Origin of the sequence: Acinetobacter sp. (genome assembly GCF_045628685.1) — a bacterium.
Taxonomy (GTDB): domain Bacteria; phylum Pseudomonadota; class Gammaproteobacteria; order Pseudomonadales; family Moraxellaceae; genus Acinetobacter.
The window spans coordinates 57,672-108,380 of the sequence record NZ_JAZQPV010000054.1 but is presented as its reverse complement, the minus strand read 5'-3'; the positions used below and the strand labels follow the sequence as shown (position 1 = coordinate 108,380).

57 protein-coding genes, 4 tRNA genes and 3 pseudogenes (1 of these 64 cut by a window edge) are annotated in these 50,709 nt (G+C 42.3%); 18 read left to right on the top strand and 46 right to left on the bottom strand.

Annotated elements, in window-relative coordinates; all coding sequences use genetic code 11:
* Positions 1-171 precede the first annotated feature (171 nt).
* On the bottom strand, positions 172-1,377 hold the full coding sequence (locus ACKI4H_RS07670) for a CsgG/HfaB family protein (protein WP_407304861.1): 1,206 nt from the start codon (positions 1,375-1,377) through the stop codon (positions 172-174).
* A complete protein-coding gene (locus ACKI4H_RS07665) occupies positions 1,371-1,748 on the bottom strand; it encodes a hypothetical protein (protein ID WP_407304859.1) in 378 nt (125 codons plus the stop codon). The genes ACKI4H_RS07670 and ACKI4H_RS07665 overlap by 7 nt, the downstream gene beginning before the upstream one ends.
* A gap of 1,045 nt (positions 1,749-2,793) precedes the next feature.
* On the opposite strand from ACKI4H_RS07665, the pseudogene ACKI4H_RS07660 reads away from it, so the two are divergent.
* Together ACKI4H_RS07660 and ACKI4H_RS07655 are read left to right on the top strand one after the other, a co-directional pair.
* Positions 2,794-3,181 (top strand): annotated as a pseudogene (locus ACKI4H_RS07660) (KGG domain-containing protein); the annotation flags it as partial.
* 501 nt (positions 3,182-3,682) lie between these two features.
* Positions 3,683-4,042, top strand: coding sequence for a hypothetical protein (locus tag ACKI4H_RS07655; RefSeq protein ID WP_407304858.1), 360 nt, complete (start codon positions 3,683-3,685; stop codon positions 4,040-4,042).
* A gap of 140 nt (positions 4,043-4,182) precedes the next feature.
* Here ACKI4H_RS07655 and wrbA read toward each other — a convergent pair whose 3' ends face one another.
* Positions 4,183-4,782 (bottom strand): NAD(P)H:quinone oxidoreductase, encoded by a 600-nt coding sequence (gene wrbA / locus ACKI4H_RS07650; RefSeq protein WP_407304857.1) that lies wholly within the window; start codon positions 4,780-4,782, stop codon positions 4,183-4,185.
* 114 nt (positions 4,783-4,896) lie between these two features.
* On the opposite strand from wrbA, the gene ACKI4H_RS07645 reads away from it, so the two are divergent.
* Positions 4,897-6,144: a YhjD/YihY/BrkB family envelope integrity protein gene (locus tag ACKI4H_RS07645; RefSeq protein WP_407304856.1), complete on the top strand. Its 1,248-nt coding sequence runs from the start codon at positions 4,897-4,899 to the stop codon at positions 6,142-6,144.
* Positions 6,145-6,339: 195 nt separating this feature from the next.
* On the opposite strand, the gene ACKI4H_RS07640 is transcribed toward ACKI4H_RS07645, so the two are convergent.
* Both ACKI4H_RS07640 and ACKI4H_RS07635 read right to left on the bottom strand, forming a co-directional pair.
* A complete protein-coding gene (locus tag ACKI4H_RS07640; protein WP_407304855.1) occupies positions 6,340-6,981 on the bottom strand; it encodes a fumarylacetoacetate hydrolase family protein in 642 nt (213 codons plus the stop codon).
* Positions 6,982-7,020: 39 nt separating this feature from the next.
* Entirely contained in the window at positions 7,021-7,518 is a 498-nt protein-coding gene (locus tag ACKI4H_RS07635; protein ID WP_407304854.1) for a hypothetical protein, read from the bottom strand.
* Positions 7,519-7,683: 165 nt separating this feature from the next.
* On the opposite strand from ACKI4H_RS07635, the gene ACKI4H_RS07630 reads away from it, so the two are divergent.
* Positions 7,684-8,988: an SRPBCC family protein gene (locus tag ACKI4H_RS07630; protein WP_407304853.1), complete on the top strand. Its 1,305-nt coding sequence runs from the start codon at positions 7,684-7,686 to the stop codon at positions 8,986-8,988.
* Between the two features lie 105 nt (positions 8,989-9,093).
* Here the strand turns inward: ACKI4H_RS07630 and ACKI4H_RS07625 are convergent.
* The 4 genes from ACKI4H_RS07625 to ACKI4H_RS07610 form a co-directional block, all read right to left on the bottom strand.
* Positions 9,094-9,170: transfer RNA gene (locus tag ACKI4H_RS07625), tRNA-Arg, on the bottom strand.
* A gap of 605 nt (positions 9,171-9,775) precedes the next feature.
* A tRNA-Arg gene (locus tag ACKI4H_RS07620) sits at positions 9,776-9,852 on the bottom strand.
* A gap of 57 nt (positions 9,853-9,909) precedes the next feature.
* Positions 9,910-9,986: transfer RNA gene (locus ACKI4H_RS07615), tRNA-Arg, on the bottom strand.
* Positions 9,987-10,001: 15 nt separating this feature from the next.
* A tRNA-Ser gene (locus tag ACKI4H_RS07610) sits at positions 10,002-10,093 on the bottom strand.
* A 267-nt stretch (positions 10,094-10,360) separates the two neighbouring features.
* On the opposite strand from ACKI4H_RS07610, the gene rnr reads away from it, so the two are divergent.
* From rnr to ACKI4H_RS07585, 5 genes are all read left to right on the top strand, one after another.
* Positions 10,361-12,787: a ribonuclease R gene (gene rnr, locus ACKI4H_RS07605; protein WP_407304852.1), complete on the top strand. Its 2,427-nt coding sequence runs from the start codon at positions 10,361-10,363 to the stop codon at positions 12,785-12,787.
* Positions 12,788-12,924: 137 nt separating this feature from the next.
* Positions 12,925-14,979, top strand: a complete 2,055-nt coding sequence (locus ACKI4H_RS07600) for a M3 family metallopeptidase (RefSeq protein ID WP_407304868.1) — start codon at positions 12,925-12,927, stop codon at positions 14,977-14,979.
* Positions 14,980-15,020: 41 nt separating this feature from the next.
* Positions 15,021-15,230: a YheV family putative zinc ribbon protein gene (locus ACKI4H_RS07595; protein WP_407304867.1), complete on the top strand. Its 210-nt coding sequence runs from the start codon at positions 15,021-15,023 to the stop codon at positions 15,228-15,230.
* A gap of 16 nt (positions 15,231-15,246) precedes the next feature.
* Positions 15,247-15,678: a hypothetical protein gene (locus ACKI4H_RS07590; protein WP_407304851.1), complete on the top strand. Its 432-nt coding sequence runs from the start codon at positions 15,247-15,249 to the stop codon at positions 15,676-15,678.
* 56 nt (positions 15,679-15,734) lie between these two features.
* Positions 15,735-16,610 carry a DMT family transporter gene (locus ACKI4H_RS07585; protein ID WP_407304849.1) on the top strand — a complete coding sequence of 292 codons (876 nt, stop codon included), beginning with the start codon at positions 15,735-15,737 and terminating at the stop codon, positions 16,608-16,610.
* A gap of 60 nt (positions 16,611-16,670) precedes the next feature.
* Here ACKI4H_RS07585 and ACKI4H_RS07580 read toward each other — a convergent pair whose 3' ends face one another.
* The 5 genes from ACKI4H_RS07580 to ACKI4H_RS07560 all read right to left on the bottom strand — a co-directional run bounded on the left by ACKI4H_RS07580 (position 16,671) and on the right by ACKI4H_RS07560 (position 22,004).
* On the bottom strand, positions 16,671-18,953 hold the full coding sequence (locus ACKI4H_RS07580) for a TRAP transporter large permease subunit (protein WP_407304847.1): 2,283 nt from the start codon (positions 18,951-18,953) through the stop codon (positions 16,671-16,673).
* A gap of 180 nt (positions 18,954-19,133) precedes the next feature.
* The gene (gene rrtA / locus ACKI4H_RS07575; RefSeq protein WP_407304846.1) at positions 19,134-19,709 is read right to left on the bottom strand and encodes a rhombosortase; all 576 of its coding nucleotides are present in this window, start codon (positions 19,707-19,709) and stop codon (positions 19,134-19,136) included.
* An 88-nt stretch (positions 19,710-19,797) separates the two neighbouring features.
* Positions 19,798-20,850, bottom strand: coding sequence for a hypothetical protein (locus ACKI4H_RS07570; RefSeq protein WP_407304845.1), 1,053 nt, complete (start codon positions 20,848-20,850; stop codon positions 19,798-19,800).
* 517 nt (positions 20,851-21,367) lie between these two features.
* Complete coding sequence (locus ACKI4H_RS07565; RefSeq protein ID WP_407304844.1) at positions 21,368-21,754, bottom strand: hypothetical protein; 387 nt, start codon at positions 21,752-21,754, stop codon at positions 21,368-21,370.
* The gene (locus ACKI4H_RS07560; RefSeq protein WP_407304842.1) at positions 21,747-22,004 is read right to left on the bottom strand and encodes a succinate dehydrogenase assembly factor 2; all 258 of its coding nucleotides are present in this window, start codon (positions 22,002-22,004) and stop codon (positions 21,747-21,749) included. Before ACKI4H_RS07560 ends, ACKI4H_RS07565 begins: the two co-directional genes overlap by 8 nt.
* Positions 22,005-22,189: 185 nt before the next feature.
* Between ACKI4H_RS07560 and ACKI4H_RS07555 the strand changes: the two genes are divergently transcribed.
* Positions 22,190-23,362: an acyl-CoA dehydrogenase family protein gene (locus ACKI4H_RS07555; protein ID WP_407304841.1), complete on the top strand. Its 1,173-nt coding sequence runs from the start codon at positions 22,190-22,192 to the stop codon at positions 23,360-23,362.
* Between the two features lie 59 nt (positions 23,363-23,421).
* Here ACKI4H_RS07555 and ACKI4H_RS07550 read toward each other — a convergent pair whose 3' ends face one another.
* From ACKI4H_RS07550 to ACKI4H_RS07405, 30 genes and pseudogenes are all read right to left on the bottom strand, one after another.
* A complete protein-coding gene (locus ACKI4H_RS07550; RefSeq protein ID WP_407304840.1) occupies positions 23,422-24,912 on the bottom strand; it encodes a flavin-containing monooxygenase in 1,491 nt (496 codons plus the stop codon).
* 202 nt (positions 24,913-25,114) lie between these two features.
* Positions 25,115-25,480 carry a 50S ribosomal protein L17 gene (gene rplQ / locus ACKI4H_RS07545; protein ID WP_067726622.1) on the bottom strand — a complete coding sequence of 122 codons (366 nt, stop codon included), beginning with the start codon at positions 25,478-25,480 and terminating at the stop codon, positions 25,115-25,117.
* An 18-nt stretch (positions 25,481-25,498) separates the two neighbouring features.
* Complete coding sequence (locus tag ACKI4H_RS07540) at positions 25,499-26,506, bottom strand: DNA-directed RNA polymerase subunit alpha (RefSeq protein ID WP_004650465.1); 1,008 nt, start codon at positions 26,504-26,506, stop codon at positions 25,499-25,501.
* Positions 26,507-26,524: 18 nt separating this feature from the next.
* On the bottom strand, positions 26,525-27,148 hold the full coding sequence (gene rpsD, locus ACKI4H_RS07535; RefSeq protein WP_067726624.1) for a 30S ribosomal protein S4: 624 nt from the start codon (positions 27,146-27,148) through the stop codon (positions 26,525-26,527).
* Positions 27,149-27,160: 12 nt separating this feature from the next.
* Positions 27,161-27,547: a 30S ribosomal protein S11 gene (gene rpsK, locus ACKI4H_RS07530; RefSeq protein ID WP_001040166.1), complete on the bottom strand. Its 387-nt coding sequence runs from the start codon at positions 27,545-27,547 to the stop codon at positions 27,161-27,163.
* Between the two features lie 19 nt (positions 27,548-27,566).
* A complete protein-coding gene (rpsM, locus tag ACKI4H_RS07525) occupies positions 27,567-27,923 on the bottom strand; it encodes a 30S ribosomal protein S13 (RefSeq protein WP_053579520.1) in 357 nt (118 codons plus the stop codon).
* A 106-nt stretch (positions 27,924-28,029) separates the two neighbouring features.
* Positions 28,030-28,146, bottom strand: coding sequence for a 50S ribosomal protein L36 (rpmJ, locus tag ACKI4H_RS07520; protein ID WP_000867907.1), 117 nt, complete (start codon positions 28,144-28,146; stop codon positions 28,030-28,032).
* Positions 28,147-28,165: 19 nt separating this feature from the next.
* Positions 28,166-29,485 carry a preprotein translocase subunit SecY gene (gene secY, locus ACKI4H_RS07515; RefSeq protein WP_171542884.1) on the bottom strand — a complete coding sequence of 440 codons (1,320 nt, stop codon included), beginning with the start codon at positions 29,483-29,485 and terminating at the stop codon, positions 28,166-28,168.
* Between the two features lie 45 nt (positions 29,486-29,530).
* The gene (gene rplO / locus ACKI4H_RS07510; protein ID WP_067726631.1) at positions 29,531-29,971 is read right to left on the bottom strand and encodes a 50S ribosomal protein L15; all 441 of its coding nucleotides are present in this window, start codon (positions 29,969-29,971) and stop codon (positions 29,531-29,533) included.
* A gap of 3 nt (positions 29,972-29,974) precedes the next feature.
* A complete protein-coding gene (gene rpmD, locus ACKI4H_RS07505) occupies positions 29,975-30,151 on the bottom strand; it encodes a 50S ribosomal protein L30 (protein ID WP_067726633.1) in 177 nt (58 codons plus the stop codon).
* Between the two features lie 6 nt (positions 30,152-30,157).
* The gene (gene rpsE / locus ACKI4H_RS07500) at positions 30,158-30,655 is read right to left on the bottom strand and encodes a 30S ribosomal protein S5 (protein ID WP_067726635.1); all 498 of its coding nucleotides are present in this window, start codon (positions 30,653-30,655) and stop codon (positions 30,158-30,160) included.
* 2 nt (positions 30,656-30,657) lie between these two features.
* Positions 30,658-31,008 (bottom strand): 50S ribosomal protein L18, encoded by a 351-nt coding sequence (gene rplR / locus ACKI4H_RS07495; RefSeq protein ID WP_004281497.1) that lies wholly within the window; start codon positions 31,006-31,008, stop codon positions 30,658-30,660.
* Between the two features lie 14 nt (positions 31,009-31,022).
* Entirely contained in the window at positions 31,023-31,556 is a 534-nt protein-coding gene (gene rplF / locus ACKI4H_RS07490; protein WP_067868556.1) for a 50S ribosomal protein L6, read from the bottom strand.
* Positions 31,557-31,569: 13 nt separating this feature from the next.
* The gene (gene rpsH, locus ACKI4H_RS07485) at positions 31,570-31,965 is read right to left on the bottom strand and encodes a 30S ribosomal protein S8 (RefSeq protein ID WP_407304838.1); all 396 of its coding nucleotides are present in this window, start codon (positions 31,963-31,965) and stop codon (positions 31,570-31,572) included.
* A gap of 12 nt (positions 31,966-31,977) precedes the next feature.
* Entirely contained in the window at positions 31,978-32,283 is a 306-nt protein-coding gene (gene rpsN, locus ACKI4H_RS07480; RefSeq protein WP_407304837.1) for a 30S ribosomal protein S14, read from the bottom strand.
* Between the two features lie 9 nt (positions 32,284-32,292).
* Complete coding sequence (gene rplE / locus ACKI4H_RS07475) at positions 32,293-32,829, bottom strand: 50S ribosomal protein L5 (protein ID WP_067726643.1); 537 nt, start codon at positions 32,827-32,829, stop codon at positions 32,293-32,295.
* Between the two features lie 16 nt (positions 32,830-32,845).
* Positions 32,846-33,166 (bottom strand): 50S ribosomal protein L24, encoded by a 321-nt coding sequence (rplX, locus tag ACKI4H_RS07470; protein WP_131383307.1) that lies wholly within the window; start codon positions 33,164-33,166, stop codon positions 32,846-32,848.
* Between the two features lie 9 nt (positions 33,167-33,175).
* Positions 33,176-33,544, bottom strand: coding sequence for a 50S ribosomal protein L14 (gene rplN, locus ACKI4H_RS07465; protein ID WP_004650480.1), 369 nt, complete (start codon positions 33,542-33,544; stop codon positions 33,176-33,178).
* Positions 33,545-33,636: 92 nt separating this feature from the next.
* The gene (gene rpsQ / locus ACKI4H_RS07460; protein ID WP_131269173.1) at positions 33,637-33,894 is read right to left on the bottom strand and encodes a 30S ribosomal protein S17; all 258 of its coding nucleotides are present in this window, start codon (positions 33,892-33,894) and stop codon (positions 33,637-33,639) included.
* Positions 33,891-34,088, bottom strand: a complete 198-nt coding sequence (rpmC, locus tag ACKI4H_RS07455) for a 50S ribosomal protein L29 (RefSeq protein ID WP_005012982.1) — start codon at positions 34,086-34,088, stop codon at positions 33,891-33,893. The genes rpsQ and rpmC overlap by 4 nt, the downstream gene beginning before the upstream one ends.
* The gene (gene rplP / locus ACKI4H_RS07450) at positions 34,088-34,501 is read right to left on the bottom strand and encodes a 50S ribosomal protein L16 (RefSeq protein WP_067726649.1); all 414 of its coding nucleotides are present in this window, start codon (positions 34,499-34,501) and stop codon (positions 34,088-34,090) included. Before rplP ends, rpmC begins: the two co-directional genes overlap by 1 nt.
* Positions 34,441-35,257, bottom strand: a pseudogene (gene rpsC, locus ACKI4H_RS07445) (30S ribosomal protein S3). The gene rplP and the pseudogene rpsC overlap by 61 nt, the downstream one beginning before the upstream one ends.
* A 1-nt stretch (position 35,258) precedes the next feature.
* Positions 35,259-35,588, bottom strand: coding sequence for a 50S ribosomal protein L22 (gene rplV / locus ACKI4H_RS07440; RefSeq protein ID WP_131383309.1), 330 nt, complete (start codon positions 35,586-35,588; stop codon positions 35,259-35,261).
* 9 nt (positions 35,589-35,597) lie between these two features.
* Positions 35,598-35,873 (bottom strand): 30S ribosomal protein S19, encoded by a 276-nt coding sequence (rpsS, locus tag ACKI4H_RS07435; protein WP_004281508.1) that lies wholly within the window; start codon positions 35,871-35,873, stop codon positions 35,598-35,600.
* 19 nt (positions 35,874-35,892) lie between these two features.
* Complete coding sequence (rplB, locus tag ACKI4H_RS07430; protein WP_131291429.1) at positions 35,893-36,717, bottom strand: 50S ribosomal protein L2; 825 nt, start codon at positions 36,715-36,717, stop codon at positions 35,893-35,895.
* An 11-nt stretch (positions 36,718-36,728) separates the two neighbouring features.
* Positions 36,729-37,049, bottom strand: a complete 321-nt coding sequence (gene rplW, locus ACKI4H_RS07425; protein ID WP_131383310.1) for a 50S ribosomal protein L23 — start codon at positions 37,047-37,049, stop codon at positions 36,729-36,731.
* Positions 37,046-37,648 carry a 50S ribosomal protein L4 gene (gene rplD / locus ACKI4H_RS07420; RefSeq protein ID WP_131291433.1) on the bottom strand — a complete coding sequence of 201 codons (603 nt, stop codon included), beginning with the start codon at positions 37,646-37,648 and terminating at the stop codon, positions 37,046-37,048. Before rplD ends, rplW begins: the two co-directional genes overlap by 4 nt.
* 11 nt (positions 37,649-37,659) lie before the next feature.
* A complete protein-coding gene (gene rplC / locus ACKI4H_RS07415) occupies positions 37,660-38,298 on the bottom strand; it encodes a 50S ribosomal protein L3 (RefSeq protein ID WP_131383311.1) in 639 nt (212 codons plus the stop codon).
* 60 nt (positions 38,299-38,358) lie between these two features.
* Complete coding sequence (gene rpsJ / locus ACKI4H_RS07410) at positions 38,359-38,670, bottom strand: 30S ribosomal protein S10 (RefSeq protein ID WP_000070912.1); 312 nt, start codon at positions 38,668-38,670, stop codon at positions 38,359-38,361.
* 259 nt (positions 38,671-38,929) lie between these two features.
* Complete coding sequence (locus tag ACKI4H_RS07405) at positions 38,930-39,667, bottom strand: type 1 glutamine amidotransferase (RefSeq protein ID WP_407304834.1); 738 nt, start codon at positions 39,665-39,667, stop codon at positions 38,930-38,932.
* A gap of 158 nt (positions 39,668-39,825) precedes the next feature.
* Here ACKI4H_RS07405 and ACKI4H_RS07400 point away from each other — a divergent pair, with 158 nt between their 5' ends.
* From ACKI4H_RS07400 to ACKI4H_RS07370, 7 genes and pseudogenes are all read left to right on the top strand, one after another.
* Complete coding sequence (locus tag ACKI4H_RS07400) at positions 39,826-41,028, top strand: PLP-dependent transferase (RefSeq protein WP_407304833.1); 1,203 nt, start codon at positions 39,826-39,828, stop codon at positions 41,026-41,028.
* 33 nt (positions 41,029-41,061) lie between these two features.
* Positions 41,062-42,582 (top strand): annotated as a pseudogene (locus ACKI4H_RS07395) (helicase HerA-like domain-containing protein).
* A gap of 142 nt (positions 42,583-42,724) precedes the next feature.
* Complete coding sequence (locus ACKI4H_RS07390; RefSeq protein WP_407304832.1) at positions 42,725-43,489, top strand: globin domain-containing protein; 765 nt, start codon at positions 42,725-42,727, stop codon at positions 43,487-43,489.
* A 94-nt stretch (positions 43,490-43,583) separates the two neighbouring features.
* Complete coding sequence (locus tag ACKI4H_RS07385) at positions 43,584-44,027, top strand: RrF2 family transcriptional regulator (RefSeq protein WP_407304829.1); 444 nt, start codon at positions 43,584-43,586, stop codon at positions 44,025-44,027.
* A 101-nt stretch (positions 44,028-44,128) separates the two neighbouring features.
* Positions 44,129-44,989 carry a ribosome biogenesis GTP-binding protein YihA/YsxC gene (gene yihA, locus ACKI4H_RS07380; protein ID WP_407304827.1) on the top strand — a complete coding sequence of 287 codons (861 nt, stop codon included), beginning with the start codon at positions 44,129-44,131 and terminating at the stop codon, positions 44,987-44,989.
* Between the two features lie 155 nt (positions 44,990-45,144).
* Positions 45,145-46,089, top strand: a complete 945-nt coding sequence (locus ACKI4H_RS07375; RefSeq protein ID WP_407304825.1) for a metal-dependent hydrolase — start codon at positions 45,145-45,147, stop codon at positions 46,087-46,089.
* A gap of 90 nt (positions 46,090-46,179) precedes the next feature.
* Positions 46,180-46,599 (top strand): VOC family protein, encoded by a 420-nt coding sequence (locus tag ACKI4H_RS07370; protein WP_407304823.1) that lies wholly within the window; start codon positions 46,180-46,182, stop codon positions 46,597-46,599.
* Here ACKI4H_RS07370 and ACKI4H_RS07365 read toward each other — a convergent pair.
* On the bottom strand, positions 46,596-47,834 hold the full coding sequence (locus ACKI4H_RS07365) for a dicarboxylate/amino acid:cation symporter (RefSeq protein ID WP_407304821.1): 1,239 nt from the start codon (positions 47,832-47,834) through the stop codon (positions 46,596-46,598). The two genes, ACKI4H_RS07370 and ACKI4H_RS07365, sit on opposite strands and share 4 nt — an antisense overlap.
* Before the next feature lie 378 nt (positions 47,835-48,212).
* Entirely contained in the window at positions 48,213-49,085 is an 873-nt protein-coding gene (locus ACKI4H_RS07360; protein WP_407304819.1) for an acyl-CoA thioesterase, read from the bottom strand.
* Between the two features lie 290 nt (positions 49,086-49,375).
* Here ACKI4H_RS07360 and plsB point away from each other — a divergent pair, with 290 nt between their 5' ends.
* A protein-coding gene (gene plsB, locus ACKI4H_RS07355; RefSeq protein ID WP_407304817.1) for a glycerol-3-phosphate 1-O-acyltransferase PlsB crosses the window boundary here: on the top strand, positions 49,376-50,709 show its 5' portion. 1,243 nt of this gene lie beyond the right edge of the window; 1,334 of the gene's 2,577 nt are visible here — the first part of the coding sequence; it begins with the start codon at positions 49,376-49,378; its stop codon lies off the right edge, out of view.

The following is a 50,709-nucleotide window of genomic DNA, read 5'->3' as shown; positions in this document are numbered from 1 at the left end:
CTGTATCACCGTCAGCAGCATAGGCCATACCTGCACCAGAGAGCAGGGTGACGGATAAAGCTAGTGTTTTGATCGTGTTTTTCATCTTTGTTTTTCCTTTTCTAGTTTTGAAGCACCCCTCGCCCGGCACTTCTTTTTAATCAAGGGAGCGAGCCCGTCGTTACTGACCCATTAATCTCGTTGAGAGCTGGACCAGTAATTTTCTACGACTTCCGGATTGACATCCCATAAGCTGGATGACTTCTCCTCGTCTTTTTCTTTGTCAGCTTTTTCTTGAATCTCTTTTTTGTCATTCACTTTGCTTGTCGAAGATGAACGCTTGTTCTTGCTGATATATTTAATCAGGTCCTGCTTGCTCATTTCAGGCTCCGCTTCAGGATTTTGAATCACCTCAGATTCTTTGTTCTTGGGCGGCTTGGTATCTTTACTGGGTGTGTTGGTGGATTTGTTTTTTTTATTCGATGAATCTGCCTGAGACGAGGTCGATTCTTGAGCCGAACTGTTGGATGCTGTATTTTGTTGTTGCTGGCTTTTCTTGTATTTATGCAGAGCAACAGAACTGCGGGTTAAGTTCAATTGACCAAACTCAGGCGGTATTTCCGCCCGGCAGCTTTGAAATACTGGCGGTGGCACGACCTGGCTGAGCAATTCAAAAGTTGCCAGATTCAGCATTTGCCGCAAGGCAAAATTGGTGGCCTCCCGCTCTCCTTTCCCGATCTGAATATTGAGTAATGTACGTCCGGCAAACCTGCCCGCACCGATCCCGTAATCCTGTGCAGCAATTTGTTTCTGCAGCGAAACATTGCCAACGACCCTACTGCTGCGCGTATCGGTCAGCGATAAGTCCAAACCGACCATAATCCGGGTTTGACTGTAATTCGGGCCGACCCCTGCAATCTGCATGTCAAAACCGCCACCCGGAATAAAATCCAGGCTGTTAATGCTGCCGGTGACATAATAATCAGAGGCCTGAATCTGCTTGGGGTCACGAATCCCCCATTTGGCTTCACTTTCGATAATGCGCGGATCACGCCGGTTCATTAAGCTGACCCCCGCCTGAAACAGGGCAGACTGCACCATATCCCCGGCACCCTGGGTAACCATTTTTCCGCTACCGCCATTGGTCACCACATCTTTGCCGGTCTGGTCCAAAATTGCGCCCACCGAGAAACTGACATCACTCCGTAATTGCCCTTTCAGGCAGGACAGGGCCATGTCAAAAGGAGTAAAAATATCGGTGATGGGTGGACCTTCCACCAGTTTGACAGGCTTCCTGTTGGAAGGTGCCAAGCCGGTACAGCCTGTCAGAAGCTGACCAAAAATGATCGAGATGCCCACAAAAGATATTTTTTTTCTATTTAATGGGAAATTCAGCATACTGACTCTCCCTTTTGGGTGCTTAAGTTAGGACATTTCTGCTGATTCTGATTGGTATTGGAACTGACCGGCGCCTCATTCAGCAGTTCACTGGTAATGTCTACGGTGTTGCCGGAACCATCGATGCTGATATTGTTGGTCGGGGTATTCACCGTCCCGATAGAACTTGTTGAGGTGTTGTGTACTGTGGTTTTTCCTAATCCGGAATAATAATCCGACTCCTTGAGCTCAATCAGGTTTGCTTGGACTAAATTCTCATTAGAACGGCTAATTGATGGTTTCCAGCGCTGACTCCATTCGTCAGAGGTTGCATAAGCCTGGCTCAGAAAACATAAACAAAATAAACCAACATTAATCACTGATATTTTCATAATCTTTAATATCCTTGGATCCAGGATGTTTATTGTTTAACTTATCTAATAAATATTAAATCACATAAAAAAAATAAAATGCCAAACTCATCACCATTCACCTACTTCTCTCCTGCAAAGAAAAAAACATCTATCTGTTTTTATTGTTAATTTTTTTACTTATTATTTATTATTTAATTGTAAGAAATCATTATATAAAAATATTTAAATTTTAAAATTCACATAAACTATTTAATTAAGTTAATATATTTTTTATATTAAAAAGAATGAAAATTTTAATGCAGAAAAATTAAAACTGTCTCAGTGCTTTAGTTTTATGAAGCTGTAAAATTTGACTTTATTAAACCGCCTGTTTAAATCCGGTCCATGTCACAATTTATTAAAAATACAATTAACCGATCACCATTGAGATTTGTTGCAAAGAAATTGGGACCGAACTGTAGAGATTTGGCAGCAGCCGTTTTAAGGCCTAGGAATCTGATGTATCTAAGGAATGAAAGCTGAAGTCGTGGATCTGGGATCAAAAGATTTTACAGCCAGGTCGCCCTTGGTTACGTGCTAAAAATTATCTCGTGTCTAATCTTTAACGCGGGCAACCTCTAAGGGGGGGAATGATACGGTTGCAGGTACTCACGACTGGGTCTCGGACTGAATTTCAAGGATACAACTTAGATGTTTATCTTTAATTAAATAGTTGATATTTTTTATTTAAAGTAGAACTTTATATTTTAATACTACAATTGACATGCTTTCATTCTTGTCAAATCATTAAAATAAAAATCACTTATTTAAATTCTATAATTTATTAATTAATATTTATTTTCTTATAGTAAAATCAGGTAGTAAAATGTTAATAAAAATATAAAAAATTTAATTATTAATTTATTAAATTACAGACCATTATAAATAAAATTTAATACTATTTTTACATTAACAAAAATAGAAACAACTTGTGTGTTCCTTTTTAAATTTACTCCTTCTATCATGCTTAGGTGGTTTATTTAAATCAAAACACTCAGCTAAATAAAAATAGGAAAATATCACTATGGCTATTCAAGATAATGAAAATGATACTTCAAATCGTGGATTTGCAAGTATGGATCCAGATAAGCAACGTGAAATAGCGAGTAAGGGTGGACATGCCGCGCATGAAAGTGGCCATGCTCATGAATTTTCGTCGGAAGAAGCACGGGCAGCAGGTCAAGCTGCTCATAGAAGTGGAAATGCGCATGAATTTACTTCAGAAGAAGCGTAGAGCGGGTGCACGTAGCCATATAAATGATAATAATTCAGATGGTCGCGGTCGTGATGATGATGATCGGGGCCGCTCAGGTGGTCGGGGCCGCAGCCGTGATGATGATGACGATCGCAGTCGTTCAAGTGGTCGAGGTCAGAATAATAACAATGATAGAAAAAGAGATGAATATGGACGGTTTGTCTCAAGATAAGTATTCTTTAGTATATAAATAAATTCTTACTCTTATTTAAATTAAAATTTTCTGAATTGATTATATTGATTTGAATGAGAGTAAGTTTTTTAATGATTAAAATTATTTTTAATTAAAATTCACTTCGCCCACTAAATAAATACAATGATTACCAATAAACCTTATTAACAAAATACCTATTAAATTTAGTTTAATTTAAAAGTCATTTACTCAAAGTGAAAATTTCGATCTTATACTTTAAAATGTCTTGATAGAAGAAAAATTGATATTTTATTTTTAATATTATGAATTAAATATTGAAGTATATATGTTTACAACTAAAATAAACTTCTATGACTTTCAATCGGCTAGAATCAAGTTGGTATGAAATGTTCCTGACATAGTGCATTAGAAAATACATACTGTCATGGTAAATTGTAACGACCTCTTATCTTTCTAAAGTCATCCAGTGGCTTTATTTTAAGATAACTCAAGGATAAATAGTTGATGGAAAAATCTATGCAATGTCCTAAATGTGGATCTCCGGAAATTGAAAAACGAGATCATGAGAAAAACATCAAGACCATAAGCGGAATCCTGCTTACTTCTGCAGGCGCAACAGCCGGAACAGTTGGAGGGGCTGCAACTGGTGCATCAACTGGAGCAGCCATTGGCGCAATTGCCGGCCCCTTAGGTGTGATTTTTGGTGGAACGGTCGGGACTTTCGTGGGTGCAATTGCAGTAGGAGTTACCGGAGGTGTTTTAGGTAATATCTTTGGCAAAAAGGCCGGTGTAATTATCGATAAAAATGTGTTCTTGGATTACAAATGCCTAAAGTGCAATCATCGTTTTAAAGAAAAAGTATAACGACTCAACTTTTAAATTTTTAACTTCATTAAAAAGACCACTCTACAATGAATGGTCTTTTTTCTGCATGTATAGAACTTCAAAATTTTGCCTCGATGAGCCAACTATTTTCACATACTCCGCATCAATCTCATTAAATATCATGAATTTGCATGTAATTTATTAACCACATCACCGAGGCGTTTGCCCTGCTCTTCACACAAGACTTTTTCATCTTGGCTTAGGCTTAAATCATGACGCGGACCACTGACATGGCTTGCACCATACGGCGTACCACCCGATTTAGTATTGGATAAGGCCGGATTGGCATTCGGTAACCCCATAATCATCATGCCATGGTGGAACAAGGGTGGAAGCATAGTGAGCAAGGTACTTTCCTGACCACCGTGCATGGAACCTGATGAAGTAAAGACACAAGCTGGTTTCTGATGTAAAGCGCCATTCAGCCAGAGACTTGTGGTCTGATCCCAAAAATATTTCATCTCAGATGCCATATTGCCAAAACGGGTTGGAGAGCCTAAAGCCAAACCTGAACAGTTTGCCAAATCATCCAGAGTACAATAAATATCCCCTTCGGCAGGAATACTTGGTTCGGCTTCTTTGACCACTGTCGATAAATTGGGAACAGTGCGGATTTTTACAGCCATACCTGTAGATTCAATCCCGTTAGCAATTAAATAGGCCATTTCTTTCGTTGAACCATATTTGCTGTAATATAAAACAAGGACATAAGGCTGCATAATTTTTATTAACAAAGCTAAAAAAGAAAACTATACGGTATTTTTCCCATTTTTTGGTTAAGCTTGATGATGAAAATTCATAAAGATGATTAAAAAAATTGAGACTTTATAGCTATGTTAGAAAAGTATTTAAAAAAACTCCCTTTTTATGACAAGACTTGGTTTCAGTTTGTTTTATTTGTCATAAGACGTTTTGAAGCCGATCATTGCCGTGAACAGGCCGGTTCATTGACCTATACCACGCTATTTGCAGTAGTGCCCATGCTGACTGTGTTCCTGGTCATCATTTCTTCCATTAAAGCACTGGAGCCGGCAAGGCAACAATTACAACAACTGATTTATAGTAATTTCTTACCCAGAACCACGATTGCCTTTGATAAAGCCTTTAATGCCTTTACCGATAAATCCAGCAATCTGACCATCATCGGAATTTTATTTCTATTTATCACCACAGTGATGATGCTGACCAGTATCGAGACGGCATTTAACCGGATTTGGCGTGTCCGTGAAACGCGTGGCGGTATTATTGGATTCATGCGTTATTGGACCATTATCTCCCTCGGTCCAATTGTATTGGGCAGTGCCTTCGTTATTTCATCTGCTGTGGCCTCTTTAAATGTGCTGAGCAATAATTTTGCTGGTTATGAATTAGATGGTGAGTTTATTTTTTGGGGTATTTCTTTTGCCCTGACCATTCTGGGCTTTTTTATTTTAAATTGGACCATTCCCAACCGTAGTGTTCCCGTCAAGGCAGCTTTGATTGCAGGTACATTCAGTGCGGTGGTTTTTGAATTATTAAAAAATCTGTTTGGCATAATCATGACCAATTTCACCAGTTATGAAATTGTCTATGGGGCTTTTGCCGCCGTGCCAATTTTCCTGTTATGGATTTTCTTGTCCTGGAACATTGTCTTATTGGGGGTTGAAATCAGTTATGCACTAACCGCTTTTTATTCAGGCAAAGAACGGAAGCGCCATCCTGTGATTATGCTGCTGGATTTACTGGAGCTGTTTTATAAAAAACAGCTAAAAGGCGAAACTGTCTCTGATGAAGAAGCTTTGGGTATTTTGGGACGTGAAGAAATTGGACGCTGGCCTTCTTATGTGCTGATGCTCGAGCAACAAAACCTGGTCAAACGTACTGACAATGACGAGTTTGTTTTAGCGCGCAATCTGGATCAAGTTGATTTCTGGAGTTTCTATACTCAGTTACCCTATCCACTGCCACGCCGTCAGGATATGGGCAACCTTCACACTGACGATGAATGGATGCAGAAACTTGGACCCGCATTGATTGAAACAGATGACTACCTGTCAGCAAAACTGGCAATTCCCTTATCCAAAATTCTGGAACAGAAATAAAACTCTATTTCTCTCATTTCGCCAATTATTCAAAAATTTGACCTAAGATAGAAATATTTACCCTTCCTCCTTAAAAGAGGAAGGGATATTAATAAAACTTAAATTTCAGACGATGAGAAAAATCTAAAAAATATTTTGCAGCCTTATATATAAAAAAGGGACGGCTAAAGCAGCCCCTTTCTATTCAGTCAAAGTTTAAGCCTGAACAAAGGTTTTCCAGACAAAATCCTGGGTTTGGCCTTGTAACGTCATGGTCAATTGATCCCTTGCTTTTAATGCCGCCACACCTGCTGGCGTACCGGTCATCACCACATCACCCGGTTCTAAAGTAAAGACTTGGCTAATGTCAGCAAGTAAAGTCGCAATATCAAAAATCAGTAACGCAGTATCGCCGCTTTGACGCAGCTCGTCATTAACATGCAAAGTGTAATGGACATCTTTCCAGTCTTTCACTTCTGAAAGCTCGACCCAGTCCGCCAACACACACGAACCATCATAGGCTTTGGCACGTTCCCAAGGCTGACCTTTCTTTTTCAAGTCATCTTGTAAATCTCGCAGGGTCAAGTCCAGACCTAAAGTCACCGCGCCCACCGCTTCTAAAGCTTTGGCTGGGTCAGTTTCTGCTTTTAAAGTACGGTCGATCCGCAAGCTGAGTTCACATTCATAGTGGCAATTGCCCCACGCCGGATTCCATGAAATGCCTTGCTCTAAACTTGCCAGACTGCTGGGCGGCTTGATAAATAAAACCGGACGATCAGGAATGGCATTTCCCAATTCTTTGGCATGGTCTGCATAGCTACGACCGACACAGACAATTTTAGATGGACGTGTACTCATGATCTTCCCTTTTTATTTCACTTTTAAATATTTTAAGGCTTACTTTTTGAATGTATTTTCAAATACGATTTGATCCGCAGCATGCTCAAAAGCACGTTTCGGTACAATAATGACCGTACGATTTTTCAGTTCAATCATGTAGGTTAATTTACCTACAGCAAAGTTTTGCACTTCGTTATAGTTAAAAACTTGCTTACGGCCATTGGCATAAATTTCTGCATAATCCTGAAATAATTCAATACCCTGTTCACTTTTGCCAAACTGGTATTTTACAAATTGACGTTTAAACATCATCGGTAAAAACCAGTAACGCATAATCAATTGCAAGATTAAAAAGAAAGCACCCAGCGCAACATAATAGCGACCCACCCCATTAAAGCCGAGGTAAAAACCCCAGACAATAATCCCGACACTCACCAGAGGCGTAATAAAACGGGTTAATTGCTTTTTACCAAAAGTCGCAAGGGCAAAACCATCTTGTGATTCTTCCAGGTTTAAGGAATAACGTAGCGCTAGCGCCGGCTTGGTCTCTGACATAATTGATCATCAAATTATTACAACAATTGCGCTAGATATTACACCAGATTCGAGCTTTTCCTTATTGTTTTTGCCGGCCTAAATTACATAAGTTTGCTTCACAATTGCGAGGAAATTGATTAAAACATCAGCACACCTTCATAAAAAGCATAAACAGGATGTAATATGCAAAACAATAACCACAGATGCAGCCTGTTGATTCTATGCTGCCTGATTGCGATGCCAGTTTCGGCAAAAATCATTCCTTGGAAAGAACAAATTCCCAGCAGCTTAAGTGCATTTCAAGGCAAGGCTCAGCCACTGGCAGACTTAACTGCAAACCGTATTTTGATTTATGCCCATCCTGCACAATCCATTAGCTTACCGACCTTCAAAAATCCGCAAAATACGACAGGCAAGTTTTATACCGGTGCGGTGGTTGTACCCACCAACAGCCAAAATGTGGCCAGACTTTTAAGTAACTACAGCGGCTACAATGGACTATTTCCGGTATTGAAATCTGCAAAGCTCCTGGAGCAACAAGGTAGCATTACCCAGATGAAATATCAGGTGCATATTCCCACTCCTATTCCCATCTTAAACTTTAAAGAAAATGTAGTCATGCAGCATCATTTAACTGCCAATAGCATTTCCACCCTTGTGCTGGATGCGCCCATTCCTTATGGCGCGGGCAAAATTGAATGGTTTGACCTAGGCGCTAATAAAACTTTAATTACCATTACCCAATGGGGCGATTTAAATCAGCCCAAAGGCTTTTTATTCAGTACCATTTTGAATGCCATTCCAGAGGCCAAACTCGGCATTCCCTCGGGCACCAATGCTTTTTTACTCGAAGCCTTGCAACAGCATTTTAAAACGCCTACCTATCAAACATTAAAAGCCGGAGAGTTACCTGAAACCCATTTGAACTCGAGCCAAGTTCAAAAAATTGCAGCGCTGAGTCAACAATCCCAAGAACCGGTTTCCTTTATCTTGCCCTCCAATAAAGTGCCTTATCAGCATGGTCTGGAAAGCTTGCGTTTTAGTAGTAGTTATCAATATTTTGCCAAAAGTCCGCAACAGTTACAGCATTGGCTTAGTGCTCCTGCCTATCAGGAACTTTTTCCACGCCAAATTAAAGACATCGACATTAAAAAAATTGATCTCAATACCTTTGATGCTGATTATAAAATTTCAGTCGGCTTGGGCGTGATTAATATTCCATTCGATTTTAAACTGCGTTTTGATTACCCCAACAGCTTAGAAAATGAATTTCAGGCTGTCGGCGGTGATTTAAAATTTGTCAAAGGTGGAATGCAGCTAATTCCTCAAGGCAACGGTACGCTTTTAAATGTCACCAGCGCCATGAAAATTCACGACAAAGCGCCATTCCTGCTTCGGGCAATACGCAGTATGCCTTATCACGACATGTTGCCTGCCTTGGGTGGCAATACCGTATTGGCATTAAAGATTAAGCAGAAGATGAAATAATGCTTTAATATTTTTAATTATTTTAATTCTATAAAAAAGTTCAAGCACAAAAAAACCGCAATTAAGCGGTTTCTTCCATTTTTACATCTGTCGATGTGATCAAGCTGGTGCGCCCAGAGAGATTCGAACTCCCGACCCCTTAGTTCGTAGCCAAGTGCTCTATCCAGCTGAGCTATGAGCGCGACGTCTTGATGTGCTGCATTATACGCGTTTTTAACTCTCTGTTAAGTGCTTTTTAACAAATCCATAATCAAGTGGACAGTTATTGGACGAAAATTGATTTTTCATCTATTTTTTAAACGAAAAAGTTAATTTAGTCCTGCCACACTATATCTACAGTCTGTAAGTAATCCTGCTGATCAAAAGAATTACGTGATTCATATTAGCCCAACGTGCCCGTTTTACTTTTCCTGCCCCGATTTTAATAAGTGAACACACTCCCACTTGAGGTGACTCCTTTCATTCAAAAGCCGTGGCAGTTGATCCCTGAAAAATAAACGTTTATCTGCACCCAATATAATAGGAAAAGTCATCATACAAAGTTTCTCCACCAGATCATGTTTAAAAACGTCTGTGCCCTATGAGCACTGTCATAAACTTTACGATCTCCCTCTCCTGAGGTTTTGAGCTTTTTTAATTCCTCTACCCGAGCACTTGATTTTATTTATTCTGCAACCTGCAGCTTATTTTTATCAATCAATTTATTTATATGCTATAAATTTCAGACGCAAAAAAACCGCAACATGTGCGGTTTCTTCCAATTTTACATCTGTCGATGTGTTCAAGTTGGTGCGCTCAGAGAGATTCGAACTCCCGACCCCTTAGTTCGTAGCCAAGTGCTCTATCCAGCTGAGCTATGAGCGCGTACTTGAGTTGTCTTTCGACATCGTTACTATAAAAAACTACCACATTTAACTTGATTGGTGCGCTCAGAGAGATTCGAACTCCCGACCCCTTAGTTCGTAGCCAAGTGCTCTATCCAGCTGAGCTATGAGCGCATTTCAAGTTATTCGTGGCGGTGAGAGAGGGATTCGAACCCTCGGTGGGCTTTAAGACCCACGCTCCCTTAGCAGGGGAGTACCTTCAGCCACTCGGCCACCTCACCGTAACGAGCCGCCATAATACAAACTAAACTCTACTTCTTCAAGTCACATTTCAAAAAATTCCGATATTTTTAATCAATCATCTATTTTTTAAACGATTTCCGGCTTTATTGCGCCCCTTTCCCCGCTTTTTCGACCGTTGCTCGTGTGAAATGTACCACTTCCCTGTAAAATCAGAATTGAAAACACAATATTGCAATCATTTTCGTGCAGTATCATGCTGCATGACTTATGCTAATCCTATCTTCTGACATGAAGCCAAAGACATTATGAAAAATTGGGTCGATCCTGAAGCCAAGGCTGAAGCCGAACGTTATGACAATCCTATTCCAAGCCGTATTCTCATTTCAGAAACGATTGAAAAATTACAAGCACCACAATCTCATGCAGATTTAGTGGAACACTTTAATCTTGCAGATGAAAGAAGCATAGAAGCACTCAGCCATCGTTTAAGTGCCATGGTACGCGATGGTCAGTTGATGAAGGATGGATTTAAGTTCGTGCTCGCAACCAGCCAGCCGATTCATGAAGCAACCGTATACATCAACTCTAAAGGTTTAGGTACGGCAAACATTTCCGGTCATGATGATATTTTATTGCCTGAACGTGAACTGCGTTTGGTCTTTAATGGTGACCGCGTTAAAGTTCGTCAGACTTCTGTGGACCGCAAGGGTAAACCTTGGGGTTTTATTACTGAAGTTGTACAGCATCGTGTAAAACAGATTATTGGCAAAGTTGCGGTTTATGACGGCGAATACTTTATTCAGCCCGCAAACCCAAATGCACATCAGCCGATTACCTTAGAAAAAGAACTGATTGAGCATGCTCAAGTCAAAGTCGGTGATTCTGTTCGTGTTGCCATTGATGACTACCCGACCCGTGAAGAGTTACCTACAGGTCACATCGTACAATCGATGGCGGACAAGGCCGACACTGAAATCATTATTCCGCAAACTATTTTAGAGTTTGGTTTACCGTATGAGTTTCCGGAAGAAGTGGTTCGTGAAGCAGAAAGCTTTAAGGAACCCAACGAACAGGATCTCCAGGGTCGTATCGATTTGCGTGATTTAGCCTTAGTAACCATTGATGGTGAAGATGCGCGCGACTTTGACGATGCCGTATATGCAGAGAAACGTCCAGGTGGTGGTTACCGCGTGGTGGTAGCGATTGCGGACGTCAGTCATTATGTGCGTAATGATCATCCGCTGGATGAGGAAGCAAAAGAACGTGGTACCTCGGTGTATTTCCCGCACTATGTTTTGCCGATGTTGCCTGAAGCACTTTCCAATGGTCTGTGCTCGCTCAATCCACACGTAGACCGTCTATGTATGGTGTGTGATTTGACCTTGTCTCGCGCGGGTAAAGTCACTGGCTTCCAGTTCTATCCATCGGTCATGCATTCAAAAGCACGTCTAACCTATACTCAGGTTGCGAAATATTTTGATGGTGACAGCGATGCGATTCCCGATGACCGCAATGTGCACAAGTCATTGAATACCCTGTTCCAGCTTTATCAGATTCTCAAAGGTTTACGTTCACAGCGCCATGCGATGGAATTCGAAACCGTCGAAACCTATATGACGTTTGATGAGTTGGGCGGAATTAATGAAATTTTGCCACGTTCACGTAATGAAGCGCATAAGCTGATTGAAGAATGTATGTTGCTGGCCAACGTTGCAGCAGCAGAATATGCATTAGAAAACGACATTCCAATGTTGTACCGTGTGCATGAGCCCCCTGAATTTTCACGTATCCAGAAAGTTCGTGAGTATGTGAAATTACTCGGCTTGCCATTCCCTGAACAGCCGACACAAAAAGATTACCAAGCGGTGATTGATGCGACCAAAGACCGTATTGACGCGCCAAGTATTCATGCCGTGTTGTTACGCTCAATGATGCAGGCCTATTACGGCGCAAACAACGCCGGGCATTTTGGTTTGGCGTATGATGCCTATACACACTTCACCTCACCCATTCGTCGTTACCCTGACTTGTTGTTGCACCGTGCCATCAAAGCCCATTTGAAACAGAAGCCTTTTGCACTTTCAGGTGCCGCTTTAGATGATGCGGGCGAACATTTCTCTCAAACTGAACGCCGTGCAGATGAAGCATCCCGTTCAGTGACCACCTGGTTGAAATGTCACTATATGCAGCAGCATTTAGGTGAAGAATTCGTGGGCATCATCAGTGCAGTCGCTGAATTTGGTTTATTCGTCACCCTTAAAGACCTCTATGTCGATGGCATGATTCACGTCAGCCAACTGGGTGATGACTTCTTTGTTTATGATCAAGCCAGCCAAAGTCTGGTCGGTCAAAGCCGGGGTCAGACCTTTAGTCTGGGCGATGAAGTCAAAATTAAAGTGGCAGGTGTGAATCTGGAAGATCGCAAGATTGACTTTGAACTGTTGCAGCAAATGACCCATGCAGGTCGTGTGATTCGTAGCCGAGCACCGCGTGTTGCCAAAACGACAGTGCAAGAAGAGGTGTATAAGCCTCGTGCTAAAGCTGTCGTCAGTGAAGATGGTGAACAGCCGATTCGCAAGAAAAAGCCAAAAACCAAGTCAGATGCTTTTGCTAAAAAGTCAGATAAAAAGCCTGCGGCTAAATCAGACCTAAAAGCCAAAGAGAAAGACAAAGTGAAGAAAAAGTCTAAGCTTAAAAAGAAAAAGGCCAATGCAAAACCTAAAATAGATTAATTTTAAAAATTAAGCCCTACTTCGGTAGGGCCTTTTTATTGATCAGTGATATTCATAGCTATTTACCGACTTAAAATAAACCTAGACCTTGATTTCCTTATACCTAAGCCCTACATCTATTATTAAGTTTATAAATGATATGGCGTATAGAAATGACTTTAGAAAAGGCGACTTTGCCTGTTCCACAATTTGATCAAATTCAACTTGCAGATTTAAAACAACAGATTGAACAAGCCATTCAACAAGGACAAAACTTTCTAAATGATTTAACCGAAGTTCCTGCAGGTGTTCAGGCACAACAGGCCGTATTGGATCAAGTCGATACCCTCGAAAATAATATGAGCGAATCTTGGGGAGTGCTGTCACACCTGAATGCAGTGATGAACAATGCAGAAACCCGCGAGCTCTATCAATCCCTTCTTCCGGCTTTAAGCGAATACTATACCCAACTGGGTCAGCACACGGTGTTATATCAAACTTATCAACAGGTGCATGATGCATCCGTGTTTAATACTCTACCTGCAGCACACCAGAGTGCGATTAAACTGGCACTGCGTGACTTTAAACTTTCTGGGGTCGCTTTAGAAGGCGAAGCCAAAACACGTTATGCAGAAATTTCTGCACGCTTATCTCAGCTTTCATCTGACTTCTCAAATCATGTGCTTGATGCGACCCAAGCTTATTTTAAGCCACTCACTGAAAAGCAACTTAAAGGCTTACCGCAAAGCAGCGTCGAGCTATTAAAGCAGTATGGTCAGCAACGCGAACTTGAACAGGCAGTGGCCACTTTAGATATTCCGTCTTATCTTGCCATTATGACTTATGCAGATGACCGTGGCTTACGTGAAGAGCTATATAAAGCCTACACCACCCGTGCATCGGACCAGTCTGAACATACAGAGTTTGACAATACTAAAGTCATCGAAGAAATCTTAAGCTTGCGTCATGAAATGGCACAGCTGCTAGGTTTTAAAAACTATGCTGAGCTTTCACTGGCCAGTAAAATGGCACCTGACGTTGAAACTGTCGATAAATTTCTGGTCGACTTGGCCGAACATGCACGTGCACCTGCAACTAAAGAAATTGCCGAACTCAAGGCCATCGCATCTGAAGATGGTATTCAAGATTTACAGGCTTGGGATACGGGTTACTATGCTGAAAAGCTTAAAGTTCAGAAATTCAATTTATCCCAGGAATCATTAAAACCCTATTTCCCGGCACCAAAAATTCTTCAAGGCCTGTTCAGTATTGTGAATCGTCTTTACGGCATCAATATTGTGGAACGTGAAGCACCTGTTTGGCATCCCGATGTACGCTATTTTGAACTGGAAGATCAAGGCACGGTGGTAGGCGGTTTTTACTTTGACCTGTACGCTCGCAGTGGCAAACGCGGTGGTGCATGGATGAGTGGCTTCCGTTCACGCATGCAAACCAAAGAAGGTTTACAAAAACCGATCTGCTACATGGTGTGTAACTTCACTCCTGCGGTCGGTGATCAACCTGCCCTGCTTACTCATGATGAAGTGAATACTTTATTCCATGAATTTGGTCATGGCTTGCATCACATGCTGACAGAAGTTGACCATATTGCTGTAGCAGGAACCCACGGTGTAGACTGGGATGCGGTCGAGCTTCCAAGCCAGTTTATGGAATTCTGGACTTGGGATACCGAAAGTCTGGATCTGCTCAGTGAACATATCGAGACTAAACAGCCCCTTCCTCAAGATTTGCTCAAAGCGTTACTGGATGCCCGTTTCTTCCAGTCGGGTATGCAAACCTTGCGTCAGATCGAATTTGCCTTGTTTGACTTGTCGATTCACAAGCACAGTTCAGCTTTAAATGCAGAACAAGTCCAAGCCACTTTAGATGATATTCGTCAAAAATATGCGGTCGCACCAACGCCAAGTTATAACCGTTTCCAGCATAGTTTTAGCCATATTTTTGCCGGTGGCTATGCAGCAGGTTATTACTCGTATAAATGGGCAGAAGTTTTGGCCAGTGATGCTTTCGATCGTTTCGAAAAAGAAGGCGTGTTTAATGTTCAGACCGGAAAAGAATTTCGTGAATTTATTCTAGCAGTTGGCGGAAAAGACACAGCACTTGATGCGTTTATCAATTTCCGTGGACGCGAGCCTAAAATAGATGCTTTATTACGTCATCAAGGTTGGACGAACCCCTCTAAAAACGCTTAAACTAGGCATCTTAGATTGATCAGAAGGTAAGTATGATGGCTATTAAACGTCGTTTCATTGCAGGTGCAAAATGTCCTAAATGTGAAGCGCTAGATAGAGTGGTCATGCTTAGCTCCGGTGAAGATGAATGGATTGAATGTGTCGAGTGCGGTTATACAGAAAACCGCCCGACACATATTGATGAACCACAAATGCCGGAAGTGCCGGATGAGATTGGCGTCATTCAATTCAAACCTCGTCAGCCAAAATAAAAAACAGGTTCAACACATGACGTTAGATCAAAGAAATAGTCCAAAAATTTTATTGGGCATTACGGGGGGAATGGTTTCAATCATTGTGCTTTTTTTGGCATATCAATGGTTTTTTGCAACCTCAAACGAAATACTTCCTGAACATGAAGCAGCAAGCTTAAATACGCCGGCAAAGCCTGTAGTTTCTGCTGAAGCAAAACTAGCTGAACCCGAAGTTGCGACAGATGAAAAAACCATTCAATTGGTCGATGAACAAATTCTGAAGGCAGCTGTTCCAGAGAATCAATCCTTAGCCAAAGAAGAAGTGGTCAAACTGAAAGATATTCAAATGCAATTGAAGGATCAGGAAGCCATGTTGAAAGCACAACATGCAGATGCCGACGATTTAGTTGCCCTCAAAGAAGAGCAGATTAAATTACTTGAAGCCCAATTGGCTCAAAAACAATAATTTTAGAATGAGAGATTCAGCTAAAATATCAGCAAATATTCTAGCTGATTTTTTTCATGCCTATAGCTACAAACAATTGCAACTTATTTAAAGCGCTTGCTTTACTCACCTGCTCTGCTTTTCTGTTTTCCCTGATGGGCGTATGCATTCGTTATGCATCGCATACAGTCGACAATCCCACCATTGTCTTTTTCCGAAATTTTGTTGGCTTATTCATTTTCTTACCCTTCATTCTTAAACAAGGGACAGGATTTTTTAAAACTGAAAAAATCTGGATGCATACTTGGCGTGCAGTTATTGGACTGATTGCAATGTATGGCTTCTTCTATGCCATTGCACATTTAAAGCTTTCCAATGCCATGGTTTTCACCTACTCTTCCCCAATTTTTATTCCGCTGATTGCCTGGCTATTCCTCAAAGAAAAAATTACTAATTCCATGTTTCTTGCTGCAGCGATTGGTTTAATCGGCGTGATATTTGTCGCCAAGCCGGATGCAGGCATGTTTAATCAAATGTCGGTGATTGGGTTGGGTGCAAGCTTTTTGGCTGCCATGGCATTTGTCACCGTTCGAGCACTGACCAGTACCGAGTCGCCTGAAAAAATCGTGTTCTATTTCTGCTTGATCGGCACACTTATTTCCATGATTCCGATGTTTTGGCTATGGCGACCCTACTCATGGACTGAACTGGGTTTCCTGATTTGTGCCGGCTTATTGGCGAATATCAGTCAAATTTTCATGTCGAATGCCTATAAACTTGCACCTGCAGGACAGATTGGGCCGGTGAATTATATAGCGATTATATTTGCCGGCATTTGGGGTTTCATGTTTTGGCGAGAAACCCCTGATCAATATAGTTTGATGGGCTTTGTACTGATTCTTACAGCGATTGTGCTATGTAGCCCTTTAGTACAAAAACGCTCGGTACAATAAGCAAAAACAACCTGCCATCAAAAAAGCACCCGAAGGTGCTTTTTCCTTATTGGTTAAAAATTATTGATACCAGCCGAACAGCTTAAACACATAAGGAATATAAGCGATGATCAACATGGCAGGTAGCATCACGATCACTGGTAAAATCCAGCGTTCATAACGATAGTAGAAGGATAGATGACGAACTTCTGCATCAGCTTCGGCTACCTCGGCATCTCCGATAGACTGCCGGGCCAGAAGATGGTTTAGCGCTACAGGCGGTGTGACATAACCAAGCTCAAAACCAATCAGGGTAATCATCCAGAAATGTACCGGATGAATGCCGTATTGATAGGCCACTGGAGCCACCGTAGCAGAAATCAGAATGACTGCGCCAAATGGGTCCATAATCATGCCCACGAAGACCATCAGCCCGACAATCAAAGTAATCACCAGAATAGTGCTGCTGATATCCGTCGGGAAAGCCTCCATGACTTGCATACGCTCCAGTAAACCACCCACGCTGACAGAAAGTGCCATCAAGATCACCAGGGCACCAATATGCCCCACCGTTTCACTGGTAGAAATATGCAGCGATTTCCAGAATCCGACATTCCGTAAACTTTCTCCATAAGTAGAATGCTTTACTCCATGGTCTACTGACAATTCTTTGCTCTGCTGATCACGATGCTCTGCTTCACGGTATTCGGCATTCGTGACAGTACCGACAGTCGCCAGTTCAGGCATCGCTCTCGAATTGAGTTGGGCAGTCAGGGTTTCATCCCAATGTCCCACCGGTGGTAAAGGTGCAGGCTCATGGCGTAACTTGTCAAAAAGCACAACCAGCAACAGAATGACCGGCATCATCACAGGTGCAGTAAATTCATTCAAATCGGTCGACAATGCATATTTGTAGAACAACCAGATCAGAATAAAAATCACCACATAAGGAACAATGGCAACCAAAGCACGGGCAGATTGAGGCGCCGCCACACCAGGTGCCGCAATACGGAATTTAGTCTCGGCCAGGAACAGCGAAATGACCAGAAATAACGTTGAAGTGATTAGAAATACATACACACCATACTGATACAGCAAGTCGGTCGTGACTTCCTTATTCAGAGAAGCAACCACGACAATCAATAGACATGGACGCAACACCACACCCAGAGAACCGGACATTGCTGTTGCTGCCAATGCAAACTGACGGCGCCCACCCGCATTCCAGACTTCTTTATAGATAATCGCACCTGCTGCGATCACGAAAATCCCCGATGCTCCGGTATAGGCGGTTGGCAATGCAGCTGCCACCAAGATCAACCAGGTCAAGGTTTCAGGTGCCAGATTCCATGGACGCAGGATATTCAGGAACATATCCACGACACGGGTCTGTTTCAGCAACATACCGGCCCAGATAAACAATGCCAGGTTCAGGAAAATGCTCGAAAATTCTACCAACTGACCGAGGTAAATCCCTTGGCCCATAGGGTAATCCATCAAGAAGGTAAAATTAATCCCGGTAATGATGGCCATATAACCATAGAGCGGCACACTCAGAAAGGCCATTCCAAAGCTACCACCCTCCTGTGTCGGCTCGGGCTGTCTGAATATTTGATACAGGCTGATCAAGGTCAGCGTACTGAACAGAATCATCCACAGCCAGTAAATATACTTCATGTCTCCGATCGGGACGCCAGAATTCAGCATCGACATATATTGGCTATAAGACGAGAATGCCAGAAAAGCATTACCAATCAGCATTGCTATCGAATAGACCTTAAAGTCGATACGTGTTGCAGGACTACGCAAACCGATATGATGGGTTTTCAGCGTTGCACTGATCGCTGCGAATACCACCATGATGACCAGTAACAGGGCACGGTTTTCAGTACCAAACTTGAATATACCAAAGAAAGACGTTTCAAATGTACGATATGCGCGAATACTCGGATGAGCCTGAGTATGGGCAACCGCTTTATCATAAAACTGATAAGACTCTTCACAAACCTGTTGCGCTTGTAATATCGCGGAACGAACATCAGCTTCTGAGCGTACGCCGAAAAAATCAGCATACTCATCGGCTGCATCGGCCTTCATCTGTTGTTGGACTTTATTATCGACATTGATATTGCGTTCACATGTGGGTGAACTCGGCTCAGCACGTAGAAATGAATATTGCATCCCGGTAGCCGGATCGCCATACAGACGTTCACCCATACGTAACAGCTGCCCATGAATCATTTCACCGGTACCAATAACCAAAGTCAGCAAAAGTAAAACGAGAACGACAAAAGTCGAGATCCACTCTGTCCATATATAACGTAACAGACCTAATCCTGATCTGTTATTTTCATCATTTTGCATGTGCATTCCTATTTTTTATTTTGGTCATTGCAACGGGTTCAGCAATACCAATTTTCCTTTTTTCGAATAGAAAATATCCTTTCTCTATTCAATATCTTTATTGTTATAAACAAATCTGCATCAATTCTGTATTAATGATAATGACAATATGTATTTTCTTTTAGGTTTTAAATGTCAATCTCATTCATCTTCAAAAAAATAATCCCATAAAATATAAATCATTGCGATAATGACCCCACCAATGACTCCTAATAAATGGGCCTCAACCAATACCGGACTGCCAATCAGTTCAGCCGTTCCTACACTGCCAATGGTATTTTCCCAAATCAATTTAGCCAGAATAATAAACAAGACAAATGCTGCAAAATTACGTTCTTTCTTATAGAGCAAGTGTACACAGGCAATCGCGACATAAGCGCCGTGCAAGACTCCTGATAATCCTGCATAGGCTTCAATATCAGGAAAAAAATAGTAAAAACAAAGGCTAATAAATAAGGAAAGCAAAACAAGCAAAGCAACAAAATGCCAGACTTTAACCCGGGGAAAAATGAAAGGCAAACAGGCAAAAGCCAGCATGTTCAGTACATAATGAATCCATCCGACATGTACCCAATGCCCGGTCCAGATACGCCAAAACTCTTTAAATAAGCCTGCTTGCCAATAAATAAAGGTGTCTGCAAAAACTTGAAGGCATGCCGAAAATGACACCACTATTGCAATAAAAACAATTTTCCGTGTGAGAAATTGGTCTTTCATTGACATGCCCTCTACTTAGAAAATGACTTATCAAAGATTAAAATCATCCAATTAGACCAATTAAAATCCTTTTTTAACTAAGCTCAACTTAGGATTGCGCAGTAACCTCTTCATTAAATAAATCATCTAGTTCTGCAGTATCCTCTTTATCATCCCAGAAACGCTGCATACCCTCATCGCTCGTACGGATACCGGTATGTTCCGTCCAATAGCGGTCTGAAATGCTCTGCACCATATTTTCTGCCATGCTATCAACCAGCTTAAATTGGGGATTCACAGGTTTTTCTTCTGACCGTGAAGCAGCAAATGTTTTTAGTGCGTCACGAATTTTGCCATCATCACCACTGGCTTGCGCAGCCACGGCATACAAGGCATGTGACAGGCGCACCCCTTTTTGTTCGCCCAATTGCACTGATTCTTTTAGAGTTTGGTAAGGATCAGGTTTGCCATCTCCAGCACCCGGCAATAGCGTCCAAATCACAGCACGTGCTGCATTTGGTGCACCCCAGAATTTGGCATTGTCTAAACAGGTCATGCCACGTTCAACCACTGCCGCAATATCTTTTGGCACATTGATTGCGCCGCCAGAATTAATGTCATTGGTCATGGCTTGCAAACCACTAATCATCCCCATCAAATAAACGGTTTGATCCAGATCACTCTTCATTTTCGGGCAGCCTTCGCCCAGTTTCTTGTTATATTTTGCTTCCCAACGATTTTCCAAAAGCTGATAACCTGTATATTGACGCTGTGCAGCAATCGCCGACCATCGTTTTTGTTTTATACGGGCATCTTGGGCTTCTGAAACTTGCCCCGCTTTAGAAGCACGCAAATAACGCAACTCTGATTCGAGTGCCTGATTTTCCGCACAAATTCCCGATGAAGCATATAAAAGAACTGCAATACGGGTTGGATCTGCGCCCATATCCTTGGTTGACATAATGGCTGGAGTTAATGCATTCCCGGAATTACACGCCATATCAGCATCATCCATTGCCAAAATAGGCGGTACAATATGTTTCTCACTAAAACCCAGTGCAACATTTGCCCCCGTTTTAACTACTTGGGAACACCCTGATAATAAAGAACTTGCAACTGCAATAACTGCCATACCCTGGCATATTTTTTGGACTCTTGACATTTTCCTGTCCTCTATAATTGTGTTTATGTCCATAGCAACTAAACATATCAGATGCGAAATCCGAATAAAAGAGTATTTACTCTAATCAGATCAGCTACTTTGCCATGAAATGAGGTTTAGAAAATTGACTGGATAGAATGAAGTTATATTTTTTGGGCAAAAAAAAGTAGCATTGCGACGGTTCGGCACATGCTACTTATTAAGGGGTAAAAGCCTAACGGCTTTCATGTTGTGCAAATTGATCCTTCAGCACGGTTCCTAGTCGTCCAATAACAATTGCCAAAACAGTTGCTACTACCAGAAACATCCAAGTTGGAATCACCATCATGATTTCCTCATTTGCTGTTGGTGAATTTAATGTACATTTAGCGTAAACAATTAAGGGGGCACATTGTCTGACAATTGAAATATTTCATCATTTTATACTTAAGTTGTCTTACAAAGATGAGTTAAAAATACCTATACTATTGATTATTAAAATTTTATTAACATTACAAAAGCTAAAATTGTCTAACAATTAGATTAATTTCGCCAATTTTTTTAATGCTTTCCATTGTTGTAGTGGCAGTTGATCGATCCAAATCAGTAACGGTTTTTCCTGAAAATGCTGGAAATAAACCACAATATAAAGTTTATGATCAATAATATGACTGATAGAAACACGTTTGATGGACGAGGATTTTGTACTTGAAAGTGACCATTCTCGGGCATCCAGATGCTCAAAACACATCGGTTGAGGTACTTTCAAACCATAAACATAGGCAATCACGCCCAACAGAACTACAATCAACCACAGCCATGGCGACAAGAGTTGCTGCAAAAGCACAATCAGCAGGGTAAAAATGCTCAACTGAAACACGAAGGCCAAACGGCTGCGTTTCAGTTGAAAAGATCGATTAGCCATGGATGTAATGTTTCAATTTAACAATCAGATCTTTCATTTCTGGACGTGGCGGTTCAGACACTTCCATAAACCAATCCAGTAAATCTGGATCTTCTTGTGCCACTAACTCTGCAAACACTTCTTTTTCTGCAGCCTCAGCATTTAAATAATAATTTTTTACGTAGGGATCAAAGTACACATCAATTTCTTTTAAACCACGACGGGCACGATAAATTACTTTGCGTTCTTCCAAGCTCATCTCTTCACTCACTGCATTCCCCAACAATGTCAAATTTTTGCTAGTTTACCCTATCAGTACCGCAAGTTTCGAGCCATTTCCTGCAATTGACCAAATTCATCATTTACTTGCTATATTTGAGCATTCAGCACATTGCCGCATGTTGATAGATCTTTTACTTTCTAACCATCATGACTCTAAAAATGGACAGAATAAAAATGCAATCAGCTGCAATCCGACCAATCGCCAATATGTTAGCGCGTAATCTATTCACAGCAGAGCATGAGGCATTCCGAGAAACCGTACGCAAGTTTTATGAAAAAGAAGTGGTTCCTCATATAGAAAAATATGAGAAACAACAGCATGTCGACCGTGATTTATGGAACAAAGCCGGTGCAATGGGACTGCTCTGCGCTACCATGCCAGAAGAATATGGTGGTTCAGGCGTTGACCGTCTTTACAGCATGATTTTGATTGAGGAACAGGCTTATGCCATGGATTCCTCCACAGGCTTTTCCCTGCACTCGGATATTGTTGCTAACTACTTAAATAATTTTGGCAATGAAAGCCAGAAATTAAAATGGTTACCTAAAATGGCAACTGGTGAAGTCGTTACAGCCATTGCCATGACTGAACCCGGCACAGGATCAGACCTGCAAGCAGTACGGACAACTGCTGTGTTGGAAGGTGATGACTATGTCATTAATGGCTCAAAAATCTTTATTACCAATGGCTATTTATGCGATATGGTCATTGTGGTCTGCAAAACGGGCAGGGAAGATAAAGGTTCTGCCAATTTATCCTTACTCATTGTTGAAGCGGATCAAGCAGGTTTTAGCAAAGGCAAACCTTTAAATAAAATTGGTATGAAGGGCCAAGATACCTGTGAATTGTTCTTCGATAATGTCCGCGTACCCAAAGAAAATTTGCTGGGCATGCAAGGCATGGGCTTTATGATGCTGATGAAAGAGTTGGCCTGGGAACGCATGTTGGTTGCCATTATCTGCCAAGCGGGCGCAGAAGCCGCTTTCGCTCATACTGTGCAATATACCAAACAGCGCCAAGCATTTGGCAAACCGATCAGCGCTTTTCAAAACACCCGTTTTAAGCTTGCTGAATTACGTACCGAAATTGATTTCTGCCGTGCCTATTTAGACCGCTGCATGGAATTACAGCTTGAAGGAAAACTTGGCATTGATGCTGCGGCGGCTGCGAAATACAAAATCTCAGAGATGTTCTCTGAAGTAGTCGATGAATGTCTTCAATTGCATGGTGGTTATGGTTACATGATGGAATACCCGATTGCACGGGCTTATATCGATAACCGGGCAAATCGGATTTATGCAGGTACCAATGAGATTATGAAAGAGTTAATTTCCCGTTCCCTCTAAATAAATTAAAAAATTAAAAAAGGAGTCTCTAAGACTCCTTTTTTATATAACGTTTTTAATTAAGAAACTAATTTAGGCTTGGATGAAACTTGTGTATTACGCTTCTGAAATTTCAGTACACTATCCTCAAATCTGGCATTTTTTAATGTTTTACGATCAGCCAGATAATTATTGGTCACATTCCAAGGCGCATGTTTACCTTGTTTCGGCATGACATCCGCTGCACGGGCGATATAACCTGAAGATAAGCTACCCATCACAGTATCTTCCATCAATTCGGTCTGATCACCCTGAGCAATCACCTGGTCATAGCCGTTCTTGTCCATATAATTAATCAGACGACAAATATAATCAGCCGCAATATCAACTTTAAGTGTCCAGGACGCGTTGATATAACCAATGATCATGGCCATATTTGGTACATCACTGACCATAATCCCCTGATACAACATATGTTTAGAAGTATCCATAGGTTTTCCGTCAATGGTCGCTTTAATACCACCTAGAATTTGAATCTGCAAACCTGTTGCCGAAACAATAATATCAGCATCCAAATGCTGACCTGATTTCAGCTGAATACCCGTTTCAGTAAACTTCTCAATTTGATCTGTTTCTACACTCGCCTTGCCTGAGCGTAAAATCTTGAATAAGTCCCCATCAGGTACCACACATAGACGTTGATCCCATGGATTATAAGAAGGTGTAAAGTGCTTCATATCCACTTTACCCTTGAGCTGCATCTCAATGGATTTGAGTAACAGTTTACGCAGTAATTTCGGCTGTTTTTGCGCAAGTGCATAAATTCCACGTTGCATCCCGATATTCCGTGCACGCGTCAGCTTGTAAGCAAGGGCTTCAGGCAAGACCTTACGCATTTTGTCATATACAAAATCAATCGATGGAACAGAAGCGATATAAGTTGGAGAACGCTGCAGCATGGTAACGTGCGCTGCTCCCCCTTTCGCCAAGGCTGGAACCAGTGTAATGGCGGTTGCACCACTACCAATAATCACCACTTTTTTGTCCGCATAATCTAAATGATCCGGCCAAAATTGTGGATGAATCAATTGTCCTTTAAATGCCTGCTGATTTGGAAAATCCGGTTGGAAACCTTGGTCATAGTTATAATAACCCGTACAGCCTAGTACAAAATTAGCAATCCAGGTCTGTTGTTTCTGATTTGCATCTTCAATTTGTACCACCCACTTACTGATTGAAGAATCATAATTGGCAGCTAGCACACGATGCTTAAAATGAATTTTGTTTTTTAATTGGTATTCATCCACGACTTCAGACAAATAACCTTTAATGGATGCCCCATCTGCGAGGACATTGGCTTTTTGCCACGGCTTAAAGTTAAAGCCAAAGGTCGACATATCAGAGTCCGAACGAATTCCGGGATATTTAAATAAATCCCATGTTCCACCGAAACTTTCACGACGTTCAATAATATCAAATTGACGTTGTGGACAATTTTTTGAAAGATGTGCAGCAAGACCAATACCTGAAATACCTGCGCCCACAATCAAAATATCAATGTGCTTTTCCATATTCTTTTTATAACCTTGTTGAACTTTATTTTATTAAACCATAATTCTGACAATACACAATGTCAAGTTTCAATAAATCTGACAAAAAATATATCAGTTCAGACCAAAATCTAAAATTATCCAACTATGAAAAATAATCAGGCATAAAAAAAGACCGGTGAAACACCGGTCTTTTTCGAACAACTGAAGTTCTTTTGCGAAATTATTTAACTTCGCGATCTACTAGCTCAACATAAGCCATCGGTGCAGCATCACCTGCACGGAAGCCCGCTTTAAGAACACGTAGATAGCCGCCGTTACGTTCTTTGTAACGAGGGCCAAGAACTGTAAATAATTTACCTACAGTTGCAGCTGAACGAGTACGAGCAAACGCCAAACGACGGTTTGCTACAGAATCGACTTTAGCTAAAGTGATTAAAGGCTCAGCAACACGACGTAATTCTTTTGCTTTAGGAACAGTAGTTTTAATTAACTCATGTTCGAACAAAGAATTAGCCATGTTTTGGAACATCGCTTTACGATGACTGCTTGTACGGCCTAATTTCACACCACTATTACGATGACGCATGGTGATAGTCCTACTTAATTAACGGCTACGATAAGCAAAGCGATCGTCCATGCGGAGGCTAGCCGGTGGCCAGTTCTCTAAACGCATGCCCAATTGCAAGCCTTTCGACGCCAGAACATCTTTGATTTCAGTTAACGATTTTTTACCTAAGTTAGGAGTTTTTAACAACTCAACTTCAGTACGTTGAACCAAGTCACCGATGTAGTAAATATTTTCTGCTTTCAAACAGTTAGCAGAACGAACAGTAAGCTCTAGATCATCTACTGGACGAAGCAAGATTGGATCCACTTCTTCGCGAGGCTCTTGAGCAACAGGAGCTTGATCTTTCTGAAGATCAACAAAAATTGCAATTTGTTGTTGCAAGATTGTTGCCGCTTTGCGGATCGCTTCTTCTGGATCAACTGTACCATTGGTTTCAAGATCAATGATCAATTTATCAAGGTCAGTACGTTGTTCTACACGAGCATTTTCAACTGTGTAAGACACGCGTTTGATCGGGCTATAAGAAGCATCTAACTGTAAACGACCCACTGGGCGAGTTTCGCCTTCTGGGAAACGTGAGTCAGAAGTCTCGTAGCCACGGCCTTGAGAAACTTTCAGGCGCATTTTTAATGAGCCTGAAGCACTTAACGTGCCGATCAAATGCTCAGGGTTTACCACTTCAACATTATGAGGTAAACGAAGATCAGCGGCTGTTACGTCGCCAGGACCTTGTTTTTCTAATGTCAAATATGCTTCGTTTTGATCGAACAGCTTAATCGACAATCCTTTTAGGTTCAGCAAGAGCTCGACGATGTCCTGCTGCAAGCCTTCCAAGGTACTGTACTCGTGCTCAACCCCTTCTATTTCAACTTCAACCACAGCAGCGCCAGGTAAAGAAGAAAGAAGGATACGACGTAAAGCATTACCCAAAGTATGACCAAAGCCACGCTCTAAGGGTTCTAGAATCACTTTTGCCGAGGTCCCGCTAGCCGCTTCGACCTTGATCGCTTGCGGAGTTAGAAACTCATTTGCAGTACGCGTCATTATTGCTACCTCAAGGGATTATTTAGAATACAATTCTACAATCAAGCTTTCGTTGATTTCAGCAGGTAAATCAGAACGATCCGGTGCAGCTTTAAACGTACCTTCCAATTTAGAATGGTCAACTTCCATCCAAGAAGGAATACCACGTTGAGTAGCTAACTCGATTGCGCCTTTAATACGCAATTGTTGTTTAGCACCTTCGTGAACTGCAACCACGTCACCCGCTTTAACTTGGATTGAAGCGATATTAACGCGACGACCATTTAAAGTGATTGAACGGTGAGATACAAGCTGACGAGCTTCTGCACGTGTAGAACCAAAACCCATGCGATAAACAACGTTATCCAGACGGCTTTCAAGCAATTTCAACAAGTTTTCACCTGTTGCGCCTTTAACACGAGCAGCTTCTTTATAGTAATTACTAAATTGACGTTCTAACACACCATACGTACGACGTACTTTTTGTTTTTCACGTAATTGTAGTGAGTACTCAGATTGTTTTGCGCGGCTTTGACCATGTTGGCCAGGAGCTTTCGCATGTTTTTTTGTCTTAACGTCAAACGGTTTAACGCCTGATTTAAGTTGCAGGTCTGTCCCTTCGCGGCGAGAGAGTTTGCATTTTGGACCAATATAACGAGCCATGAATGTTTCTCCTTACACGCGACGTTTTTTAGGTGGACGACAACCGTTGTGCGGGATTGGCGTCACATCGGTAATGCTGTTAATTTTATAACCCACTGCACCTAAAGCACGAACCGCAGATTCACGACCAGGACCAGGACCTTTTACAAGGACGTCCAAGTTTTTCAAACCGTAATCTAAAGCAGCTTTACCAGCAACTTCAGCAGCTACCTGAGCAGCGAACGGAGTTGATTTACGTGATCCACGGAAGCCTTGTCCACCTGAAGTGGCCCAAGCCAATGCATTACCTTGACGATCGGTAATAGTAACAATGGTGTTATTAAAAGAAGCGTGAATGTGTGCAACACCTTCAGAGACGGTACGAGTGACCTTCTTGCGTGTGCGAGTATCTTTAGCCATCTTTTAGCTTCCAGAAATCTTATTTCTTAATAGGTTTGCGCGGACCTTTACGGGTACGTGCGTTAGTTTTGGTGCGTTGTCCACGGACAGGCAAGCTGCGACGATGACGAAGACCACGGTAGCAGCCTAAATCCATTAAACGTTTAATGTTCATGGAAATTTCGCGACGTAAATCACCTTCGGTCGGAACCTTAGTAATTTCTGCACGAATCGCATCAAGCTGAGCATCATCCAATTCACGGATCTTAGTAGTAGTTGGAATACCTACAGCAGCTAAGATGTTCTTAGCAGTGTGGCGACCGATACCAAAGATATACGTGAGGGAGATAACAGCATGCTTGTTATCCGGAATGTTTACACCGGCAATACGAGCCATTCACTTTCTCCAAAAAGGCAGTAGAGATAATCAACCGCCCGACAAAAACCTTGAGGGGCGGATATTAACCCAATTCGCCTACTGAAATCAACAGGTCTTGATTAGATTAACCTTGACGCTGTTTATGACGAGGTTCTGCGCTACAAATCACGCGGATAACCCCATTACGACGGATAACTTTACAGCTACCACAAATTTTTTTAACAGAAGCTTGTACTTTCATGATGAAACCTCAAGTGCGCTTATCCCTTAGGATGAGCAGTCGTTTTTCTCATTAACGTTTGATTATCGTATTGATGCGAGGTGAGATGTGCTTGTAGCTGAGCCATAAAGTCCATCACGACTACCACAACGATCAGCAAAGAGGTACCACCCAAAGAGAATGGAATACCAAATGAGCTCTGTAATACCATCGGCATTAAACAAATCACTGTGATATAAATCGCGCCAATAAAGGTCAAACGATTGAGAATATGATCTAAGTAACGAGCAGTTTGCTCACCTGGACGAATACCAGGCACATAAGCTCCGCTGCGTTTCAAGTTCTCTGACACTTCTTTAGGGCTAAATACTAGCGCAGTATAGAAATAACAGAAAAAGATAATTAACGCACCAAAGAGCACCAAATACAACGGCTGTCCAGGAGACAACACGAGCGCCAAATCTTGCAAGCTACGTTTGATAATTCCTGCACTAGGATCAGCACTACCCACCCACTGACCTAAGCTCGCAGGGAACAAAAGCAATGAACTGGCAAAAATTGCCGGAATCACACCCGCCATATTAATTTTTAATGGCAAATGTGTCTGTTGTGCAGTAAATACACGACGGCCTTGTTGTTTTTGAGCATAGTTGACTGGTATGCGACGTTGTGCTTTTTCAATAAACACAATCGCAGCCAATACACCAATGGAAAGCAAGCCAAAGATTACCAAGCCAATAAGACTGGTTTGACCATTATCCACGGATGATAGAGATTGCATAATTAAATTCGGCAATCCCGCAACAATACCGGCGAAGATGATCATGGATATACCATTCCCAACTCCACGTTCAGTAATCTGTTCACCCAACCACATCAAGAACATGGTACCCGCGACCAGTGAAGTCACCGCAGGAATGTAAAATGCCAAGCCTCCAGTCAAAGTGATCCCTTGACTAATAAGTCCTGCACACATCCCGACAGACTGCACAAGTGCAAGCAACAATGTACCTTGTCGCGTATATTGATTTATCTTACGCTTACCTTGTTCGCCTTCTTTCTTTAAAGCTTCCAGCGAAGGAACAACCGTAGACATTAACTGCACAATAATTGAAGCAGAAATGTAAGGCATGATCCCTAAGGCAAGAATTGACATCCGCTCTAATGCACCACCTGAAAACATGTTAAACAAACCCAGGATTGTTCCCGAGTTTGCATTAAAAAGATTTTCAAGTGCAGCATTATTAATGCCTGGTACTGGAATATGTGCTCCTAGTCGAAAGACCATTAATGCACCAATAAGGAACATCATTCGGCGAATAATTTCACGATATTTCACATGAAATGGCTGCCCTTTCATCATGTTGACATGACCTGAAGAACTAGGAGACATAGACACTAGCGATTACTCCTCGACTTTGCCGCCAGCAGCTTCAACAGCAGCTTTAGCGCCTTTAGTCAATGCAACACCTTGAATAGTGAATGCACGAGTAATATCACCAGAAAGTACGATACGAGCACGAGTCATATCTCTACGTACAACATTCGCGGCTTTCAAAGTTTCAAGTGAAACAATATCACCCTCAACTTTAGCAAGCTCTGATAAACGTACTTCAGCAGTTTTTAAAGCGAGTTGGCTAGTAAAACCGAATTTAGGCAAACGACGATATAACGCAGTTTGACCACCTTCAAATCCTGGACGAGTACCACCGCTCTTACGTGAGTTCTGACCTTTGACACCACGGCCACCGGTCTTACCAACACCAGAACCGATACCACGGCCTAGACGAAGGTTGTCACGTTTAGCACCTTCTGCAGGTGCAATAGTATTTAAACGCAGAGTCATGGCTTATTCCTCTACACTAACCATATAGTAGACTTGGTTGATCATACCGCGGTTAGAAGGAGTATCAACAACTTCTACTGTATGACCAATACGACGCAGACCTAAACCTTGCAGGCTAAGCTTGTGATTTTTCAAGCGATGCGATGAAGATTTAGTCTGGGTAACTTTAATCGTTTTCATGATTGATTACCCTTGAATTTGTGCTACTGAAAGACCACGTTTCGCAGCGACTTTCTCAGGAGAAGTCATATCACGCAAACCTTTAAAAGTTGCGTTAACTACGTTAGCAGCATTTGTAGAACCATAGCATTTTGTCAATACGTTATGTACGCCAACAGCTTCTAGAACTGCACGCATAGCACCACCAGCAATTACACCAGTACCTTCAGAAGCAGGCTGCATGTAAACGCGGCTTGCACCGTGACGAGCATTAATAGGGTGTTGTACAGTACCGTTAACAAGATCAACAGTAATCATGTTACGACGTGCAGCTTCAAGTGCCTTAGAAATAGCAGCTGGAACTTCACGTGCTTTACCACGACCAAAACCTACGCGACCATTACCATCACCCACAACAGTTAATGCTGTGAAAGAGAAGATACGACCACCCTTAACAACTTTGGCTACACGATCAACGGCAACCAGCTTTTCAACAAGACCTTCGTTTTGTTCAACTTTAGCCATGATTAGAACTCCAAGCCGTTTTCACGAGCAGCATCAGCCAAGGCTTTGATACGACCATGATATTTAAAACCAGAACGGTCAAATGCAACTTTTGTTACACCAGCTGCTTTAGCACGTTCTGCGATTAAAGCACCTACTTTTTGAGCTGCTTCAACGTTACCAGTTGTGCCAGCACGTAAAGTAGCATCTAAAGTTGAAGCTTGCGCTAAAACTTTGCCACCATCTGCTGAAATAACTTGAGCATAGATGTGACGCGGAGTGCGGTTTACACACAAGCGAGTCGCACCCAATGCACGGATGTGCAAGCGTGTGCTTTTCGCACGACGCAAACGGGATTGTTTCTTTTCGTTCATAAGAACCTCGCGCCCTATTTCTTCTTAGCTTCTTTACGAAGAACAACTTCATCCGAATAACGAACACCTTTACCTTTATAAGGCTCTGGTTCACGATATGAACGGATATCTGCAGCTACTTGACCCAACATATGTTTGCTTGCTGATTTCAAAACGATTTCAGTAGCAGTTGGAGTTTCAGCAGTTACACCTTCAGGAAGTTTATAATCGATAGGATGTGAAAAACCTAGGTTAAGATGAACAACATCACCTTTAACCGCAGCTTTATAACCAACACCGATTAGTTGTAACTTACGTTCGAAACCTTCGTTAACACCTTTCACAAGGTTGTTAAGAACAGCGCGAGCAGTACCAGCTTGCATCCACGAATCTTTAGATTCTTTAACTGGAGCAATATGAAGCTGACCTTCTTCCTGTTTTAGCTCGACCAGCGCATGCAGGTTGAAAGACAATGTACCTTTATTGCCTTTCACTTCGACCTGCCGGCCGTTCTGAGTAACTGTAACACCGTTAGGCACAGTTACTGGGGCTTTAGCCACACGAGACATGAGGATTCACCTATTAAGAAACAAAAGCAATAACTTCACCACCGATACCAGCAGAACGTGCTGCGCGATCAGTCATGATGCCTTTGCTTGTAGAAACAATTGCAATACCTAAACCTTGCTTAACGCTTGGAAGTGCATCTTTACCGCGATACTGGCGTAGACCTGGACGGCTTACGCGTTTCACAGTTTCGATAACTGGTTTGCCTTCAAAATATTTTAACGTAATTGTTAAAGTTGGTTTGCCTTCAGCATCAGCAACTTCTACGTCAGAAATGTAACCCTCTTGTTGAAGAACGTTAGCAATAGCAACCTTCAACTTAGAGTTAGGCATAGAAACAGTTTGTTTCTTCGCCATTTGTGCGTTACGAACACGGGTTAGCATGTCGGCAACGGTATCTTGCATACTCATTATAGTCGCTCCTTACCAGCTTGCCTTAACCATGCCCGGTACATCACCTTGCATGACAGTTTCACGTAATTTGTTACGGCTTAGGCCGAACTTACGGAAGTAACCATGAGGACGACCAGTTAAACCACAACGGTTACGAAGACGTACTGGAGACGCATTACGTGGTAATGCCTGAAATTTCATCATCGCTTCGAAACGTTCTTCGTCTGATGCATTTACATTTGCAATAATAGCTTTTAATTCAGCACGTTTTGCAGCGTATTTAGCAACAGTCTTTTCGCGTTTCAATTCGCGATTAATCATACCTTTCTTAGCCATATCGACCTCTTATTTAAACGGGAAGCCGAATGCACGCAATAGCGCACGGCCTTCGTCATCGGTGCGAGCAGTCGTAGTAACGGTAATATCCATACCACGAATACGATCAATCTTATCAAAATCGATTTCAGGGAACATAATCTGTTCCTTCAAACCCATTGAGTAGTTCCCACGGCCGTCAAATGATTTCGCAGAAAAACCACGGAAGTCACGGATACGAGGGATCGCAATAGAGATCAAACGGTCTAAGAATTCGTACATACGTTCGCCGCGTAAAGTAACTTTACAACCGATCGGCCAACCATCACGGATTTTAAAACCAGCGATAGATTTGCGAGCTAAAGTAAGTACTGGTTTTTGACCAGCAATTGCTTGCATATCAGAAAGAGCGCCGTCTAACAATTTCTTGTCAGCTGATGCAGCACCAACACCCATGTTGATGGTGATTTTTGTAATGCGTGGAATTTCCATCACATTCTTAACGCCCAATGTTTCTAACAATTGAGCTTTAAGTTCTTCATTGTAACGTGTTTTAAGTCTGGCCATGGCCTATATCAACCTATTACTTCGCTACCGCCACTGATTCACCATTTGATTTGAATACGCGAATTTTCGCGCCTTCAGCATCAAATTGGTAACCAACACGGTCAGCCTTTTGGGTTGTAGCATTAAAAACTGCCACGTTTGAGATATGAAGCGTAGCTTCCTGAGTTACGATGCTGCCTTCAGCGCCAGTAGCTCGGTTCGGCTTTTGATGCTTCTTCACCAAGTTAAGGCCTTCAACCTTAACACGGTCATTTGAAACAGACAGAACAGTTCCCTGTTTGCCTTTTTCTTTACCTGCGATCACAATAATTTGATCGCCTTTTTTAATCTTAGCCATGAGTGCCTCTTATAGAACTTCAGGAGCCAATGAAATGATTTTCATGAACTGTTCAGTACGAAGTTCACGAGTCACTGGTCCGAAAATACGAGTTGCAATCGGCGCTTTGTTGTTGTTCAAAATCACAGCAGCATTGTCATCAAAACGGATGATAGAACCATCCGGACGACGTACACCGAATTTCGTACGTACAACCACAGCATTCATCACGTCGCCTTTTTTAACACGACCGCGAGGAATAGCTTCTTTTACAGTAACTTTAATAATATCGCCAACAGAAGCATAACGACGGTGTGAACCACCAAGTACTTTAATACATTGTACGCGGCGAGCACCACTGTTGTCTGCTACGTCGAGCATACTTTCGGTTTGAATCATTGCCCTACTCCAAAACCGAGCATCACCGGTTACAATTTCGAAAGGCTCAAAGAGTACTCGAAATTAACCGATGATGCAACAAGAACGTCTAATTACTCAGCAGCAGCTTCAATAACTTCCACTAAAGCCCAAGCTTTAGTTTTAGAAATTGGGCGGCTTTCTTTAATGGTTACCAAGTCGCCGGTTTTAGCAACATTGTTCTCATCATGAGCGTGTAATTTAGTTGAACGGCGGATTAATTTGCCATACAACGGGTGTTGAACGCGGCGTTCAATAAGCACAACAATAGACTTGTCCATTTTGTCGCTTACGACCTTGCCGGTTAACGTGCGAACTGTTTGTTCACTCATTGTCCGTTCCCCTGTTTTTCGGTAAGGAGTGTCTTAATACGAGCAATAGTCTTACGAGTAAGCGCAACTTCATGCGATTTACCCAATTGACCAGTTGCTTTAGCCATACGAAGACGGAATTGGTTAAGCTGTTGCTCATCAAGCAAAGCTGTCAACTCTTCTACCGATTTTTCACGTAGATCATTAGTTTTCATTACATCACCGTCTTAGTAACGATAGTGGTTTTAAACGGAAGCTTAGCAGCTGCAAGCGTAAACGCTTCACGTGCCAATTCTTCGCTAACACCATCCATTTCGTACAAGATCTTACCTGGTTTGATTTGGCAAACCCAGTATTCCACAGAACCTTTACCTTTACCCATACGAACTTCTAATGGTTTTTCAGTAATTGGTTTGTCTGGGAAAACACGGATAAAGATCTTACCACCACGTTTTACACGACGGCTAATTGTACGACGCGCAGCTTCAATTTGACGAGCAGTCATTTGACCACGCTCGAGAGATTTAAGTGCGATAGTACCGAAAGATACAGTGCTACCACGATGCGCTAGACCAGTGTTACGGCCTTTTTGTACCTTACGGAACTTAGTACGTTTAGGTTGCAACATGGATTATTCTCCTTTTTCAGCAGAACGATCATTGCGACGACCACGACGCTCTTGACCTTCACCACGACCGCGACCGCGTTTAGCTGGACGTTCTTCAGCAGGAGCAGGGTTCATGACTTGTTTCATGCCACCTAAGATCTCGCCACGGAATACCCAAACTTTAACACCAATCGTACCGTAAGTAGTTTCAGCACGTACAGATGAGTAATCGATGTCAGCACGAAGTGTATGCAAAGGTACACGACCTTCACGATACCATTCAGTACGGGCAATCTCTGCACCACCTAAACGACCAGAAACTTCAACTTTGATACCTTTAGCACCAGCACGCATAGAGTTCTGAACCGCACGCTTCATAGCACGACGGAACATTACACGTTTTTCCAATTGAGAAGCGATAGCTTCAGCAACTAGACGAGCGTCTAAGTCTGGGCGATCGATTTCGTTGATGCTTACTTGCGCAGGAACACCCATAATAGATGTTAATTCGCGTTGTAATTTCTCAATATCTTCGCCTTTTTTACCGATTACGATACCTGGACGAGCAGTGCTAATTGTAATTTTAGCAGCGCCTGTAGGACGTTCGATAAGAATTTTGCTGACCATCGCGTTTTTAAGTTTTTTAGTTAAAAACTCACGAACTTGAAGATCTTTAAGCAAATATTCAGCGTATTGTTTCGGACTCGCATACCAGTTAGCGTTATGACGTTTCACAACACCTAGGCGGATACCGATTGGATGAACCTTCTGACCCATATCAAACCCCTACCTTAACGGTGATGTGACAAGTACGCTTAGTGATACGATCTGCACGGCCTTTAGCACGTGGCATAATACGTTTAAGGCTTACACCTTCATCAACGTAAATCGTAGCAACTTTAAGGTCGTCTACATCTAAACTGTTATTATGTTCAGCGTTTGCAATTGCAGATTCCAACGCTTTTTTCACTAAAACTGCAGCTTTTTTATTGCTGAAGTTCAAGATGTTTAAAGCGTGAGCAATAGATTTGCCACGAATCAAATCTGCAACCAAACGTGCTTTTTGTGCCGAGATAGCGGCACCGCGTAATTTAGCAGTAACTTCCATCATAGCACCTTAACGTTTAGATTTCTTGTCAACACCGTGACCACGATAGGTACGAGTTGGCGCGAATTCACCGAGTTTATGACCAACCATATGTTCAGATACGATTACCGGAACATGGTTACGACCATTATGAACAGAAATTGTTAAACCAACAAAATCTGGGAGTATCATCGAACGACGCGACCAAGTTTTGATCGGCTTACGGTTATTAGCCGCGATAGCCGCTTCAACCTTAGCGAACAAGTGCGCATCGACGAATGGGCCTTTTTTCAGAGAACGAGGCATTGTCAGATTCCTTTACTTGTTACTTAACGCGACGGTCGCGAATGATCATCTTAGTCGTACGCTTGTTGGTACGTGTTTTGTACCCCTTAGCTTTTTGACCCCATGGGCTTACAGGTTGAATACCTTTATTACGCCCTTCACCACCACCATGTGGATGGTCAACTGGGTTCATAGCCATACCACGTACGGTAGGACGAACGCCACGCCAGCGTGAAGCACCCGCTTTACCGAGTGAACGAAGGTTGCTTTCCTGGTTAGAAACTTCACCAAGTACAGCACGGCATTCAACGTGAATTTTACGCATTTCGCCAGAACGTAGACGAACAATTGCGTAAGAACCGTCACGACCCAACAACTGAACAGAAGTACCAGCTGAACGAGCTAATTGCGCGCCTTTACCGATTTTAAGTTCGATGTTGTGAAGAGTAGAACCGATAGGCATGTTACGAAGTGGTAAGCAGTTACCTGGACGAATTGGAGCATCGTTACCAGATTGTACTTTATCACCAGCACGCAAACCTTTAGGAGCGATGATATAACGACGCTCACCATCAGCATACAAAACCAAAGCAATGTGTGCAGTACGGTTAGGATCGTATTCGATACGCTCTACAGTCGCAGGGATACCATCTTTGTTACGTTTAAAGTCAACTAAACGGTAGTGCTGCTTATGACCGCCACCAACGTGACGAGTCGTAATGTGACCGTTATTGTTACGACCACCAGTACGTTTTTTAGCTTCAACCAACGGTGCATAAGGTGCGCCTTTGTGAAGATGGTCGTGAACGACTTTCTCTACAAAGCGACGTCCTGGTGACGTTGGCTTACATTTTTGAATAGGCATAATTCTCGTCCTTATTCCGCTGCGCTTTCAGCGGTATCGCCCAAGTCAGCCATTTCAACATCTTGGCCAGCTTTCAGGGTGACGTATGCTTTTTTAACATCAGAACGACGTCCTAATGTTTTACCAAAGCGTTTAGTCTTACCTTTAGTGATCGTTGTGTTAACTTTAACAACTTGAACACCAAAGAGTTGTTCCACTGCTTTTTTGATTTCAAGTTTAGTTGCGTTAATAGCAACTTTAAAAACTTGAACACCAGCAGCTTCACCTAGAACTTGTGCTTTTTCTGAGAATACAGGTCCTTGTAGGACTTGATAGATACGTTCGTTGTTCATCCGAGTTCTACCTCAATTTTCTTAGCAGCAGCTACAGACATAACAACTTTGTCGAACGCGATCAAGCTAACAGGATCAATTGCAGCAGCATCAACCACATCTACATGCGGAAGGTTACGTGCAGCAAGATATAGATTCTCATCTACAGCATCCGTAACGATTAATGCGCGAACAGCATTTAAGTCGTTAAGTTTAGCAAGCAATTCTTTAGTTTTAGGAGCAGCAACAGCAAACTCTTCAACCAATACCAAGCGATCTTGACGAACAAGTTCAGCTAAGATGCATTGCATAGCACCGCGGTACATTTTACGGTTAACTTTTTGAGACCAATCTTGTGGACGGGCAGCAAAAGTTTTACCACCACCAACCCAGATTGGGCTACGAATAGAACCAGCACGCGCACGGCCAGTACCTTTTTGACGGAATGGTTTTTTACCACCGCCAGATACATCGCCACGTGATTTTTGAGCTTTAGAACCTTGACGACCACCAGCTAAGTAAGCTGTAACAACTTGGTGTACAAGAGCTTCGTTAAACTCACGTCCGAAAGCAACTTCAGACAATTCAACAGCAGAGCCGGAAACAGTATTTAAATTCACAATATTTCCCCTCAGGCCTTGATCGTTGGACGAACGATAACGTCGCCACCAGTTGAACCAGGGATTGCACCTTTAACAACAAGAATTGAACGTTCCATGTCGATAGATACAACTTCAAGACCCTGTACTGTTACGCGATCATCACCTAAGTGACCAGGCATTTTTTTGCCTTTGAACACGCGACCAGGAGTCTGGTTTTGACCTGTAGAACCTACAGCACGGTGAGACAATGAGTTACCATGGGTAGCGTCTTGAGTACGGAAGTTCCAACGCTTAACACCACCTTGGAAACCTTTACCTTTAGACTGACCAGTTACGTCAATTACTTGACCAACTGTAAACAAGTCAACACCGATAGTTCCACCAACTTCACGACCTTCAAGATCAGCTTCTGTAACGCGGAATTCTTTAACCAGACGACCAGCAGCAACACCCGCTTTAGCGAAGTGACCTTTCTGAGCGTTAGTTACGCGAGATTCGCGACGTTCACCAGTAGTGATTTGAATTGCTTGATAACCATCAGTTTCAAGCGTTTTGATTTGAGTGATGCGGTTAGGATCAACCTCAATCACCGTAACAGGTACAGAAACACCAGCATCTGTAAAGATACGTGTCATACCGCACTTGCGACCGACTAAACCAATAGCCATGTGCATAAACCTCTAAAAAAGCGGCTTAATTAACTTAGAGTGTTAATTAACCCGAAAGCCTTAACCCAATGCGATCTGAACATCAACACCAGCTGCAAGATCCAATTTCATCAACGCATCAACAGTTTTGTCTGTTGGTTGAACGATATCGATCAAACGCTTGTAAGTGCGGATTTCATACTGATCACGCGCGTCTTTATTAACGTGCGGTGAAGTTAGAACGTTAAAACGTTCGATGCGTGTAGGCATCGGAATAGGACCACAAACTTGTGCGCCAGTACGTTTTGCTGTTTCTACGATCTCTTGAGCAGATTGATCAATCAGACGATGATCAAAAGACTTCAAACGGATACGGATTCTCTGGTTAGACATACCAGTAAACTCCAAGCCAAAAATATAAAGAATCACCTCTGACGCATCTCACCCTATTGGTAAGTGTCAAAGGCAGTGAAAATCACTAAGGTCATGATCGATGCCACGACTGTCACGATATTAACTACTTTATTCGTAGTTAACCCCTTTTATTAAGGGGCCGCTCATTATAGCTATTGTTTAACGCTTAAGCAAATCTCTTTTCAACTTTTTAGCATCTTTCTCAGCTCATGAATTTGCAACATTGTTTAAAAATAAATCAACTTGCAGTTTTATGTAAAACATACTCTATTGCTTGTTTTAATATTTGATTTCCTTGAATAAAATTATTTTTTGGCGAATTTTTTAATTGTTGTTCAGATTGAACATGCTCTCCGGAAAAATTTACTAGCTCTTCATCATTTTCTAAAAATAGCTTCAATGTTTCTGGGGTGATTTCTGGATGAAACTGGAATCCCAAGACATTTTTTCCGATTTGGTACATCTGGTTTCGACAAACATCATTTTCCGCCAGATGAATTGCTCCTTTGGGAATTTCAAAGGTTTCGCTATGCCATTGCATCACATTAAATTGTGCCGGCAACTCAAAACACGCTTCAGGTACATGATTAACTTTACGTACTACCGTCCAGCCGAGTTCTTGTTTTTCATTGCGGCGGACTGCTCCACCCAGTGCATTCGCAATAAGCTGCCCCCCCAAACACAAACCGATTGCAGGTTTCCCCATCGATAAATAACGTCGTAACCAACGTTTTTCAACGGTTAACCAGGGATAATTCGCTTCATCGTTTACGCTCATCGTGCCCCCCATAATAATGAGTAAATCCACATCTTCCACATGCGGCAAAGCCTCTATATCCAAAGGACGGTCTACAGGTAATGCAAAGAACTCCGTTGCGGTAATTTTAGCATGATGCTGTTTTAAAAATGTATGGCAACTACCGAACCCTTCACCAGCAATATGCTGAAAATAATGTACTTTTAAATGCGACTTCATTCGCTCCCACCTATTGTTGTGCTCTAATATAGGTTTAGCAAAAATGAAGCCAACTTTATGTGCAGATTAACGTTTCTATACATTTGGGCATTTATATAGCCTAATCTGCGCGTTTCTCTTAAGCTAAAGCTAATTTTGATACGATTTAGGGCAGAACCTTGAAAAAAAATCTACAAACAGAACTAATTCATGCACCACGAAAAGCTCCACAATACATTCCTACGGTTCAACCTCCCCTGTTTCGTGCATCGACCATTATTTTTGAGAACACCGATGCCCTGTTTAATCGCCATTGGACAGATGACTATGACTATAGTTATGGTACCCACGGTACCCCAACCACTTTCACATTAGGTGACAACATCGCCCAGATTGAAGGTGGGAAATATTGCCTGTTGGCACCGAGTGGCTTGTCCGCCATCAACCTGGTGAATTCATGCTTTTTGGCGCATGGAGATGAAGTTTGGGTTGCAGATAATATCTATGGTCCAAACATGGAACATTTGCGCAATCTGGAAACGCGTTATGGCATAACCGTTAAGGTTTACAATGCAATAGATGTTGAGAGTTTCCAGCCCACAAATAAAGCCAAACTGATTTGGCTAGAGGCTGCAGGTTCTGTGACTTTAGAATTTCCAAACTTGGTAGAGTTGGTGAATAAAGCCAAACAAGCCAATGTCTTGACTGCACTGGATAATACCTGGGGGGCAGGCCTTGCCTTTGATGCCTTTGATTTTTCTGATCAGCATTTAAGTGTTGATCTGACCGTGCATGCGCTGACGAAATATCCAAGTGGTGGAGGTGATATCTTGATGGGTTCGGTGGTGACACGTGATAAAAACCTACATCACAAACTGTTTCGTATGCACGCCATTCAAGGTATTTCCATTTCAGGGGATGATGCCGCTCAGGTTCAGCGTAGTTTAGCATCCATGCAAATTCGTTATACCCATCAATCACACAGCACTTTAAAACTGCTAGGCTGGCTAAAACAACAAAAAGAATTTGTCCAGGTGCTACATCCTGCCGATGAATCATCTGCTGGACATGATTACTGGAAGCAAGTTTGCCCTACAGGTCAAAGTGCAGGTTTGGTGAGTGTTATTTTTAAACCTGAATATACGCTTGCAGATATCCGCAAATTCTGTGATGCATTAGAACTGTTTAAGCTTGGTTTTAGCTGGGGTGGTTCTGTCAGCCTGGTCATGCTATACAACTTAAAAGAGATGCGTGTACTTGAGCATGCACATTTACAGCCAGGATTATTGGTTCGTTTTTGTATCGGACTGGAACATCCAGCAGATTTGATTCAAGATATAGAAAATGCATTAAAACAATTGAATACCCCACAACTCGAATAACTGAAGATACAAGAACGTAAAACAGGAATAGATATGGGTACACCTATCGTTATTGCCAAGAAAACCTCAAATACAGACCAAGAGATTGTTTTACATTCACAGTTGCCAACCCTCATGGCCTAATTACAGGTGCAACCGGAACAGGTAAAACAGTGACCTTAAAAGTCCTTGCAGAAAACTTTTCCCGCATTGGTGTACTCGTATTTTTAGTTTAGCCGATACCAAAGGTGATGTTTCCAGTCTAGCCAAAGCAGACTCAAGCAATGCTAAATTTGAGGAACGCCTTAAAGTCTTAAATATTGATGCGATTCCTTTTGCGGGATCACCCGTGGTGTTTTGGGATTTGTTTGGCCAACAAGGTCATCCGATTCGTACTACGGTTTCAGAGATTGGTGCGTTATTATTAGCACAAATGTTCAATCTGAATGATACCTAGGAAGGGGTACTTTCGGCAGTTTTCCGGATTGCCGATGATCAGGGTTTACTGCGGATTAATTTTAAGAATTTAAAATTAATCCTCGCTTATGTTTCTGAACATGCTGCAGAATTTCTGGCGGAATACGACAACCTTTTCCCTACCAGTTTAGGCCCCATTCAACGTAATTTATTAGCGCTTGCAGACCAAGGTGGCGATCAGTTTTTTGGTGAGCCGAGTTTAAATATTCTAGATTTCATTCAAACTGACAGCCAAGGACGGGGCAATATCAATTTGCTTGCTGCAGACAAGCTGATGAATACACCTAAACTTTACACCACTTCTTGCTTTGGATGTTATGGGAACTCTTTGAACAATTGCCTGAAGTGGGCGATATGGATAAGCCCAAACTGGTGTTCTTCTTCAATGAAGCACACGTGTTATTTGATAATGCCAGCGCAGCGCTAGAGGAAAAAATTGAACAGGTGGTGCGTTTAATTCGCTCCAAAGGGGGGTCGGCATTTACTTTGTGACCCAGAATCCACTCGATCTGCATGAAAGCGTTTTAGGACAACTCGGCAATAAAGTCCAACATACCTTGCGTACCTTCACTCCAAAAGATCAAAAAGCGGTAAAAACAGCAGCCGATACCTTTCGGGCCAACCCTGAATTTAAAGTCGATCAAGCCATTACCGAACTGGGTGTCGGTGAAGCCTTAATTAACTGTCTGGATGAACAAGGTATTCCATAAATTGTACAACGGAGCTGGGTGATGCCGCCCTACTCTTCATTTAGTCCAATTAGCGCCGATGAGCGTAAGATATTAATGAATCAAAGTATTGTTGCTGGGGCTTATGAGCAACCTATTGACCGCGAAAGTGCCTATGAAATGTTGCGGCAAAAAGTCGCATAGCATCAGCAACAAGCCATTGCCGAGAAAACCGCAAAACAGCAAGAAGCCTTAGCAACATATTGCTCACGAACAGCAGAAAGAAGCAGAGTGCGCATCAAAACAACGCGAAAAAATGACTCAGAACATAGTTGGGACGTTTACCAAAAGTGCGGCACGCAGTTTAAGTAGCAGTCCCAGACAGAAAATTGTCCGTGGTTTGCTCGGTTCTCTCTTTGGCAGAAAATAGCACTTTTTAGTCTATCAAGATTTCCAACATGATGAGATATTCCATATTTTTTTATGGTTTTTTTAAAACAATGTATTTACAATATTTTTTATAAGATGTATTTTAAATATATCTTATAGCCACGACAAAAGATGTTCTAGCCATGACCCCACAACATATCGAACTTGTTAAATCAACTGTCCCTATACTTCGGGAAAATGGTGTCGCACTAACCAGCTATTTCTATAAACGCATGCTGAACAACAATCCAGAATTAAAAAATGTCTTTAACTTAGATCACCAAAGTACCGGTCGTCAGCCACGCGCCTTGGCTGCTGCAGTATTGGCTTATGCAGAACATATTGAAAACCCGAGTGTATTGGCTAAAGCAATTGAGCACATTACAACCAAACATGTGAGTCTGGATATCCAGCCTGATCATTATGCCATTGTGGGTGACAACCTGTTGCACTCTATCAGCGAAGTTTTAAATGTACCTTTTGAATCTGACCTGATTGCTGCCTGGAAAGAAGCCTATATGCAATTGGCAGGCATCTTGGCTGGGGTAGAAAAACAGAAATATGAAAGTTTGGCTGCACAAAATGGGGGGTGGGCTGGATGGCGTAGCTTTGAAATAACTGCAGTTGAAGCAACCGATGCCGGTAAACGCTTTACTTTAAAAGCACAAGATGGCAAACCGGTCGTTGCTGCTGAAACAGGCAGCTATATTTCCGTTAAGGTTCAAGTGCCTGGACATGACCTTCAACAGCCGCAACAATTTACTTTTGCTGAAGGCCAATCCGCAGATCAGTTTACTTTTGATGTAAAACCTGAAGAAAACCATACAGAATATTCTGTTGCCAACATCTTGCTAGAAAACTATAAAGCAGGCGATCTGGTTCAGGTTTCTGCACCAGTTAAAGGCTAAATACTTAATAAGTCATTAATTGTTTGTTATTGAAAGTTCCCTTCGAGGGACTTTCACGCTACGCTATTCATCTTCCCCACATTTTAAAGACCCTATGCAACTCAATAAATTTACTGATTATGCCTTGCGTCTATTGATGTACATCTCTAGACCCAGAGACATCCCGTATACCATTGCAGAAATCGCACAAGATTTGCATGTCTCTCAAAATCATCTGGTAAAAATTGTCCATTTCATAGGAAAACAGGATTGGATCATTACCACACGCGGAAAAGGCGGTGGGATTCGCTTAAATGCAAAAACTTTAAATTTAAATCTGGGTCAAATTGTGCGTATCCTGCAAGGAAATAACCAGATTGTGGAATGCAATACTCCGCCCTGCGTACTGCGCAGCCACTGTGGCCTTAAAGGTATTTTAGATCAAGCACTTGAGCATTTTTATCAATCTCTGGATCACTATTGTTTAGGTGATGTACTGGATACCAACAGTTCCGCAAAAGTTGCAACATCCTCCCCCATTACGCTGATTAATCTTTAAATCACCCACCGAAGTTTTCCAGCTTTCAAAATGCAAAGGTCGCTTGCCTAGAAGACTTCCTCTATAATGTTTCTTTGTAGATCATTTATTGAAGTTGAGTTATGCACCACAGCAGAGGAAAATCCAAAAACAGTAAGACAGCCAATGCGCCTAAGCAAAAGATCAGCTATGAGAAAAAAGTTGATTCTGCCATTACTGAATATTCCGTGCGTTCACTCAACTGGTTACGCCAAGCCGAATTCTTGATGAGTGCGCCAAAGCTCAGCCTGTGTGTAGAAGACACAGGTTATGAAATTGCTTTTGCCGGCCGTTCAAATGCCGGTAAATCCAGTGCCATCAATGCCCTAACCAATCAGAAACAATTGGCACGTGCATCGAAAAAGCCGGGTCGTACCCAGATGATCAACTTTTTCAGCTTGGGTAATCCAGATCAGCGTCTGGTCGATTTACCGGGTTATGGTTATGCAGCCGTACCTGAAGCCATGAAAATTGTTTGGCAAAAAGAACTGGAAAATTATCTGATTCATCGCCAAAGCTTACAAGGCTTGGTGCTCCTCATGGATATTCGCCATCCGCTGCAACACTTTGATGTGATGATGCTGGAATGGGCATATTCACGTCATTTATTTGTCCATGTCCTGTTAACTAAATCAGATAAACTCAACCGCGGTCCCGCCTCTAAAGTACTTCAGGAAGTTAAAGCGGCATTGAAAAAAATGAAACTGGACTTCTCCATTCAATTGTTCTCATCAATGAACAAACAAGGTTTGGAAGAACTTGCCAGTGTCATGGGTGGGCGTCTGAATTTCACCTTGGACCAATCAACCAAATTTGATTTAGACAACATTCCGGAAGTGAATGCCAGCGATATTGAGGAACCTTTAGAATCGATGGATGCAGATGATGAGGCAGAAATTGAAATTGCTGAAGATGCCACCGATGAAAGCCGACAAGCTGACTAATACCCATGGTCTGACAAAAGTCATCATCTATTGATATCTGAATGTCCTCTATTGCTAACCACAATTGAGGGCATTTTTTTATACTGATTCTTAAGTCAATGTGGCCTTAATCCTAGACAAAATAACCTGATCACAGACAAAACAAGGACAGGATGATGAAGCTTTTATCGTTATTGAAAAAGTCTAAAATTGGCTCTTCAATTCAGTACCAAATCAAGCCGCGTAAAGTCAAATTTGAATGGCAGCAAACCCCTATCGACTGGATTCCGAATCAGCCCTTTGTCAGTTATTTCGTTAACGAAATTAATATGATTTTACCTGCCGGTGAATTCTGGTTTTGTCGCCTGTATAACAAAGTTTTGCCACAAATTAGCGATGAAAAGCTCAAACAGGATGTAAAGGCCTTTATCCGTCAGGAAGCCATGCATGCACAGGCACATGCTTCAGCCAATAAAGAATATCTCTCGGTGCGCAATATCGATGTAGCCCGCAATCTTAAACTGATGGATTTTCTCTTCGGCAAGTTGCTCGCAGACCAACCACTCGGTTTAAATGTACCAAAATCGCTCGAACATCAGTGGGACTTATTTCGTCTCGGCATTATTGCCACAGTTGAGCATATGACCTGCGTGCTTGGAAAATATGTGTTGTATAACCAATATTGGGAACAGCTTGGCGCCGATCCCAGCATGCTCGACCTGGTCAAATGGCACGGCGCAGAAGAAATAGAACACCGTACCGTCGCGTTTGATTTATATCGTCATCTTGGTGGCGGATATATTGCACGTTATTATTTAAGTGTAGTGGTCATCGCAGGTGTGTTGGGCTTATGGGTGGATGGTACAGCGCATATCATACAGCAGGATGAACGTTTTAAATCAGTTCGACCAAGTGTGTTTAAACCATGGATTTGGCGTGAATGGTATCGCCTTTCACAACAAGATAACCGCTTGATGCCCAACCCACTCTGGCTGGTTTCCCAACAACTGGGTTATTTAATGCCTTGGTACGATCCAGTACATGAAGCTAAAACCGAAGATGCGATTGCCTATCTAGATCACTCGCCTGCCGCAAAACGGGCCATACTCAAAGTTGCTTAAGACAATCACACAAATACCAAACAGTAGGGCTTTATGCCCTACTTTTATTTGCACTAGAATAAATCCAGATAAAAAAGATAAGGATAAAAAATGAAACCCTATATTTCGGTCATTACGCTTGCGGTTAAGGATTTAGAGCAATCCCTAAAATTTTATTGTGAAGGTTTAGGCTTACATAGCCGAGGTATTCTGGGGCAAGACTTTGAGTTTGGCGCAGTCGCTTTTATAGAACTGCAATCAGATTTAAAACTTGCCTTATGGCCACAGCAAAGTATTCAGCATGATACGGGTCTAGAAATCAGCCCTATGTGCCCGACCCAGATAACACTAGGACATAATGTCTATAGCCCACTAGAAGTAGATCAGGTCTTGACACAAGCAGCGCGTGCAGGGGCTGAAATTATCAAGCCTGCACAAGCCACATTTTATGGTGGATACGCAGGCTACTTTCAAGATCCGAATGGACATGTATGGGAAGTGGTATGGAATCCGTGTTGGGAAAATGATTAAGTTGCAATTTCATCTTCACGGCTATGACGGTCGACCACTACACTAATCATCATGTCACCTTGCACATTAACCACAGTACGCACCGTATCCAGCAAACGATCGATCGGTAATAAAATCGCAATCGCTTCGGCCGGCAAACCGACTGATTGCAATACCATAATCATGGTGACCATACCCGCACTTGGAATACCCGGTGCACCGAGTGACGCGATCATTGCAGTCGCGCAAACAATAAGCTGCTGGCCAATTGTTAAATCCAGACCCATCAGGTTGGCAACAAATAATGCCGCGGCAGCTTCATAAAGTGCCGTACCATCCATGTTGAGTTGTGTTCCAAGAGGAATCACAAAACCTGCTGTTGCCGAACGTACACCCAAGTTTTCCTGGGCACACTTCAGGGACAGTGGCATAGTGGCAGAACTGGAACTGGTGGCAAAAGCCGTAATCAGTGCGCTACGCGCCCCTCTAAAAAAGATGATTGGATTCATCTTGCCGAAAACCCACAGTAACAGCGGCAAAACCACAACACCATGGAAAATGGTGGTGCCGGTCACCACAGCAGCAAACTCCACCAGACGACCCAGTACCGAAATATCTTCGGTTGAAATCAGTTTCGCGAGTAAGGCAAAAATACCAATCGGTGCCAGTCGCATCACCCAGATGATCATGAACATCATCATGTCGAAAAACTGCTGGCTGACCTGACGTACGGTTTTAAAGCGCTCACCACCATGTACCAAGGCCACACCAAAAAATAAAGCAAACACTACAACAGCAAGCACATTGCCTTCAGAAAAGGCTTTAAAGGGATTGATTAAGGTATTTTGAATAAAATTGGTCAAAAATGAGGTGGGTGTTAAAGTGTCTGGGGTTTGATGGGTATTCATCGCTTCCTGGAACATGGCGATGTCTACGCCCTTGCCGACATCAAACAGATGCGCACAGCCAATCCCTAAAATTAAAGCCAGAGTGGTTGTGGTCACGCAGCAGGCCAAAGTGATTTTCCAGACCTTGCCTAACTGTCCACCCGATTGCAAATTGGATACACCAACCACAATTGAACTAAAAATTAGCGGAATTAACAGCATCTTTAACAAGCCAATAAAAATACTGCTGGCAATTCCCAAGCCATATAAACTGGCATCAAAAAATGCGCTGTTGGGATAAAGATTCAGAATAAAACCAAAAGCCACACCTAAAATTGCCGCAATTAAAATTTGTGTATTTAAGCTCATCTCTACATGTGTTTATTGTCAAGTCTTGCAGGCACTATGCCATGCCCTACTTTTAGAATCGAGGAATTTTTTGTCACAAGTTCAGCATAAATATGAAAAAACATAATTTTCACTTTGTCTAAATCAGCTAAGACTTGCTAAATAAATGGCATAAAATCTGCTTTTGAATTACTACGCCTCTACAAATAATTAAAAGAGTACCCATATGAAAAAAATAATTCTTATCACCACGCTCATATTCAATATGGGAACAGCTTTTGCTCATTCTGCTCATGGCTGCCATAAAGATGTATCCGAAGATATTCCGCGCTGCCACTAAAATAACCTCATAAAAAAACCGGACCCTATGTCCGGTTTTTTTTAAACAACTATGATTTGTTACTGGGTTTCAATTTCGCGGATACGAATTAAACCTTCTTGAGTAGTACTACATACCAGCTCACCGTTTTGCCACATGCGACCAAAGTTCAGGCCGCGTGAACTTGCACTCACGGTTGCATCCATGTCGTATAGCATCCATTCATCAACACGAAACGGTTTATGGAAATACATGGCATGGTCGATACTGGCACATTGCAAACTTGGCGACAAATAACTTAAACCATGTGGACGAAGCGCCGTGGTCATTAAGGTAAAGTCTGAATAAAATGCGGCAATGGCTTGATGTAAGGATATTTCATCTACATCTGACGAAATTTTATCATGGGTACGTAAATAGTGTGCATAAGAGGGTGCTTCAGGCTGCGGCTGAAATGGGTTGCTGGGTTCGATCGGACGGATATCAATGTAACGATCGCGCATAAAGCTGGCACGCACATTTTCCGGCACAAATTCCACAAACATTTTTTTCAGTTCAGCTTCTGATTTCACCTGCTCTGGAGCCGGATATTCAGGTTCACCAATCTGGTAATTTAACCCTTCTTCTGGATGAGCAAAAGAAATCATCGCGGTAAAAATGGTACGACCATGTTGAATGGCGCGCACTTGGCGACTGACAAAACTTTTCCCATCACGCAAACGGTCAACTTGATACAGAATAGGGGCATTGACATCGCCACCATACAAAAAGTAAGCATGCAATGAATGTGCAGGACGATCGGTAGTATAGGATGCCGCACGCAATGCCTGCCCTAACACCTGACCACCGAAAACGCGTTTTCCAACCAAGTTTCGGCTTATGCCTCGGTAGACATTCTCTTCAATTTTTTCAAGGCTAAGTAATTCAACCAGTTCTTGGGTTAACGCATTCATAAATGACCTATTTTACTGGGGATACCTGAAATGTAGGCGAAAAATTTAAATCGATCAGATAAACTATTGAAGCTATTTTGCCATAAATCCCGACCAAACCCCTAGAGTTAGACTGACTGGCCTGTCAGATTTTTTTGGTACAGATTGGCTAAAAATACGTTTTTTAACGATAAAATTTAACATTGAATATGCATTTTGTCAGAAAATGCCATACTGTTTTAAATTACAATGATGCAAATCAATTTCCCCCTCAGAAAATCTGTGGTTTCGGTCATTAAGTAGGAGTGTATATGTCCAAGAGTGGCTTTGGTCAAATGTATCGTCAGCTTTCAAGTAAGCTGCTTGACCTCGTGGTAACCCCACATGTTCTTGGTGAGGTTCCTGCTGAACCGACAATTACAGAAGAAAATAACTCAACAGAACAAATGGTTAAGCAGAAAATTATCTGTTATGTTCTACAAAATTACTCACGCAGCAATGCACTGATTGTCGATGGTGAAACACGACGTCTCAACCTTCCCCCTGCCTTAGACCCGTTAGTGGTCGGGAACCAGAAAGAAAAAGCATCGGTGCTGTTTTTACAGCATCATAATGAAAATAATTTACTTAATCCTCCGCCACATGCTTTTCCGCCACGTTTACTCCGCTTAATTGATATTTTAGAAAATCATCCTGAAGTAGATATCGAGCTTATTCCCGTGACTGTGCTGTGGGGACGCTCACCCGATAAAGAAGATTCCTGGTTTAAGCTACTGTTTACGGATACATGGGCAACTCCGGGTACAATCAAGCAATTGGTAAATATCGGCTTGCATGGTCGTCAGTCTTATCTGGAATTCCATCAAGGACAATCCTTGCGTGCGCTGATCGACTTTGCCAAAAAGACCCATCCAAACTTGTCCCCTGCGACGTATATCCTCAATACGCTGAATAACTATTTAGATGGTCAGCGCGAAGTTGTGCTCGGTCCCGACCTGTCAGACCGTCGTAATGTCATGCATTCACTGATCAAATCTACAGATGTACAAGAAGCGATTCGCCGTGAAAGTATCCGCAGCAAAGTCAGCATGATTGAATCTGAACGTCGAGCAATTGGGTATTTGAACGAAATCGTCTCTGATTATTCACATTCTGCGGTGCATTTTGCCGATATGGCGCTGACCCGTTTATGGACGCAGCTGTATGACGGCGTAGAAGTGCATAACTTCAGTACGGTGCGCGAACTTGCCAAAGACTACGAGATCATCTACACCCCATGTCACCGCAGCCACATCGACTACTTGTTGCTATCTTATGTGATTTATAAGCGTGGCATGATGGTGCCGTACATTGCTGCGGGCGATAACCTGAATATGCCGTTTGTAGGTCAATTATTACGTGGTGGCGGTGCATTCTTTATTCGTCGTACCTTCCGTGGCAATGGCTTATATACCACGGTATTTAAAGAATACCTGTACAGCATTTTGTCGCGTAACACGCCACTTGAATACTTTATTGAAGGTGGCCGTTCACGTACAGGCCGTTTGCTGCCAGCGAAAACCGGCATGCTTGCGATGACCGTACATAGTCATTTGCGTGGTCGATCAAAACCGATCGTGTTTTTGCCAACGTATATTGGTTATGA

Coding starts and splice junctions, on each gene's coding strand:
- ACKI4H_RS07670 (WP_407304861.1), bottom strand. CDS start 1,377: ATGCTGAATTTCCCATTAAATAGAAAAAAAATATCTTTTGTGGGCATC.
- ACKI4H_RS07665 (WP_407304859.1), bottom strand. CDS start 1,748: ATGAAAATATCAGTGATTAATGTTGGTTTATTTTGTTTATGTTTTCTG.
- ACKI4H_RS07655 (WP_407304858.1), top strand. CDS start 3,683: ATGGAAAAATCTATGCAATGTCCTAAATGTGGATCTCCGGAAATTGAA.
- wrbA (WP_407304857.1), bottom strand. CDS start 4,782: ATGCAGCCTTATGTCCTTGTTTTATATTACAGCAAATATGGTTCAACG.
- ACKI4H_RS07645 (WP_407304856.1), top strand. CDS start 4,897: ATGTTAGAAAAGTATTTAAAAAAACTCCCTTTTTATGACAAGACTTGG.
- ACKI4H_RS07640 (WP_407304855.1), bottom strand. CDS start 6,981: ATGAGTACACGTCCATCTAAAATTGTCTGTGTCGGTCGTAGCTATGCA.
- ACKI4H_RS07635 (WP_407304854.1), bottom strand. CDS start 7,518: ATGTCAGAGACCAAGCCGGCGCTAGCGCTACGTTATTCCTTAAACCTG.
- ACKI4H_RS07630 (WP_407304853.1), top strand. CDS start 7,684: ATGCAAAACAATAACCACAGATGCAGCCTGTTGATTCTATGCTGCCTG.
- rnr (WP_407304852.1), top strand. CDS start 10,361: ATGAAAAATTGGGTCGATCCTGAAGCCAAGGCTGAAGCCGAACGTTAT.
- ACKI4H_RS07590 (WP_407304851.1), top strand. CDS start 15,247: ATGACGTTAGATCAAAGAAATAGTCCAAAAATTTTATTGGGCATTACG.
- ACKI4H_RS07585 (WP_407304849.1), top strand. CDS start 15,735: ATGCCTATAGCTACAAACAATTGCAACTTATTTAAAGCGCTTGCTTTA.
- ACKI4H_RS07580 (WP_407304847.1), bottom strand. CDS start 18,953: ATGCAAAATGATGAAAATAACAGATCAGGATTAGGTCTGTTACGTTAT.
- rrtA (WP_407304846.1), bottom strand. CDS start 19,709: ATGAAAGACCAATTTCTCACACGGAAAATTGTTTTTATTGCAATAGTG.
- ACKI4H_RS07570 (WP_407304845.1), bottom strand. CDS start 20,850: ATGTCAAGAGTCCAAAAAATATGCCAGGGTATGGCAGTTATTGCAGTT.
- ACKI4H_RS07565 (WP_407304844.1), bottom strand. CDS start 21,754: ATGGCTAATCGATCTTTTCAACTGAAACGCAGCCGTTTGGCCTTCGTG.
- ACKI4H_RS07555 (WP_407304841.1), top strand. CDS start 22,190: ATGCAATCAGCTGCAATCCGACCAATCGCCAATATGTTAGCGCGTAAT.
- ACKI4H_RS07550 (WP_407304840.1), bottom strand. CDS start 24,912: ATGGAAAAGCACATTGATATTTTGATTGTGGGCGCAGGTATTTCAGGT.
- rplQ (WP_067726622.1), bottom strand. CDS start 25,480: ATGCGTCATCGTAATAGTGGTGTGAAATTAGGCCGTACAAGCAGTCAT.
- ACKI4H_RS07540 (WP_004650465.1), bottom strand. CDS start 26,506: ATGACGCGTACTGCAAATGAGTTTCTAACTCCGCAAGCGATCAAGGTC.
- rpsD (WP_067726624.1), bottom strand. CDS start 27,148: ATGGCTCGTTATATTGGTCCAAAATGCAAACTCTCTCGCCGCGAAGGG.
- rpsK (WP_001040166.1), bottom strand. CDS start 27,547: ATGGCTAAAGATACTCGCACACGCAAGAAGGTCACTCGTACCGTCTCT.
- rpsM (WP_053579520.1), bottom strand. CDS start 27,923: ATGGCTCGTATTGCCGGTGTAAACATTCCGGATAACAAGCATGCTGTT.
- rpmJ (WP_000867907.1), bottom strand. CDS start 28,146: ATGAAAGTACAAGCTTCTGTTAAAAAAATTTGTGGTAGCTGTAAAGTT.
- secY (WP_171542884.1), bottom strand. CDS start 29,485: ATGAAAGGGCAGCCATTTCATGTGAAATATCGTGAAATTATTCGCCGA.
- rplO (WP_067726631.1), bottom strand. CDS start 29,971: ATGACTCTGCGTTTAAATACTATTGCACCTGCAGAAGGTGCTAAACGT.
- rpmD (WP_067726633.1), bottom strand. CDS start 30,151: ATGAAAACGATTAAAGTTACCCAGACTAAATCTTCATCGCATCGCTTG.
- rpsE (WP_067726635.1), bottom strand. CDS start 30,655: ATGGCTAAAGTTGAACAAAACGAAGGTCTTGTTGAAAAGCTGGTTGCC.
- rplR (WP_004281497.1), bottom strand. CDS start 31,008: ATGAACGAAAAGAAACAATCCCGTTTGCGTCGTGCGAAAAGCACACGC.
- rplF (WP_067868556.1), bottom strand. CDS start 31,556: ATGTCTCGTGTGGCTAAAGCCCCAGTAACTGTGCCTAACGGTGTTACA.
- rpsH (WP_407304838.1), bottom strand. CDS start 31,965: ATGAGTATGCAAGATACCGTTGCCGACATGCTAACCCGTGTTCGTAAC.
- rpsN (WP_407304837.1), bottom strand. CDS start 32,283: ATGGCTAAGAAAGGTATGATTAATCGCGAATTGAAACGCGAAAAGACT.
- rplE (WP_067726643.1), bottom strand. CDS start 32,829: ATGGCCAGACTTAAAACACGTTACAATGAAGAACTTAAAGCTCAATTG.
- rplX (WP_131383307.1), bottom strand. CDS start 33,166: ATGGCTAAGATTAAAAAAGGCGATCAAATTATTGTGATCGCAGGTAAA.
- rplN (WP_004650480.1), bottom strand. CDS start 33,544: ATGATTCAAACCGAAAGTATGCTCGACGTAGCAGACAACAGTGGTGCT.
- rpsQ (WP_131269173.1), bottom strand. CDS start 33,894: ATGAGTGAACAAACAGTTCGCACGTTAACCGGCAAGGTCGTAAGCGAC.
- rpmC (WP_005012982.1), bottom strand. CDS start 34,088: ATGAAAACTAATGATCTACGTGAAAAATCGGTAGAAGAGTTGACAGCT.
- rplP (WP_067726649.1), bottom strand. CDS start 34,501: ATGTTGCAACCTAAACGTACTAAGTTCCGTAAGGTACAAAAAGGCCGT.
- rplV (WP_131383309.1), bottom strand. CDS start 35,588: ATGGAAGTTACTGCTAAATTACGCGGTGCCGCTATCTCGGCACAAAAA.
- rpsS (WP_004281508.1), bottom strand. CDS start 35,873: ATGCCTCGTTCTCTGAAAAAAGGCCCATTCGTCGATGCGCACTTGTTC.
- rplB (WP_131291429.1), bottom strand. CDS start 36,717: ATGCCTATTCAAAAATGTAAGCCAACGTCACCAGGACGTCGCTTTGTA.
- rplW (WP_131383310.1), bottom strand. CDS start 37,049: ATGAACAACGAACGTATCTATCAAGTCCTACAAGGACCTGTATTCTCA.
- rplC (WP_131383311.1), bottom strand. CDS start 38,298: ATGGCTATTGGTTTAGTCGGTCGCAAGTGCGGTATGACACGTATCTTT.
- rpsJ (WP_000070912.1), bottom strand. CDS start 38,670: ATGTCTAACCAGAGAATCCGTATCCGTTTGAAGTCTTTTGATCATCGT.
- ACKI4H_RS07405 (WP_407304834.1), bottom strand. CDS start 39,667: ATGAAGTCGCATTTAAAAGTACATTATTTTCAGCATATTGCTGGTGAA.
- ACKI4H_RS07390 (WP_407304832.1), top strand. CDS start 42,725: ATGACCCCACAACATATCGAACTTGTTAAATCAACTGTCCCTATACTT.
- ACKI4H_RS07385 (WP_407304829.1), top strand. CDS start 43,584: ATGCAACTCAATAAATTTACTGATTATGCCTTGCGTCTATTGATGTAC.
- yihA (WP_407304827.1), top strand. CDS start 44,129: ATGCACCACAGCAGAGGAAAATCCAAAAACAGTAAGACAGCCAATGCG.
- ACKI4H_RS07375 (WP_407304825.1), top strand. CDS start 45,145: ATGAAGCTTTTATCGTTATTGAAAAAGTCTAAAATTGGCTCTTCAATT.
- ACKI4H_RS07370 (WP_407304823.1), top strand. CDS start 46,180: ATGAAACCCTATATTTCGGTCATTACGCTTGCGGTTAAGGATTTAGAG.
- ACKI4H_RS07365 (WP_407304821.1), bottom strand. CDS start 47,834: ATGAGCTTAAATACACAAATTTTAATTGCGGCAATTTTAGGTGTGGCT.
- ACKI4H_RS07360 (WP_407304819.1), bottom strand. CDS start 49,085: ATGAATGCGTTAACCCAAGAACTGGTTGAATTACTTAGCCTTGAAAAA.